This window comes from Streptomyces sp. MS06, assembly GCF_047200655.1.
Lineage (GTDB): Bacteria > Actinomycetota > Actinomycetes > Streptomycetales > Streptomycetaceae > Streptomyces.
Genome location: NZ_JBJZOJ010000062.1, coordinates 1 through 46897, shown reverse-complemented (window position 1 = coordinate 46897; position 46897 = coordinate 1). Strand labels below are relative to the sequence as shown.

The following is a 46897-nucleotide window of genomic DNA, read 5'->3' as shown; positions in this document are numbered from 1 at the left end:
TCCGTGGTCTGGTTGCCCCCCCCCCCCCCCCCGGACCGCGGAACGGGAAGGGCGCGCCGCGGCAGCCGGTCCGGTCCGGTCTGCGGCGAGACGCGGCCGTCGTGCGCCTGCCCGCCCGTGTCGCGCACCCCGCGCGGCGGTGCGGCGGACGCGGCGGCGCGGGCGGTCGCGCGCCACACTGGAGGGAAGGAGCGTACGGCCCGTGGACTGGTTCTGGTTCTCCGCACCCGACTACTGGCTGAGCCGGCTGGTCTTCCAGCGGGCCCTGGCCGGTGTCTACCTGGTCGCGTTCCTGACCGCGGTCCTGCAGTTCCGGCCGCTGCTGGGCTCGCGCGGGCTGCTCCCGGTCCCCCGGTTCCTGGGGCGGGTGCCGTTCCGGCACTCCCCCAGCCTGTTCCACCTGCGCTACTCCGACCGCCTCTACGCGGCCTGCTGCTGGACGGGCTGCGCGGTGTCGGCGGCGCTGCTGGCCGGCCTGGACTCGGTGCTGCCGCTGTGGGGCGGGATGCTGCTGTGGCTGGTGCCGTGGGTGCTGTACCTGTCGCTCGTCAACGTCGGTCAGACCTGGTACTCCTTCGGCTGGGAGTCGCTCCTGCTGGAGACCGGGTTCGTGGCCGTCCTGCTCGGCAACGAGGAGGTCGCGCCGCCGGTCGTGGTGCTGTTCCTGCTGCGTTGGATCCTGTTCCGGGTCGAGTTCGGGGCGGGCCTGATCAAGATGCGCGGCGACGCCTGCTGGCGGAGGCTGACGTGCCTGGACCACCATCACGAGACCCAGCCGATGCCGGGGCCGCTGAGCTGGTTCTTCCACCGGCTGCCCGCGCCCCTGCACCGGGTGGAGGTGGCGGCCAACCACGTGACCCAGCTCGTGGTGCCCTTCCTGCTGTTCGCTCCGCAGCCGATCGCCGCGGGCGCGGCCTCGGTGATGATCCTCACCCAGCTGTGGCTGGTGCTGTCCGGCAACTTCGCCTGGCTGAACTGGCTCACCATCGTGCTGGCGCTGCCGGTGCTGCGCTACCCGGACGGCGGCGCGCCGCCGTCAGCGCCCGGCACGGCCCCGCCCTGGTTCGAGGCCGTCGTGCTCGCGGTGGCGGCACTGCTGGTGTTCCTCAGCCACCGACCGGTGCTCAACATGGTCTCCCGCCGGCAGGTGATGAACCGCTCCTTCGACCCGCTCCACCTGGTCAACACCTACGGCGCCTTCGGCAGCGTCAGCCGCGTCCGCCACGAGGTGGTCATCGAGGGCACCCGCGACGGAGTACCGCGCGAGACCTCCGAGTGGCGGGAGTACGAGTTCCGGGGCAAGCCCGGCGACCCGCGGCACTGGCCCCGCCAGTTCGCGCCGTACCACCTGCGCCTGGACTGGCTGATGTGGTTCGCCGCGCTGTCGCCCGCCTATGCCGGGCCCTGGTTCGGCACACTGGTGGAACGGCTGCTGGAGAACGACCGGGACACGCTGCGGCTGCTGCGGCGTTCCCCGTTCCCGCCGGACGAGCCGCCCCGGTACGTCCGCGCCCGCCTCTTCCGGTACCGCTTCACCACCTGGCGGGAGTTGCGGGAGACGGGGGCGTGCTGGCAGCGGACGTACGTGCGGGAGTTCCTGCCGCCGACTCGGCTGGCGGGTGACGGCACCGGGGACTGAGTCCGTGCGGGTGACGGTCCCGCACCGCCGGAGGCCCCGAGGTGCAGCACCGGCGTGTGGCGCGCCCCGGTCAGGCGCGGCGCAGCCGCAGGGTCACCAGTTCGAAGGGGCGCAGGCGTACGGCGATCCGGTCGCCGTCGACGTCCGGTGCCGGCACCTCGGGCAGGGGACGCTCCAGCAGGTCGGTGGCGGCCGCGGCACGCACCGGGAAGCCGACGGTCAGCGTGGCGCGGGCACGGCCGCCGTGGGCCTCGTGGAAGCGGACCACCACGTCGCCGCTGCCGTCGTCCGCGAGTTTCACCGCCGTGACGACGACCGAGTCCCGGTCGACGGCGACCAGCGGCTCGACGGCACCGGCGCCGGTCGCACGGCGTTCGGGCAGGTTGATCCGCCATCCCTCGCGTACCGCGTCCGCGATCGCCGCACCCGGCACCAGGGCGTGCCGGAAGCGGTGGACGCCCTGATCGGTCTCCGGGTCCGGGAAGCGCGGGGCGCGCAGCAGGGAGACCCGGACCGTGGTGGTCGTACCGCGGTCGGTGCCGGAGCGGACGGTGCGCGTCACGTCGTGGCCGTACGTCGAGTCGTTGACGATCGCCACGCCCCAGCCGGGTTCCTCCAGGTGCACGAAGCGGTGGTTGCAGGCCTCGAACCTGGCCGCGTCCCAGGAGGTGTTGGTGTGCGTGGGACGGTGCAGGTGCCCGAACTGGGTCTCCGCGGCGTACCTTTCGGCGTGCACGTCGAGCGGGAAGGCGAGTTTGAGGAACTTCTCCGTCTCGTGCCAGTCGACCTCCGTGTCGATCACCAGCCGGGCCTCCCCCGGCGGCAGCGACAGCACCTGGGTGGCGCGGGAGGAGCCGAAGCCGCGCACGACGCGTACCGAGCGGCCGTCCTCGCCGGGGGAGACCTGCTCGGCCCGGGTCAGGTCGGTGACGGTGTTGCGGTAGAACTCGTCCACGTCCCAGGCGTCCCACATGGCGGGGAAGTCGGCGTGCAGTTGGAGGAGGTTCGCGGCGCATCCCGGTGCGATCGTCTCGCGGTCGGCGACGAGGTCGCGGACCGAGCGGACCAGGCCGAACGCGTCGATCTCGACCCGCAGCAGTCCGTTGTCGAGGACGTGACCGCCGTCGGCACGCGGGGTGAGGCTGGCCGGGCTCCCGTCCTCGACGGCGGTCGCGGCGCCCCCCGCCGGGACGCCGCGGCGGCTGTGCGGTGCCGCGTTGAACAGCAGCGGTACCTCCCCGCGGCCGGCCAGGGCCCGCTGGGCGGAGTCGATGACCGCGGTCAGTTCGGCGGTGATCCGGTCGTAGGTCGCGCGTGCCTCTCGGTGCACCCAGGCGATGGACGATCCGGGCAGGATGTCGTGGAACTGGTGCAGCAGCACGGTCTTCCAGATCCGGTCGAGTTCCTCGTGCGGGTAGCGGAAGCCGGTGCGGACGGCGGCGGTGGCGGACCAGAGCTCGGCCTCGCGCAGCAGGTGCTCGCTGCGGCGGTTGCCCTGCTTGGTCCCGGCCTGGCTGGTGAGGGTGGCACGGTGCAGTTCCAGGTACAGTTCGCCGACCCAGACGGGGGGCTGCGGGTACTCGGCTTCGGCCTTCTCGAAGAAGCCCTGCGGGGTGTCCCAGGCCACCCTCGGCGATCCCTCCAGGTCGCGGAGGCGTGCGGCCCTGGCGACCATCTCGCGGGTGGTGCCGCCGCCGCCGTCGCCCCAGCCGGTGGGGGCGAGGGAGCGCCGGGCGGCCCCCTTCTCCTTGAAGTTGCGCACGGCGTGGGCGAGTTCGGCGCCACTCAGTCGGCAGTTGTAGGTGTCGACGGGAGGGAAGTGGGTGAAGATCCGGGTGCCGTCGATGCCCTCCCACAGGAAGGTGTGGTGCGGGAACGCGTTCGTCCGCGACCAGGAGATCTTCTGCGTGAGCAGATACCTGGTGCCCGCCGCCCTGATGATCTGCGGGAGCCCCGCCGCGAAACCGAAGGTGTCGGGCAGCCAGGCCTCCTCGTTGTCGATGCCGAACTCGTCGAGGAAGAAGCGCTTGCCGTGGACGAACTGACGGGCCATCGCCTCGGAGCCGGGCATGTTGGTGTCCGACTCCACCCACATCCCGCCGGCGGGCACGAACCGGCCTTCCCCGACCGCCTTCCTCACCCGCGCCCACACCTGCGGCCGGTGCTCCTTGACCCAGGCCCACTGCTGGGCCTGGGACATGGCGAAGACGAAATCGGGCTCGTCGTCCAGCAGGGCGGTCATGTTGGCGGCGGTGCGGGCGACCTTGCGGACGGTCTCGCGCAGCGGCCACAACCAGGCGGAGTCGATGTGCGCGTGACCGACGGCGCTGATCCGGTGCGCGGACGCCGCGGCGGGCGCGGCGAGTACGCCGGCCAGCCGGGAGCGGGCCGCCGCGGCGGTGCCGTTCACGTCCTGCAGGTCGATCGCGTCCAACGCCCGCTCCACCGCGCGCAGGAGGTCCCAGCGGCGCTGCGTGTCGACCGGCAGCTCGGCCATCAGGTCGCCCAGCACCTCCAGGTCGATCACCAGCTCCCACACCGTCTCGTCGAACACGGCGAGGTCCATGCGGGCGAGCGTGTACTGCGGTTCACTCCCGGCGGTCTCCGGATCGCCGAGCCGTGTCGGCCGGAAGCCGCGGTGCCCGAGGACGACCGGGTTGGAGGCGGCCTCGACGTGCAGCCGCACCCGTTCCCCGCCCTCGGCCGGCGCGGCCACACGCACCCACCGGTTGCGCGGGTTGAGGCCTTTCACCGGAGTGCCGTCGGGCCGGTACACCAGGCCCTCGCACTGGAAGCCGGGCATGGCCTCGTCGAATCCGAGGTCGAGGATCGCCTCCACGGTCCGCCCGGCCCACGCCTGCGGGACGGTGCCGGTGACCCGGAACCAGCCGGTGCCCCACGGAGCGCCCCAGCGGGCGCCCGCCGCGATCGGCTCGGTCCGCGCCGCGAGCCCCTCGGCGACCGGCACCGGCTCACCGGGGGCGTGCCACACCGCCACCTCCAGCGGTACGGACTCGGGGTGGACGGCGGGGCGGACACGCTCGTCGAGGACGCGCTTCAGACGGGCCTCGACCAGGCTGCGGTCGTCATGCATACGGGGCACTCCGTGGCTCGTACGGCGAGGGGGCAGGGGCGGGGGCGGGGGGCAGGGGAAGGGGACAGGAGCGGGCGTCGGCTCGGGGGGTGGTCGGTCGGCTCGGGCAGGGGATCGGCTCGGGCGCGGGGCGGCTCGGGGCGGGGCGGCTCGGCGCGGGGCGGCTCGGACAGGGGATCGGCTCGGGCGCGGGGCGGCTCGGGGCGGGGCGGCTCGGCGCGGGGCGGCTCGGACAGGGGATCGGCTCGGGCGCGGGGCGGCTCGGGGCGGGGCGGCTCGGGGGCGGAGGGCGACAGGGACAGGGGCGATCCGCCGGGAGGGCGGCCGCCGGGAGCGGATCCGGCGGCGGGACCGGCGCCGTCTACAACTCCCCGGCGAGTGCCGGTCCCAATCCCGCCGGCCCGCCCGGCGTCCGGCCCATCGGAGCGCGGGGGCCGGTCGGGCCGGCCTCCGGACTCTCGACGGGAAGCCCGGGAGGAGGGCAGAGTGGCCTCGACACCTTCACTACTCACCGGTAGTCCGCCTGTCGTCGCCCGCCCGAGGAGCGCCCCGTGACCCGTTGGGTCGGCCGTACCGCCGCCGAGATCGCCGCCGCCGTCCGCGAGGGCCGGGCCGAGCCCCGCACGGTGGTGGAGGAGCACCTGGCCCGCATCGAGCGGCTGGACGCCCGCATCGGTGCCTTCCGCACGGTGCGTGCGCAGGCGGCGCTCGCCGAGGCGGACGCGCTGGCCGCCCGCGCCGACCTGGCCGGGCTTCCGCTGGCCGGCGTGCCGGTGGCGGTCAAGGACAATCTCCCGGTGCGCGGCGAGTCCTGCCGGATCGGCTCCGCGGCCACCCCGGACTCCCCCGCCGCCGAGGACCATGTCACGGTGGCCCGGTTGCGGGCCGCGGGCGCGATCGTCGTGGGGCTGACCAACGTCCCCGAACTGTGCGTCTTCGGCACCACGGAGGGCGTGTACGGCACCTCCCGCAACCCCTGGGACCCGTCGCGGAGCGCCGGGGGCTCGTCCGGGGGCAGCGCCGCCGCGGTCGCCGCGGGTTTCGCACCGATCGCCCTCGGCAACGACGGGATGGGGTCGCTGCGGATACCGGCGGCCAACTGCGGCCTGGTCACGCTCAAACCGGGGCACGGCGTCGTGCCCGCGGACATCGGCGAGGACGCCTGGTCGGGCATGTCCGAGAACGGGCCGCTGGCCACGACCGTGGAGGACGCGCGGCTGGTGTTCTCGGTGCTCGCCGGGGACGGGCCCGTACGGCACGCCGAGCCCGGCGCCCTCCGGATCGCGGTCTCGCTGCGCAGCCCGCTGGCCGGGATCGCGGTGAGCAGGCCGTACGAGGCGGCCGCACGCGAGGCGGCGAGTGTCCTCGCCGGGGCCGGCCACACGGTGCGGCGCGCCGATCCCCCGTACCCGCTGTCCCTGGGTGTCACCGCCCTCACGCACTGGACGGCGGGCACGGCCGCGGACGCGCGCGGCCTGGACCGGCGGCTGCTGGCCCGCCGCACCCGGGTGCACGCCGCGGTGGGGCGGCGCTTCCTCGGCACGGTGCGCACGGGGCGGGAGCGGGATCGGCTGCGGGCCCGCCTGGCCCCCTTCTTCGCCGAGCACGACGTGCTGCTCACGCCCGCACTCGCCCGCCGCTCCCCCAGGGCCGCTGCCTGGCACGAGCGGGGCTGGCTGCGCAACGTCCTGGCCGACTCGGCCTACTCGCCGTTCACGCCGGCCTGGAACCTGGCCGGGTGGCCGGCGGTGGTGCTGCCGTTCGGCACGCTGCCCACGGGGGCGCCGTGCGCCGTGCAGGTGGTGGGCCGGCCAGGCTCGGAGGCGGACCTGCTCGCCGTGGCGGAGCAGGTGGAGCGGTCGCACCCGTGGCGGCGGACGGCTCCGCTGGACTGACGGCCGGGCCGCGGGTGCGGAGCCCGCCCGGCGGAGGGCGGGCCGTGAGGCGGGGAGCCGCAGGGGCCGGATGCCGACGGCGTGTCAGAGTGCCCGGTACATGATGTGCAGGCCGACGGTCCCGTGACGCGGGTGCTCATAGGCCTCCGGCACCGTGCCCAGTACGGTGAACCCGAGGGAGGCCCACAGCGCCACTGCCGGATTCGTCTCGACCACGGCGTTGAACACCATGCCCGTGTACCCGAGGGCCTTCGCCTCGGACAGGACGTGATCGGCGAGGGCGCGGCCGGTGCCGCGGCCGGTCCGGTCGGGATCGACCATGAAGCCGGCGTTGGCGATGCGGGAGGCGGGGCCGCCGTAGTTGGCGGTGAGGTAGGCGGAGCCCACGACGGTTCCGCCGTCGTCCTCGGCCACGTACACGCGTTTGGCCGGGCTCATCCACAGGGCGCGGGCCGCTTCCTCGGTGGTGTCCGGGTCCCAGGCGTAGGTCTCGGCGGCTGCGACGATGCGGTGCCAGAACGGCCAGATGCGCGGCCAGTCGTCGGCCGCGGCTTGTCTGATCGGCATGGGCGTGAGTCTGACACGCCCATGCGGTCGGCGATCGCGGGGGTGACGTCCGGGGGAGTCAGTCCACGCTGGGCAGGATGTGGGGCTCGGCCAGGTCGTCCTCGTACCCCGCCAGCCGGATCGGGGCCGACCGGGCCCACACGTCGAGGCTGCCGAGCTCTCCGGGACGGCGGCCCGCGCGTTCCGGGCGTTCCTTGGGGCGCTGCTCGCGATTCGTCTTCTCTGGTGTCACCGCGCACTCCTTATGTGTCGGTCACCCTCGGGACGCCCGGACCCCGGCACGGCCTGGAGTTCGACGCCCGCTCGGGTCTGGCTCGATGCGGATCGGACGCGGTGGCGTCGGTAACTCGTACTGAGAGCAGGCCGTTGTGGACCGGCTTGTCCCACGACGGGCCGTGGGTGTGGGTGGGACCCCGTACTGCTGCCCGCCGACCACAGATTAACCAAATGAGCGGCCCACTGCTCGATAGCGCTGAAAATTTGGGGTAACCATGGCAAGTCACCCGCATGTCCCCGCTGGTGAATTGAACCTTTTCGCCCCGCGACGCGCCTTTCGGGCGTCACCCGATCGGTCTACCGGCGCGCGGGGCGCCCGACCTCGTCACGCCGTTCAGGCGCCGTTGGCCGCGGCGACAGGTCGGCATGCTCGGGTGGTGTCCCGCAACGGCTGTCTCGCGGGAGGACCGACGGTGGAGCTGCGCAGCGTCGAGGAGCTGATGGATCTGCTGTACGCCTGCCGGGGTGTCGTCGGCCCTCCGGTGCCGGGCAGCACGGCAGTCGACCTGCACGACCAGGCCTTGCGTACCGCCGCCCTGCTGCGCCGAAGCCGGCCCGCGGACAAGGAACTCCAGCTCACAGGCCTGATCGGGCCGATCGCGCAACTGCTGCGGCCGAATGACCCGGAGGCCGGGGCCGGCCTCGCGGCGGACGCCGTGCGCGGACTGCTCGGCGAACGCGTCTCGGACCTGCTGCGCCGCCGTCCCCGGCACGGAGGTCCGGCCGGGGACGATGCGCTCACCCTCCGCCACGCGGAGGAGGAGAGCCGCGCGGGCGGCTTCGACGCCGGGGTGCTGGAGGACTGGCGCACGGTGCTGGAACTGGTGGCGGCCCGCAACTCCCGGATGGGCGCCGTCGACTGAGGCGCCGGGGCCGCCGTCCCCAGGGCCCGGCGGCCGCCGTCACCCGGCTCGGCGCCGGGTGCGGCTCACCACTTGCCCGGCGCGTAGTCCTTGAGGAAGACGCCGTACACGTCCTCGCCCGCCTCACCGCGCACGATCGGGTCGTACACCCGGGCGGCTCCGTCGACCAGGTCGAGCGGGGCGTGGAAGCCGGCTTCGGCGAGGCGGATCTTGTCCGGGTGCGGGCGTTCGTCGGTGATCCAGCCGGTGTCGACGGCGGTCATCAGGATGCGGTCCCGCTCGAACATCTCCTCGGCGCTGGTGCGGGTGAGCATGTTCAGGGCGGCCTTCGCCATGTTGGTGTGCGGGTGCCCCGCTCCCTTGTAGCCCCGGTCGAAGACGCCCTCCATGGCGGAGACGTTCACGATGTAGGCGCGGCCGGCCGCGGCGGCCGCCATCGCCGGACGCAGCCTGCTGATCAGGATGAAGGGCGCCGTGGAGTTGCAGAGCTGCACCTCCAGCAACTCGACCGGGGTGACCTCGTCCACGGTCTGGATCCAGCTGTTGGTGGCGTGCAGGTCGGGCACGAGTCCGCCGGCGTCGATGGCGGTGCCGGCGGCGATGCGTTCCAGCGACGCCGAGCCCGACACCAGGGCCAGGTCCGTCACCTCCCGCGCGGTCAGGGCGCCGCCCCCGGCGACCGGCAGTTCGGTGACCGCGCCGGAGCCGAAGGTGCCGATCACCTCCGCGGCGGGCAGCTCACCGGAGGGCAGCGGCGCGGACTCGGCGGCGACCAGTTCGCTGTAGGCCTGCGGGGAGCGGCGCACCGTCTGCGCCGCGTTGTTGATGAGGATGTCCAGGGGGCCCTCGGCGGCGACGCCGTCGGCGAGAGCGACGACCTGGGCGGGGTCGCGCAGGTCGATACCGACGACCTTCAGGCGGTGGATCCACTCGTCGCTGTCGGGCTGGGCCTTGAAACGGCGGACGGCGTCGTTCGGGAAGCGGGTGGTGATGGTGGTGTGGGCGCCGTCGCGCAGCAGCCGGAGCGCGATGTACATACCGATCTTGGCGCGGCCGCCGGTGAGCAGGGCGCGCCGCCCGGTCAGGTCGGTGCGGGCGTCGCGGCGGGCCCGGTTCTCGGCGGCGCAGGTCTGGCACAGCTGGTGGTAGAAGTAGTCCACCTCGACGTAGCGGGCCTTGCAGACGTAGCAGGACCGCGCCCGGCGGAGTACGCCGGCGATCCGGCCGGGCCCGATCTTGGAGGTCGGCAGGACGCCTTCGGTCTCGTCGTCGACACGCTCGGCGGAACCGGTCGCGGTGGCCTCGGTGACCGCCTTGTCGTGGGCGGTCTTGGCGGCGCGGCGCTCCTGGCGGCGGCGCTGCTTGACCGTGCGGTAGATGTGCGAGGTGGCCCGGCGCACCCTGACCGCGTCCGGGTGGTCGACGTCGAGCGTGTCGAGTTCCTCCAGCACGCTCAGGCAGACGGCGAGGCGCTCGGGGTCGATGCCGGGCCCGTCCGCCTGCTCGTCCGCCTGCTGCGGGCCGTCCTGTGTCACCGTCATCGCACTGCCGATCCCTGAAATGCCGTGGCGGCGCTCCGATCGCGCCCGCTTTCGAACGGGGAATTGTACGGAGCGCCCGAGCCGGTCGCCAAACCGCCCGCCGCGATGCGGCCCGGGGCCGGCCCGCGCGTCCTGCCCGGTCGGCCGCTGCGGGCACCGCCCGGGGGTCCGCCCGGGGCGGGCGGCGCCTCCCGCAGGGCAGCGCCTCCCGGACTGCGGGGGCGGCCCGCACGGCGGGGGCGGCCGGCTGCCCGTGGGCTCGCTCTGGGCGGTCGGGGGCTACCGGTAGTACCGGACGGCGTCGGAGGTCCCCTGGGCGTCGAGTTCCAGAACGCCCCCGTCCGGGGTCACGTACACCGTTCCCGCGGTGAAGCCGCCGCGCGGCAGCAGCGTCACCGGGGTGGCGTCCCCGGTGTGCGGGTCGAGCCGGAGGAGCTGCGGGGCCCCGGAGGTGGTGACGGCGTACACCGCGCCCTGCCCGTCGGCGGATGCGGCGAGTGCGGCCTGCGGGCGGCTCCACAGCTTGGCGCCGGTGGTGACGTCGTAGGCGTCGATGCCGTCGCCCGTCGCGTCCTCGGCCGGGACGACCAGGACGTCGCCGACGAGCCTGGCGGAGCGGTCGGCCGCGGTCTCGTTGCCGGGTCTGACGGCGGTGTTGCCGACGGCGAGTTTGCGGCCGGCGCCCGCGGCGGTGAGGACCCGGACGCTGTCCTCCACGGGGGTGTGGAGCGCGGCGACCAGCGGGGCACCGGACAGGATGCTCTTGACCACGGTGCTGCTGGGGCGGGTCCGGGTCCACAGGGTCTTCCCGGTCTCGCCGTCGTAGGCGGTCAGGGTGTAGCCCGACCGCTGGTCGGCGCAGTAGTCGCTGACCAGCACGACGCCTTCCGCACCCCAGTCGCGGACGTTGCAGTAGGAGCCGCGGGCCCGGTACCCCCAGACCCGGTGGCCGGTACGGACGTCCAGGCCGCCGAGGAAGTTCTCGCTGACGATCGTGGCGACGGAGCCCTGGACAAAGGTTTCCGCGGCCGTGGCCGTGGGATGCGTCGCGTCGACCAGGGGCACACTCCAGAGGATCTTCCCGGTGGTGGAGTCGACGCCGGCGAGCGTGGTGCAGGAGTGGCCGTCGCTGCCGAAGGCGACCGTGCCGACGCCTCCTGCGGCGGGGCGGGGCGACATGGCGCACGGCACGGCGCTCGCGGTCTCCGGGGTGGTCCGCCACACCTGCTTGCCGTCGGACAGCCGGTACGCGCTGACACCGCCGCGGGTGGAGGCCCGGACCAGCAGGGTGCCGGTGTTCCAGCTGCCGATCAGCTCGTCGCCCGCGGCGGGTGCGGCCACCTTCCAGACCAGCGCGGCACGGTCCGATGCGACGGGCACCTCCTCGGAGTGCCGCAGCGCCACCGCGGTGCCGCCCGCGGCGGCGAGGACGGCCAGCGCGAGGACGGCCCGGGCGGCACGTCGGCGGCTGCCGCGCCCGGTCCGCGTGTCGCCCGCGTCGTCGGGCCCGCGGAGGTGCGCGTCCTCGGGCGGGGCGGCGTGCGCGTCCTCGGGCGGGACCGCGTGCACGTCCTCGGGCGGGACCGCGTGCACGTCCTCGGGCGGCACCGCGTGCACGTCCTCGGGCGGGACCACGTGCACATCCTCGGGCGGGGCGGCGTCCGCCGGCCTGGTGACGGGGTCGGTGACCGGGCCGGGCGGCTCCGAGGGGGAGGCGGACCTCCGGCCGGGCACCGCCCGCCCGAGGGCGGGGCGCCCGCCGACCGTCGACGGTCGGGGTACGAAAGGCGCGGTCTGCCGGTCCGGGCGGGCGGGCTCGGCGGGCGCCGCTCCCCCGGCCCCGGTGGCGCCGGTGGACGGTTCCGGGGCCCGACCGCGGTCGAGTGCGTCCCCGAGGCGGGAGCGGTGCGGCCGCTCCGGTCTCGGCGGGCCGTCCGACCGGGCGCCGACCGGTGTACGCGGCCGGAACGCCCAGCCGGGCTCCTGCTCCGCGAAGTCCTGCCCCGTCGGGCGTTCTTCCGTCATCTGCCGTTTCCGTTCCGCTCGGTACTTCGCGCCGCGGCGGCCGGAACCGCTCTCGCGCACCCTCGTCGATTGCGCGGCCGGCGGCACCGGGCGCCGCTCTCCGCGCGGCCGGACCTCGCCGGCCGCTGATCGGTCACCGGCTCCGGTCACCGGCGAACGGGTGGCCGAAGCCCGCGCGGGCCGATTCCACGCGGAACGCCGCCCGGGCGGCCAGCGAGGTGTCGATGCGCCAGTCCGTCGGGCGTGAACTCCCCGGCCAGGTCTTGCTCTGGTCGTACCAGACCAGCCCGATGACGCCCGCGTCCGCGGCGCCCTCGAACAGGTCGCGGATCTGGGCCTGCTTCCTGCTTCCCTGCGCCACCGCCGTCTCGGTGATCAGGACGGGCTTGTCGCAGAAGTCCGCGATCTTCTTCAGGGTGGGGGTGAACAGGCTGGAGAAGGCGACGCCGTCGACAGGGCCGTAGTAGCCGACCAGGCCGACCCAGTCGACGTAGCCCTTCCCGGGGAAGTAGGGGCGCAGCGCGGCGGTGCTGGCCGTGTCGATGACGTGCGGGTTCCAGACCCAGATCACGTTGGTGACGCCGAGCTCGCGGAAGACGTCGTGGAGGTGCCGCCAGGCGCCGACGAAGTCGGCGGGCTTCGCGTGGCCGGGGCCCCAGGCGTGCCAGGGGCTGTTCATCTCGCCGGCGAAGGAGAGGGCCAGCGGGCCCTGGTAGGCGGCTACCTGACGGGCGAGGGCGCGGATGTAGGTGTCCTCGGCCCCCTCGGCCACCGCGGAGAGCGGGGTGTCGCCGGGTACCAGCGCGAGCATCGGGAGCTGGCCGTGCTTCCAGAGGAAGGCGTTGCCCTCCGGGTCGAAGTCGGCTCCCCAGCTGGCGTAGTACTCGCGTATGTCGGGGGCGCGGCCCGCCTGGTCGGTGAACGTCTTCACGATGTCGTACTGCCAGGGCGTCTTGTTGTCGACGACGCCCAGCATCCGGCCCGAGGGGTTCAGCATCGACGAGACGTCGAAGCGGGGCGAGGGGGACGGCGAGGCTCCGCCCGCCGCGCGGGCGTCCCCGGCGGCTCCGCGGCCGCCGAACACGTAGAACGCCAGGAGACCTGCGATCACGAATGCTGCTGCGGCCAGGAGGTAGCCGGGGCGGGGGCGTCTGGCCATGCGCGGGTCATCCGATCGGCAGGGGGCGGGGTCGGGGACCCGGATTTTACGAGGCCTCCCTGAGTTTTCCATATCTTGTCTCAATATGATCACAGGCGATCGGACAGAGCGCGCAAAACGAACATCCAAGCGGGGATACACAGTTCGTTCCAGTAGCTTTCGACGCGCCCTGGAGTCCGCGGCGACGCGATCATGGAAAGCCGAGGTCGTCGGTGATCAGTGCCCCCGTGCCCAACGATCCGTCACCCGTCTTCGTGGACCGGACGGGGCGGCGCGGCCGTCGTCTGCGCGGTGCCGGCTGGGTGTTCGGCGTGCTGTGCGTGGGGTGTTTCCTGGCCATGATCTCCGGCCTGCTGGGCACCCAGTCGCATGCGCCGGCGTTCGCCGTGCCCCGCTCCGCGGACACCACTCCGCCGAGCCGGTACGTGAACGCACCCCTGCCCTCTCCTCCGGGCCGACCGAGCGGACACGGGAAGCCTTCCGGCGCCTCGCCCTCGGCGAGCCCCTCCGCCACCGGTGCTCCCACCGGCGCGGGGGCGCCCTCCGGTGCCGCCACCCCGAACAGCGCCACCACCACCGACAGCGGCACCGGCTCGGACGGCGCCGGCGCGGCGACGCACCCGGCGACCGGCGCCGGCCACGCCCCCTCCCCGAGCACCGCGAGCAGTGCCGGCGGCGCTGCTTCCGCTGCGGGCGCCGGCGGCAGCGACAGCGGCGGCACCTCGGGGACCGCGGGCACCGGCAGCACGGCCGGCACCGGCACCTCCGGCGGGGGCGGTGACACCGCCACGGGAGCCCCGGACACCGGCGGCGGCACCTCCGGAGCCGGAGCGGGCTCCGGGGCCGGCTCCGCGGCCCCGGTCCCCTGACGCTCTGCGCAACCGGACGACTGACCCTCTGCGCAGCCGGCCACGACGCCACCCCGCCACGCGAAGACCACGACCACCAGGAAGAGCATGTCCCGCCACCAACGCTCCCGGCGCTCCGCCCTGCGGTCGCGCCGACTCGCAGCGCCTCCCCTGCGCTTCTTCCTGCCGCTGACCGTGCTCGTGACGCTGCTGGCACTGCTGGTGCTGCGGGGCATGGCGAACAACGAGGTCTTCCACGACGAGCGGACCGCCGTCTCGGTGGACAAGGGCACCGTGCCGCCCGGAGTGCTCCAGGGCGGACCGGTCGTCGACGCGCGCGGTGACCGGAACGACCATCCGGTCAGCTACACCATCCCCGACAAGACGGTGGTGCTCAGCTTCGACGACGGCCCGTCGGCGAAGTGGACTCCCAAGATCCTCAAGGTGCTGGCCGAGCAGAAGGTGCACGCCGACTTCTTCGTGACCGGCTCGATGGCCACCCGCAACCCGGAGCTGATACGCCGGATCGTGGCGGACGGGCACGAGATCGGCCTGCACACCTTCACCCACCCCGACCTCGCCCTGCAGACCAGCACCCGGCTCACCTGGGAACTCGGCGAGACCCAGCTCGCCCTCGCCGGCGTCGCCGGTATCCACACCACCCTGTTCCGCCCGCCCTACTCCTCCACCGTGGACGCGCTGGACGACTGGAGCTGGCCGGTGACCAAGGAGGCCGGCGCGGACGGCTACCTGGTCAGCTTCATCGACAAGGACACCGACGACTGGAAGCGGCCCGGTGTCGACGCCATCGTCAAGGCGGCCATGCCGGACCTGCCCGGCCAGGGCCAGATGGTGCTGATGCACGACGCGGGCGGCAACCGCGCGCAGACCCTGGCCGCGCTGCCGATCATCATCCAGAAGCTCAAGGCCGAGGGCTACAGCTTCAGGACGATCGGCGAAGCGCTCGGCACCGGGCCGGCCAACACCCGGGTCACCGGGTACGACCTGTGGGCGGGCAGGGCGTTCCTGTGGTGCACCTCCTTCTCCGTGCGGCTGATGCCCTGGCTGGTCGTCCTGCTGGCAGTCGTCGGCACGCTGGTGTTCCTGCGCTTCGCCCTCATGCTCGTGCTGTCGGCGTTGCACGTGCGCCGCACCAGAAAGCGGGGCTTCACCTGGGGCGAGGCGGTCACCGAACCGGTCACCGTGGTCGTGCCGGCCTACAACGAGCAGGAGTGCATCTCCAACACCCTGCTCTCGCTGGCCAGGAGCGACCACCCGATCGAGGTGATCGTCGTCGACGACGGATCGAGCGACAACACCGCCGCGCTGGTCGAGGAGCTGGACCTGCCGATGGTCCGGCTCATCCGGCAGCCCAACAGCGGCAAGCCGGCCGCCCTCAACACCGGCGTGGCCGCCGCCTCCTACGACCTGGTCGTGATGATGGACGGCGACACCGTGTTCGAACCCTCGACCGTGCGCGAGCTGGTGCAGCCCTTCGCCGACCCGCGGGTCGGCGCGGTGGCCGGGAACGCCAAGGTCGGCAACCGCGACACGCTGATCGGCGCCTGGCAGCACATCGAGTACGTCATGGGCTTCAACCTCGACCGGCGCATGTACGACGTGCTCGGCTGCATGCCGACAATTCCCGGCGCGGTGGGCGGCTTCCGCCGCTCCGCACTGGACCAGGTGGGCGGGATGAGCGACGACACGCTCGCCGAGGACACCGACGTGACCATGGCGCTGCACCGCGGCGGCTGGAGGATCGTCTACGCCGAGAAGGCCCGCGCCTGGACCGAGGCGCCCGGCAGCCTGCGCCAGCTCTGGTCCCAGCGCTACCGCTGGAGCTACGGCACCATGCAGGCGATGTGGAAGCACCGGCACGCGGTGCTGGAGCGGGGCACGGCGGGGCGCTTCGGCCGGGTGGGGCTGCCGTTCGTCGCCGTGTTCATGGTGCTGACACCGCTGCTCGCGCCCGCGATCGACGTCGCGATGCTGTACGGGGTGCTCTTCGTCGACCCGTACTCGACCCTGGCCGCCTGGTTCGGGGTGCTGGGCCTGCAGGCCGTGTTCGCCGCCTGGTCCTTCCACCTGGACGGTGAGAAGTACTGGCACCTGATCACGCTGCCCGTGCAGCAGGTGGTGTACCGGGTCCTGATGTACATGGTCCTGCTCCAGTCCTGGATCACCGCGCTGACCGGTGGTCAGCTGCGCTGGCAGAAGCTGCGCCGCACCGGCGAGGTGGGCCTCGACGTCACCATGGGGGAGATGCCGTCATGACCACCGCGGAACCCGTCGGAGCGAGGTTCGCGCCCGACTCCGACACCATGGCCCTGCGGGCACTGCCGGAGCCCCTGGTCACGGCCTCGGGCTTCGTACTGCCCGTCGAGCCGGACCCCGAGCCGGCCGAGCCCGTGACCCGGAAACCGGGACGCGACCGGTACCTCGACCTGCTGCGGGCCATGGCCCTGGTCCGCGTGGTGATCTACCACAACTTCTCCTGGACCTGGCTCCCGCTGGTCTTCCCCTCCATGGGCGTGATGTTCGCCCTGGCGGGATCGCTGATGGCGCGGTCGCTGAGCCGTCCGGCGTTCGGCGTCCTCCGGTCGCGGCTGCGCCGCCTGCTGCCCCCCATGTGGATGTTCGGGGCCGTGGTGGTGCCCGCGATGATCCTCGACGGCTGGGGCCCGGGCTACGACGGGCACCCGAACTGGTGGTGGGGCCACCTGGCGTTCTGGATCCTGCCGATCAGCACGCCGCCCTTCGCCGACCAGCTCGGCGGCTTCGGCGGGCATCTCCCGGCCACCTGGGCGGAGCAGATCGTGGTGCCGTTGTGGTATCTGCGCGCCTACCTGTGGTTCATGCTGCTGTCACCGCTGATGCGCCGGGCCGTCCGCCGGCTCCCCTGGGTGTCGCTGGCGCTGCCGCTGGCGCTGTCGGCCCTCCTCAACTCGGGGCTGGTCGACCAGTCCGGCAGGATCATGGAGACGGCCACCGACTTCACCACCTTCGGCGCCTGCTGGATGCTCGGCATGGCCTACCACGAGGGCGTGTTCCGCCGCATACCCGCCTACGTCGCACCGTCGATCGCGCCACTGCTGCTCGCCTTCGGCTACTGGTGGCTCCAGCAGGCCCCGGTGGACCAGCCCCGCATCGGACCCGACATCGAGACGGTGCCGCTCGCCCAGGCGATCTGGTCCTTTGGCAGCGTGCTGCTGCTCCTGCACCTGAGCCCGTCCTGGGAGAGCTGGCCGCAGCGGCTGGAGCGGTTCAACGGGGTGGTCAGCCTGCTGAACTCCCGCGCGGTCACCGTCTACCTGTGGCACTGCGTGGCACTGGTGCTGACCGAGCCGCTGATCGACCCGCTGTGGAACAACGACTTCTGCTACACGCACCTGCACTGGCTGCTGACCAGCCAGTGGTTCCCGCTGCTGGTCGCCGTCCCGCTGATCGTGCTGGCACTGCTGCTCTTCGGCTGGGTCGAGGACGTCGCCGCCAGGCGCCGCCCCCGGCTGTTCCCCTACCCGCGGCGGCCCAAGGGCCAGCGCCGGAAGCAGTGAGCCCGCCGACCGCGGCCGCCCGCCGACCGGGGTCGCGACCGCCGGATGACCGGGGCCGCGACCGCCGGATGACCGGGGGCCGCGGCCCGGAGAGGCGGCGCCGCGATCACGGCGCGCAGGCGGCGCCCAGTACCTCCGTCTCCCGGGACACGGCCCGGGCCAGCACGTCCAGGTCCGGCACGGCCCGCGCGTCGGCGACGAGCCCGTAGTGGACACCGCCCCGGTACGTGGACACCGCGACGGCGAGGGAGTGGCCGCGGGCGAGCGGGGCGAGCGGGAACACCGCGGTGAGCGGGTGCCCTCCCAGCTTCAGGCCGAGGCCGGGCAGCGGAACGCTGGTGACCAGGATGTCGAACCACAGCCGGGCCGCCTGGCCGGCGAGCGGTCCGCCCAGCCGGTGGCCGAGCGCGGGCACGTGGTCGGCGAGCAGCGCGACCGCTCCGGCGCCCCGGCCCGGCCCGGCCTCCTTGTTCCGGTCCATCGCCGTACGGACCGCGCGGAGGCGGGCGACCGGGTCGGGCTCGCCCACGGGAAGCCGTATCAGGTAGCCGGACAGCCGGTTGCCCTGGGGATGCGCGTTGCGCGGGCGGCGCCGGGAGACCGGCACGAGAGCGCGGGGCGCGACATCGTCGGTGCTGTCGCCGCGGGCGTCGAGCCAGCGGCGCAGGGCACCGGCCACGACGGCGATGAGCACGTCGTTGACGGTGCCGCCGACCACCTTGCGAATGCGGTGCACGTCATCGAGGTCGAGCACCACGCCGGCGGTCCGCCGGGTGCCGGTGGGCGGGGCGGTGAGTGCCGGCGTGGTCCGCATGCCCAGGGTCGACACGGCGACGGAGGCGCCGATGTCGAGGGCGCGGCCGGCGTCGGAGAGGGCACCGCGCACGAGTCCGGGCAGCCGTCGCACCTCGGGCAGCAGGGGGCGGTGCGGCACTTCGGGCCGCGGCCGGGAGACCGGCAGGTCCACGGGGTCCAGGACGGCGGCGGCCAGGGTCAGTGCGCGCAGCCCGTCGGCCAGGGCGTGGTGGAACTTGAACAGCACCGCGAAGGACACTCCGTCCTCACCCGGCAGCACATGTGCCTCCCAGGGGGGCCGGGTGCGGTCGAGCGGGCGCTCCAGCAGCCGGCCCGCCTCCGCCTGGAAGTCCGCGGCCGGTGCGTGCAGGCGGACGTGGCGGAGCGGGTCGAAGTCGGGATCGGGTTCGCGGACGGCGCCGCCGAAGGCGGGTGCCGCGGAGCGGGGGGAGGTGAGCGGCCGCCACAGGTCCCGGATCCGCATGCGCAGTCCGGGTACCGCGGCCGCCCGGGCGACGAGCAGGTCGGCGGCGTGGGCTCCCGCGGTGGGCGAGTGCGCCTGGAAGACTCCGAGGGCACCGAGGTGCATGGGGTGCCCGGCCGATTCGATGTTCCAGAACGCCAGGTCGAGGGGTGCGAGCAGGTCGGAAGTCAAGGGCGTGGCCTCGCGTCGGCGACGGGGGTGGGTCAGCAGTCAACCGCCCACCGGCGATTACGGTCAAGTACGATCGAGCTACGCATAGTTAACAACACATTAAGTACCACACCTTCGGCGCGGGGTGGGACGGATGGTGCGGATGGTGGTGCCCGGGGTGCCCGGGAACAACTCGCTCGCCCGGGAGCACCTCGTCCGCCCGGCTCGCCCGACTCGACCGACTCGACCGGCTCGCCCGGCTCGCCCGACTCGACCGGCTCGACCGGCCGGGTCGCCGCGCGTCGTACCGGGCCGGCGTGCGGGTACGGAGGGGCCGTAAGCGGTGCCGGGCACCGCCGTGCGGGGTATCCGAGCCGCCCGGCGCCGTACCGAGGCGCCACCGAGGCGCGCCGTACGTACGCCGAATGGCCGTACGTCGGACCGGGGCGCCGCCGTGGCGTGGCGCCGCCCGGCGCGGGCGTGCCGGGTCGCCGGGGAACGCAGCCGGGGAACGCAGCCGGGTGCACGGGCGGCCGCCGGACCCGGTCGGCTACGACACCCGCTGGCCCTTCCCCAGCGCGATGACCCCGCCCTTGGACACCGTGTACAGCTCGGCGTCCCGCTGCGGGTTCACCCCGATCGTCGCGCCCGGCGGCACCTCGACGTTCTTGTCCAGCACCGCCCCTCGGACCACGGCACCCCGGCCGATGTGCACGTTGTCGTGCAGCACGGAGCCCTGGACGACCGCGCCCGGGTCGACGACCACACCCGGTGAGAGCACCGACCGGGTGACCTGGCCGCGGATCAGGCAGCCGGCGCTGATAATCGACTCGCCGGCGATACCGCCCGCGTTGAAGCGGGCCGGGGAGAGCTGGGTGGAGTGGGTGTAGATCGGCCAGCTCCGGTTGTAGAGGTTGAAGGCGGGGCGCTCGGCTATGAGGTCCATGTGCGCCTCGTAGTAGGCGTCGAGGGTGCCGACGTCACGCCAGTACCCCTGGTCGCGGCTGGTCTCGCCGGGTACGTGGTTGGCGCTGAAGTCGTACAGCGCGGCCTCGCCGCGGTCGGTGAGCTGCGGCAGGATCGAGCCGCCCATGTCGTGCGCGGAGTCGTCGTCCTCGGCGTCCCGCTGCAGCGCCGCCACCAGCGCCTTGGTGGTGAAGAGGTAGTTGCCCATCGAGGCGAAGACGCGCTCCGGGTCGTCGGCGAGTCCGGGCGGGTCGGTGGGCTTCTCCAGGAAGCGCTCGACGGTGCGGCCGTCGGAGCCGGGGGTGATCACTCCGAAGGCGGCGGACTCGCCGCGCGGGACGCGGATCCCCGCCACGGTGACCCCGGCTCCGCTGTCGATGTGCTGGGCGAGCATCTGGCGCGGGTCCATGCGGTACACGTGGTCGGCGCCGAACACCGCGACGTACTCGGGCTGCTCGTCGTGGACCAGGTTCAGCGACTGCAGGATCGCGTCGGCGCTGCCCCGGTACCAGCGCGGTCCCAGCCTCTGCTGCGCCGGGACCGGGGTGACGTAGTTGCCGAGCAGGCTGGACATCCGCCAGGTGGTGGTGATGTGCCGGTCCAGCGAGTGCGACTTGTACTGGGTCAGCACGCAGATCCGCAGGATGTCGCCGTTGACGAGGTTGGACAGCACGAAGTCGACGAGGCGGTAGGTGCCGCCGAAGGTGACCGCCGGTTTGGCTCGGTCCGCGGTCAGCGGCATCAGCCGCTTTCCCTCTCCGCCCGCCAGTACGATCCCGAGTACCGAAGGCCCACCACGACGCATGGCCGCTCCCTCACTCTGGTCTGACCACGGTCTCCCGTGGTTGTCCGCGGTTCCGTGCAGGACCTACCGGGCCTGGTCGAGAACCCTCTCGTACAGCTCCACCGTGCGCCGGGCGACCGCGTCCCAGCCGAACTCCCCCACCGCGCGTCCGCGCCCCGCCTCACCCAGCCGCCGGGCGGTGTCCGGGTCGCCGAGCACCGAGTCCAGCGCCCGGGCGAGTCCCGCCTCGAAGTCGCCGTCCACCGGTACGAGTACCCCGGTGCGGCCGTCCTCGACGACCTCGGGGATGCCGCCGACCCGGGAGGCCACCACGGGCGTGCCGCAGGCCATGGCCTCCAGGTTGACGATGCCGAGGGGCTCGTACACGGACGGGCAGACGAAGACGGCCGCGTGGGTGAGGAGCTGGATCACCTCGGGACGCGGCAGCATCCTGGGGATCCAGTGGACACCGTCGCGCGCCCGGCCCAGCTCCGCGTGCAGCGCGCGGAACTCCGCGTCGATCTCCGGCGTGTCCGGCGCGCCCGCGCACAGCACGACCTGGGCGACCGGATCGATCCGCCGTGCGGCGCGCAGCAGGTGGTCGACGCCCTTCTGGCGGGTGATCCGGCCGACGAACAGCACGTAGGGGCGGTCCGGGTCGATGCCGAGGCGGGTCAGGGTCCCGGTGCCGTGGTCGGGCCGGTACAGCGAGGTGTCGATCCCGTTGTGCACCACGTGGACGCGGGACGGGTCCAGCGCCGGGTAGCAGCCGAGGATGTCCTCGCGCATGGCGCCGGAGACCGCGATCACCGCGTCGGCGGCCTCGATCGCGGTGCGCTCGGCCCAGCCGGACAGGGCGTATCCGCCGCCGAGCTGCTCCGCCTTCCAGGGACGCAGTGGCTCCAGGGAGTGGGCGGTCATCACGTGCGGGACGCCGTGCAGCAGCTTGGCGAGATGGCCGGCGAGGTTGGCGTACCAGGTGTGGGAGTGGACGAGCCGGCAGTGCTCCAGGCCGGCGGCCATCGCGAGGTCCACGGAGAAGGTGCGCAGTGCGTCGTTCGCGCCGTCGAGGGCCGCCCAGGGCCGGTGGCGCACGACACCGGCCGCCCGGTCCGCCGCGGTGCCCTCGCCCCAGCAGTGCACGTCCAGGTCGACCAGGGGCCGCAGCTCGCGGGCGAGGAACTCGACGTGGACGCCCGCGCCACCGTAGACGTCCGGGGGGTACTCCCGCGTCAGCAGTCCCACTCGCACCCGGAACCCCCTGTGTTCGGTGGCTGGTTCCCTCTCATGGTCACCCAGATGTGCCGCGCGGGGAAGAGCGCGGGGGGTGTGCGAAGCAGCAGTCGCCGCACACGCCGCCGTCCGGGACCCGGTAGTACAGGCAGCAGCTGCGCCGCCGGAAGGCGGTGCCGGCGAGGGTGCCGGTGCCGGCCAGGTAGGGGTGGGCCAGGAGCCGGGCGGTGAGGTCGCGGGCCCGTCCGGCGACGTCGGGGCGGCCGGTGCGGCGGGCCCAGCCGTCGAGCTGCCGGGCGGCGCCGGCGAGCGCGGACGCGGCGTTGCCCCGCAGGAGGCCCGCGGCGATCCGCCGGCGGGCGCGCAACGCGGCCTCCAGGGGGACGAGGTGGCGGTCCAGCACCGAGCGCGCGACGGCCGCGGCGCCGCCGTCGGCCAGCGCCGGCGGTTCGGCCGGCCAGAGGTCGTCGGGCGCGGTGGCGTCGGGGTCCCAGAGCAGCAGCCGGGGATCCAGGTCGGGGACCCGGCCGTGGAGGACCGCCGGACCGAGGGCGAGCGACCACAGCCGCGCGGCCAGCCCCTGCTGCGCCACCGAGGCGGCGATCCGCGGTTCGGGGGCCCGCAGGCTCCCGGCGACCTTGCGGAGCCGGAAACCCAGCGGATCGCGGTAAACATCCGATGTGTCGCTCCCCTGCGGCCGCGTGTACGCCTGCGCCAGGGTCGGCTGCGGACGGGGCGGCCGTCCGGGGGCACGTAGCAGGAAGAAGCCGCCGAGGGGCGCCGGCGCGGGCAGTGCGGGGTCCGGGTCCACGAGGGGCAGTAGTACCAAAGGCCGCCCGGGGGTCGGCCACCGGGGTTGGCCGACGTGTCACCCACCCAGGGGAGGACGGGCCGGTGAGCGTACTCCATCGGTAGTAGGACCCATTGTGTGCTCAGGTACGACGACGGGAACACCGCGAGCGGGCATCGTGTTGTCCATGCAGGCCGACCGTTCGTCCCGGCGGGACAACCGCCCCCGCCCCACCCAGAGGAACAGCTCATGAGCGCCCTCGCGCTGTCCGTGCTGCTGTCACTGGTGTCCGCCGTGGCCTACGCGGGCGGGGCGATCGTGCAGGAGCGGGTCGCGGTGTCCTCGCCGAACGAGCAGTTCGCGCCACTGCGCCGACCGAGCTGGTGGGCGGCGATCGCCCTGAACGGCCTGGGTGGTCTGCTGCACGTGGTGGCCCTGGCCTGCGGGCCGCTCAGCCTGGTCCAGCCGCTGGGCGCGCTCACCATCGTCTTCGCGCTGCCCATGGCGGCGCTGTTCGTCGGCCGTCGGGCCGGCGCCACGGCCTGGCGCGGCGCGCTGATGGCGACGGTCGGCCTCGCCGGGCTGCTGTCCCTGGTCGGCGCCTCCGAGGCGCACTCGCTCAGCGCGGCGCAGCGGTTCGCCGCCGCGGTGGTCACCGGCGGGGTGCTGGTGGCGCTGATGGCGGCCGGGCGGGCGGCGCACCGGCGCCCGGCGGTCCGCAGTGTGCTGCTCGCGATCGGTTCCGGTATCGCCTTCGGTATGTCCTCGGTGTTCACCAAGACCGTGGCGGTCGACTGGACCAGCGGCGTACCCGCGGGCGACCTGCCCTCCCTTGCCGTCATCGCCGTCCTCGCGGTCGGCGGGGTCCTGCTGTCGCAGGCCTCCTACCGGGACGGCGGCCTGGCGGCCCCGCTGGCGACGCTGACGGTCGTGAACCCGGTCGTCGCGGCCGCGGTGGGCATCACCATGTTCGGCGAAACCTTCCGCTACGGCACCACCGGTACGGCGCTCGCCCTCGGCTCGGGCGTGGTCGCGGCGGGCGGCCTGGTGCTGCTGACGACCGAGCGGCTGCGGCAGCCGGCCGGCGGGGAGCGGACGGCCCGGGTGCCCGCGGTGCCGGAGCTGCCGGAGGGGCACCGGGCTTCCGCCCCGGAACTCCTGCCGCGGCAGGACGCGGCGTACGGCGGGAACCGGGCGGCCGGTGCACCCGGGCGGGTGTGGGACGTGCCTGCGGAGCGGGTGCTGCTGGCCTCACGTGGCGACGCGCCCGGGGAGGAGCGGAGCACCCTGGGCGTGCCGACGGACACCGGGGGCGTACCGCCCGGCGCTCGGCGTCCGTACCCGCCGGACGAGGGGCCACGGACACCGGGGCCCCGGTCACTGGAGCGGGCCGTTCCCGTGGAGCTGGTGCAGTCGTTCGGGCCGCTGTGCGCGGGGGCCTGCCGGCCGGTCCCGGTCCTGGACCGGCACCGCGTCCGCGTCAGATCGTGACACCCCCGGCCCGCAGGTAGGCGAGCGGGTCGACGTCCGAGCCGAATCCCGGCCCCGTCCGCACCTCGAAGTGCAGGTGCGGTCCCGTGGTGTTGCCGGTGGACCCCGAGCGGCCGATGCGCTGCCCCTCACCCACCGACTGCCCCGTGCGCACCGAGATCGCGGACAGGTGGGCGTACTGGGTGTAGCGGCCGTCGGCGTGCCGGATCACCACCTGGTAGCCGAACGCGCCCGCCCAGCCCGTCGCAGCAACCGTGCCCGGACCGACCGCGCGCACCGAGGTGCCGGTCGGCACGGGGAAGTCGACACCGGTGTGGTAGCCCTTCGACCAGGAGGAGCCGGCCGCGTGGTACGGCGTGCCGACGGAGGCGCCCGCCACCGGCGCGACGAGCCGGTGGGAGGCCTTGTGCGTGGTGCTCCCGGTCTTCTCCTGCTTGGCGGGGGACTTCTTCTGCGGCTTGGCGGCCTTGGTGGCGGGCCCCTTCTGCTGCTTGGCGGCGGGCTTGCGGGGGTGGGACGTGCCGTGCAGGTCGAGCCGCTGACCCGGGAGGATCAGATCGGGGTCGCTCCCGATCGTCCGGCGGTTGGCCGCGTAGAGCTGCCGCCAACCGCCCCCGACGTGCTCGTCGGCGGCGATACCGGAGAGGGTGTCCCCGTGCACCACGGTGTACATCTCGGTGGTGCCCGCCCGGGACTGCGGGGTGGTCTGCGGCTGCACGTCGGGCACGGAACTCTCGACGGCCCGGCTCGCCCGGCCGTCGGGGCGGACGTCCGGCGCGGCGCCGCCCCTGGTCAGCCCGGCCCGCACCGAGCACACCGGCCAGGCCCGCGGCCCCTGCCCCTTGAGGACCTGCTCCGCCACGGCGATCTGCTGGTCCTTCGTGGCCAGGTCGGCGCGGGGCGCGTACGCCGTGCCGCCGTACTCCGCCCAGGTGGACCGGGTGAACTGGAGGCCGCCGTAGAAGCCGTTGCCGGTGTTGATGCTCCAGTCGCCGCTCGACTCGCAGGCGGCGACCTTGTTCCAGGTGCCGACGTCGGCGGCGTGGGCTGCGCCGGTGCCGATCAGCGGGAGCGCCATCCCCGCGCCGCCGGCCGCGGCGGTGAGCGAGGCGCGGTTGATCCTGTTCGGCTGGTACCGGCGGTGCCGGCCGCGTGCGGCCATGTCTGCAGCCCCCTCGACGTGCGTCAGGAGCGGCAAAAGTAGCTGCTGCGAACAGGCCGTGACAAGGCGGATGTCGGCCGCACGATCGACACAACTGGCGGATATTCGATGGCAGTTGGCTGATTCACCGGGTGGCGGTGAGGTGAGGGGCGTTGCCGCACGTACCCATTGCTGCGACGGGACACGCCGAGCAGGTTCGTCCGGTCCGCGGATCGGCACGTCAGCATGGCCGGTGAGGCGATACTGGCGGTCACGCTGCCCGGACCCACCGGCAGGACCGACCCCGTACACGTACTACGGATCCCCTGGATCGGATCCCCTGGATCAATGAGGAGCAGGCGGTATGAGCAGTTCAGCGCAGATCGGCGTCACGGGGCTCGCGGTCATGGGCCGCAACCTCGCCCGCAACTTCGCCCGCAACGGCTACCCGGTGGCGGTGCACAACCGGACGGCGGCACGCACGCACGCACTCGTGGAGGAGTTCGGCCAGGAGGGGGAGTTCATCGCGGCCGAGACCGCCAAGGAGTTCGTGGCGGCCCTGGAACGCCCCCGGCGACTGGTGATCATGGTGAAGGCGGGTGACCCGACGGACGCGGTGATCCGCGAGTTCGCCCCGCTGCTGGAATCCGGCGACATGATCATCGACGGGGGCAACGCGCACTTCGCCGACACCCGCCGCCGGGAGCGGGAGCTGCGCGAGCAGGGCATCCACTTCGTCGGCGCAGGCATCTCCGGCGGCGAGGAGGGGGCGCTGCACGGCCCGAGCATCATGCCGGGCGGCTCCGCGGAGTCGTACCGCTCGCTGGGCCCGATGCTGGAGAAGATCTCCGCCAAGGCCGCGGACGGGGCGCCGTGCGTGACACACGTCGGCCCGGACGGCGCCGGGCACTTCGTCAAGATGGTGCACAACGGCATCGAGTACGCCGACATGCAGCTGATCGGCGAGGCGTACCAACTGCTGCGCGACGTCGCCGGCTACTCCCCCGCGCAGATCGCGGAGATCTTCCGCACCTGGAACACCGGCCGGCTCGACTCCTACCTCATCGAGATCACCGCGGAGGTGCTCTCGCACGTGGACGAGGCCACCGGGAAGCCGTTCGTGGACGTGGTGGCGGACCAGGCGGAGCAGAAGGGCACCGGCCGCTGGACGGTCCAGATCGCCCTCGACCTGGGCGTGCCGGTCTCCGGCATCGCGGAGGCCGTGTTCGCCCGCTCGCTGTCCGGGCACGCGGCGCTGCGGCAGGCCTCCCGAGGGCTGGCCGGCCCGAAGGCCGCGCCGCTGACGGAGTCGGAGGCGGCGGCCTTCGCCGACCGGGTCGAGCAGGCCCTGTACGCCTCGAAGATCGTGTCGTACACCCAGGGCTTCCACGAGATCGCCGCGGGCAGCGAGGAGTACGGCTGGGACATCGACCTGGGCGCGGTCTCCGCGATCTGGCGCGGCGGCTGCATCATCCGCGCCGCGTTCCTGGACCGCATCCGCGCCGCCTACGACACCCGGCCCGACCTGCCGAGCCTGCTGGCCGACGAGACGTTCGCCGCGGAGATCGGCGCCGCACAGGACGACTGGCGCGAGGTGCTGGTGGCGGCGACCCGGCAGGGAGTGCCCACGCCGGGCTTCGCGGCGGCACTCGCCTACTACGACGCGCTGCGCGCCGAGCGGCTGCCGGCCGCGCTCACCCAGGGGCAGCGCGACTTCTTCGGCGCCCACACCTACCGGCGGACCGACCGGGAGGGGTCGTTCCACACGCTGTGGGGCGGTGACCGCTCGGAGGTGACGGCGTAGCCGTCCGACGTTCGGCCGACGGTGTAGCCGTCCGACGTTCGGCCGGCCCGCGGAGCGACCTCCGGGTGGATCCGCGGGCCGCCGGGACCGGGCCGCTCAGGTGAGTGGCGGACCGGGTTCCGGGCTCGGGAACGGTTCCGGGCCCGGCGGGATGGGCGACGGATCGGGTTCCGGAACCGGGCTGGGACCGGGCGGCTGGGGCGTTGGCGGTGGCTGGGGTGGCCCGGGCGGCGTCGGTGGTTGGGGTGGTCCGGGCGGTGTGGGCGGCGGCGTCGGGGCAGGGGGCTGCGGGGCCGGTCCCGGAGGCGGCTCGGGGGCCGGTGGCGGCTCGGGGGCCGGTGGCGGCTCGGGGGCCGGTGGCGGCTCGGGGGCAGGCGGAGGCTCGGGGGCCGGCGGAGGTGCCGGTTCCGGGGACGGCTCGGGCGGCTGCGGGCCGGGGCCGGGCGTCGGGCTCGGCGGCATCGGCTGGGGGTAGGGGTCGGTCATGGCGTCCTCCATCCAGTGGTCGACCGCGGCTCGCTGGACTACTCCCCCACGTACCCGGAGCGGGTGCGGGCAGTCGCCCGACGGCACCGGACCGGCGGGCCCGCGGCATGGTGCACCGCGACCGCCCGGCCCGGTGCACGGTACCCGCCTGCCGTGCACGGCGGGCGGGGCAGGCGAACCGGCGCGGCCGGAAATCGCCCGCACGGCTCCGCCGGGCAGCGGTACATCGTGGACACGGCGAGGCGACGCATCCGAGCAGGGGCCGGGACGACTCGAGCACGGCGGGAGCCTGCGGTCGACGCAGGGACGGAAACCGACCCTGCGCACCCGGGGTGCGGCCTCGCGGGTGTCGCGCGGCCTCCTGCCTCCGCACCGCCGAAGGAAGCAGGAAGCGCCGAGGGAGCCGAGTGCCGCGGATCCGCAGCCGGTGCGTCCTCGGCGAGACCGAGGCCGTCTCCTCAGAAGTGTCCCGGGTGGCCCCTGAGCCAGTCCTTCGCGGCCTGCAGCAGCTCCGGGTCCGCCGGCGGAGCCTCACCCGGGTGACGGGCGGCCCATGCACTCACATACGGGCACAGCGGCGCGACCGGGAGTCCTTCGCGGGCGGCGACGGCATAGAACTCGCGGGCGAGCGAACCGGCGATGCCCCGGCCTTCGTGACCCGGCTCGACGACGGTGTGCACCGGCACCAGTGCGCGCCCGGGAGCGTCCAGGACGAAGTACTCGACGCGTCCGACGACGTTCCCGTCGTCGTCGACGGACTCCAGGCGCCCCGCCGCCCGGTCGTCGCGGATCTCGAGGCCGGTCATGGGCACGCTCCTGCTCGTCGCGGGGGGTCAGGCCGTGACGGCCTGTGGGCTGCGCTCCTGGTCCGAGCCCGGTACCGGCTCCGAGGGGTCGGCACCCAGAGCCACGATCCGGTTGTCCGCGTCCACGTGCACCACCCGCGGCTCCAGCGCCCTCGCCTCGGCGTCGGTGACCTGGGCGTAGCTGATGATGATCACGAGGTCGCCGGGGTGGACGAGGTGGGCTGCGGCACCGTTGATCCCGATGACGCCCGACCCGCGCTCCCCCTCGATGACGTACGTCTCCAGCCGGGCGCCGTTCGTGATGTCGACGATGTGCACCAGCTCACCGGGCAGCAGATCGGCGGCGTCCAGCAGATCGGCGTCGATGGTGACCGATCCGACATAGTGCAGGTCGGCCTGGGTGACGGTGGCGCGGTGGATCTTGGACTTGAACAGAGTACGCAGCACTTTGGACTCCTGAAAGACGGCTCCCTGCCTGCTTTCTGCAGGTCAAGGGCGATCTTCACTCTACACGGGCGCACGTCGAAGTCGACGGTTGTGAGGAACATCGCTTCTCATTGGGGGTAGGGCTCCGGGCCTGGGCTTCCGCACCATCCGGTCTGTTGTGACGCCCTCGACCAGGTGCCTGCTCGGACAGTCCGGGTCCGCAAATTCGACTGACGAAGCGACTCCTCCTCGTTCACCTCCTGCACGAAGAGTGATGCTCCACCCCGGACGAACAGGAACAGAGCCTCACCTTCCGGGCGGCGGCAGAGATTCAGCCGCCCGCTACATCATTCGTACGTCTCGAAGAACGGACGCTTCACCGTTCCCGCAGCGGAGAACGGGCGGAAGTCACGATCTGTCAGGACGCGGTAGATGAATTCCGTGGTCGAGATGTCGAAACGATGCCAGTCCTCCAAGGGATCGGTTCGGGCCACGATCGGCCATTGCTCGGGGGGTACTGAGGTGTCGGCGAGCCAGTAGTACTGGTCCTCCGTGAGGGAGCTCCCCCAGAGGACGAGTCCGCTGCCGTCGGCGTCGAACACGTCGTAGGGGTCGAAGAGTGCACTGAGTTGACCGCTCTCGCGGCGCCGCCGCTGCGACTTCCATCGCCCCAGCAGCCCGTACGAGTCGACGGCATTCGGGGGCAGCAACTCCAGGTACCCGCTGAAAGCTCCGTGACGAAACGCCTCGCAGAGCTTCTTGTAGTCGGCGGGGAGTTGCGTCCCGAATTGCTCCTCGACGTCATCCCAGTCCACATCCCGCCGTGACGCCCCCCAGCGAGTGGCGGAGATGATCTCGTCGACTCTGTCCATGATGCCCCTTCTGCTCCCATCGGCCGCCCGCTGCAGCCTCGCCATGCGCGGACAGCACGTCCAAAGCGCCACCGCCAGCGGCACCTACGGCCGCGCCGCCTGCTCCGCACCCTTGTCACAGGCGTCCCGCAGAGTCGTCTTCAGGACGCGCCGGATGTTGGCCGGCTCTCCCGGGCCCGCCCCGTCCGCCTCCCATTCGTCCAGGAAGAGCTCGATGACGAGTGGCGTGACGGTATTCAGCTTTCGCGAGCCCAGGCGCGGTGTCGTCAGGCGACTGCCGGAGGACTGCGCCCCCTCCCGGCCCCCACCGCGGCGGCGACTCACGCCTACGCAGCAGTCTCTCGGGGGCATCAGTGGCGACCGCCTCTCGCCAGGGTACGGGCCGCGCGTCGACCCCGTCGGAAGCCGTCGTACCGGATGGGCGGCGGCTCCCGGTTGCGGCGAGTTCCCGTGCGGAGCCGAGGCAGCAGACGGGGTGGTTGCCGTCTCCCGGGCGGATGCGCTGCCCCGGCCGTTGTTCTCCTACCGGTGCTCGGGGTTCTCGTAGTCGCGGCGGCAACCCGCGTCCCAGGCGGTGCGCTGGTTGCCGTAGGCGGGGATGCCACCCAGGTCCTTCAGTGCCCGGGCCAGGTGCAGCAGGTTCCAGGTCATGAAGGTGGTGTTGCGGTTGGTGAAGTCGTTCTCCGGACCGCCCGAGCCGGGATCGAGGTAGGAGGGACCGGGACCCGCCTCGCCGATCCACCCGGCGTCCGCCTGCGGAGGGATGGTGTACCCCAGGTGCTGCAGGCTGTAGAGCACGTTCATGGCGCAGTGCTTGACGCCGTCCTCGTTTCCGGTGATCAGACACCCGCCGACCCCGCCGTAATAGGCGTACTGCCCGGCTTCGTTGAGCAGACTGGAGCAGGCGTAGAGGCGTTCGATCACCTGCTTCATCACGGAGCTGTTGTCGCCGAGCCAGATGGGGCCGGCCAGCACGAGGATGTCGGCCGCCATGACCTGCCGGTAGAGGTCCGGCCATGCGTCGGTCGCCCACCCGTGCTCCCGCATGTCGGGCCACACCCCGGTGGCGATGTCGTGGTCCACCGCCCGCACGACGTCGACGTGCACGCCCTGCGAGTCCAGGATGTCCGTGCTGCGGTCGATCAGACCTTGCGTGTTGCTCGTCTCCGGCGATCGCTTGAGGGTGCAGTTGATCACCAGAGCCCGCAGGTCGTCATACTGCGCGGGCGGTGCGTCAGCGGCGGGCGGCGAAGCGGTCACACGGTCCTCCAGGACTTGACGCCGCACCGGGCGGCGGAGCGTACGCATCCGGATCCAGCGTCCGGTCAAGCCCGGCCCGGTGCTACCGCAGCACCTCCGAATGGACTCGTCGGTACCCGAGAAGGACCGGCAGCCGGGGCGGCGGGCAGATGAGACGCTTGCCGGCCTGAGCGCCGGTACGTCTCCGGCGTCGGCGCGTACCGAGCGCGCGCTGGGTCACCCGGGCGATGGATCATCCTGTCCCGTTCTCCGGGTACCGTCAGGGTATGAGTCATCCGCACCCCGACCTCAAAGCCGCACCACCGCTTCCCGAAGGAGGGTTGCGGGTCATCGCCCTTGGCGGCCTCGGTGAGATCGGCCGTAACATGACCGTCTTCGAGCACGCGGGCAAGTTGCTCATCGTCGACTGCGGCGTACTGTTCCCCGAGGAGACTCAGCCCGGCGTGGACGTGATCCTGCCGGACTTCACCGCGATCCGGGACCGGCTGGACGACGTCGTGGCCGTGGTCCTCACCCACGGCCACGAGGACCACATCGGCGGCGTGCCGTACCTGCTGCGCGAGCGGTCGGACATTCCCGTCGTCGGCTCCAAGCTGACGCTGGCGTTCCTCGAGGCCAAGCTCAAGGAACACGGCATCCGGCCGCGGACGGTGCGGGTGCGGGAGGGCGACCGGCGTGGCTTCGGGCCGTTCGACTGCGAGTTCGTAGCCGTCAACCACTCCATCCCCGACAGCCTGGCGGTCGCGATCCGCACCCGGGCCGGGATGGTGCTGCACACCGGCGACTTCAAGATGGACCAGTTCCCCCTCGACGACCGCATCACCGATCTGCGCGCGTTCGCCCGCCTCGGCGAGGAGGGTGTGGACCTGTTCCTCACCGACTCCACCAACGCCGAAGTACCCGGCTTCACCACCTCCGAACGAGAGCTGAACCCGGCGATCGAGCAGGTGATGCGCACCGCGCCGCGCCGGGTCATCGTCTCCAGCTTCGCCAGTCACGTGCACCGCATCCAGCAGGTCCTGGACGCCGCCCACCAGCATGGGCGCAAGGTCGCCTTCGTCGGCCGGTCGATGGTCCGCAACATGGGCATCGCCCGTGATCTGGGCTATCTGAAGGTCCCCTCCGGTCTGGTCGTGAGCACGAAGGAGCTGGAGAAACTCCCGGACCACAAGATCACTCTGGTGTGCACCGGCTCCCAGGGCGAACCGATGGCCGCGCTGTCGCGGATGGCCAACCGCGACCACATGATCCGCATCGGCAAGGGCGACACCGTCCTGCTCGCCAGCTCCCTCATCCCCGGCAACGAGAACGCCATCTACCGGGTGATCAACGGACTCACCCGGTGGGGCGCCCACGTGGTGCACAAGGGCAACGCCAGGGTGCACGTCTCCGGGCACGCCAGCGCCGGCGAACTCGTCTACTGCTACAACATCGTCAAGCCCCGCAACGTCATGCCCGTGCACGGTGAATGGCGCCATCTGCGGGCCAACGCCGACCTCGCCATCCGTACCGGTGTCGACCCCGACCGGGTCGTCGTCGCCGATGACGGCGTCGTCGTCGACCTGGTCGACGGACGCGCGTCCATCTCCGGCAAGGTCCCCGCCGGCAATGTCTACGTGGACGGCATGGAGGTCGGCGGCGCCACCGAGGCATCCCTCAAGGACCGCCTGACCCTCGCGTCGGAAGGCGTGGTCACGGTGGTGGCGATCGTCGACGCGGACACCGGTGCCCTCGCCGAAGCCCCCGACTTCCTGGCCCGGGGCTTCGTCCACGACGACGCCACCTTCGGGCCGGTCATCCCCGTCATCGAGAAGACCCTGGCCACCGCGGCCGAGGAAGGCGTCGGGGACGCGCACCAACTCGAACAACTCCTCGCCCGCGCGGTCGCGAACTGGGCGTTCCGCGCCCACCGCCGCAAGCCCCTCATCATCCCCGTCATCATCGACGCCTGAGCCGCAGCCCGGCAGCACGGTCCCCGTTCCGGCCCGGGCCCGGCACCGCCCGCGAGGGGCTTCGCGGGCGGTGCCGCCTCAGCGGCGGCCGGAAGCTACGCCGTTCCAAGGCACCGCCACCCAGGGCGGCCTCGTCCGGGGGAGCGCGTCGGTTGCCTCGGGTCCGGGCGTTCTGATCAGGTCGACGTCTTCGGCTGAGGCTTGCTGCCCTCGGCACGCAGTTCCTCGTTGATGCGCTGCGCCTCTTCGAGCTGGTCCTCGAGGATGACGATGCGGCAGGCGGCCTCTATGGCGGTGCCCTGGTCGACGAGTTCGCGGGCGCGGGCGGCGATGCGCAGCTGGTATCGGGAGTAGCGGCGATGGCCGCCATCGGAGCGCAGCGGGGTGATCAAGCGGTGTTCACCGAGGGCGCGGAGGAAGGCGGGGGTGGTGCCGAGCATCTCGGCGGCCCGGCCCATGGTGTAGGCGGGGTAGTCGTCATCGTCGAGGGGACCGACGGGGTGGGAGCCGGCAGGCGGCATAGACCTCTTCTTTCGGGAACGCGTCGGGGGCCCGGGTGCCAGCACGGCACCCGGGCCCTGAGCTTTCAACATCATCTACCGGAGCACTGCGCCGGCCTTCTCTCTCCGCATGCGCCGCCTGGGATGGCGGGGTTGCGGGGACAGTGAATGCGTGACGGGGAACCACCTTCCATTCCGGGGCCGTGCGGTACCCGGGCGGACTGCTTCCACGCCCGGGCGATTCCGATGGCGCTCTGCTCCTCACCTTCGATTGCGCGGTACCGCGGGGCGCTGCTCGCAGCCCCGCTGGGGTGTCCTTCTGTCCTACCTGCACAGCAGTTCGTGTCTGCTGTGCCCACTTCGACTTCTGGGTACGAAGACGACGCTAGCCCTTCGGCAGCGGAATGTCTACTGTTGCCATGACAGTTTTTCTTCCCGGAGTGCGCGTCTGCCTCTACCGCAGGTACATCAGGAAGAGTGCTCACTCGAGTGGCGATCCCCGCTTCCCGTGCAGCGGTCCTCGGTGAGACCGGGAGAGGCCTGCCGCCGGCGATCACCTCGCCGGGGCGGAGACGACGGCGCACGCGGAGCGCGCCGTGCAGGCGAAGCCGGTGCTCGGCGAACCGGCGCCACGTCATTCCGGAGGAATGCGAAACTCGAATGCGGGACGGTCCCACAGGACGGCGGGCGGGTTCGCGAGGGCGGTCCCGACCCGTACGGCACCGACGCGGTGGTAGAAGCCCTCGGCGGGAACGTGCGACACGACCGCGACCCGGTCGAGCCCGGCGGCACGGGCCTCGCGTTGCATGTGCGCGACGAGCAGTCGTCCGATACCCCGTCCTTGCGCTTCGTCGGCGACGAACAGCAGGTCGAGCTCCGGTGGATCGAGGACGAGCGAGTAGAACCCGAGGACCCGGCCTTCGTGCTCGTCGGAGCCGACGGCCACGTAGGCGCGGTGGGCCTCGATGTAGTCGGGGCCGACCCGGTAGCCCGCGACGGCGGCTGCGTACCTGCCCGCGTAGGCGCCCGAGCCGCGCACGAGCCGTGTGAGCCTTCTGACATCCCGCGCGACGGCCCTCCGTATGGTGATCGGCCGGCTGATCGGGGAAGTCCGTGAACTCATCGGGTGAGTATTTCGCATCGAGGGAGCCTTCGACCGGAGGGGTCGGCCGCTCGGGCGGGAGACCGCCCTCGGGAACCACTCGTCGCGGCCGCGCTCCGCCGCTTGCCGGCTCCTTGGAGCGGGACCCGGACACGACGGTAAGGGTCCTCGTGGGTCCCGCCGAACGGCCGGACGCCCCGGGCACCGTCATGGCTCCCGGCCGGGTGATCGCCGTGGATCCGGCCGGCCCCGGACGCGAGACGCACGCCGTCCGCCCGGACTGCGACTCCGTGGCCGGGTGCTCCTGGCCGGCCCGCCGGATGAGCGGGCCGGAACAGCCGCGCGACTGTTGTCCGCCACAGCAGTCCCCAATACCTGGCGCCGTCACTACAGAAATACGCCCCCGCACGGGAGGGTAATACCGAACACTTCCGAAAACGCATGGCCTTCTCCCCCTCCGGCCCGTGCTAACGTAAGAGCTGTTGCGGTTTTGGTTACCAGAGATTTTTCTTTGCAGAGCTTTCCGGATCTTTCCGGAGGGGTGATCATCGCGGCGACTCGGCTCCGTAAAGTGCGGAGTCCGGCACTGCCCCCCAGGGAGATTCAATATGGCATCTGGCACCGTGAAGTGGTTCAACGCGGAAAAGGGCTTCGGCTTCATCGAGCAGGAGGGCGGCGGCGCTGACGTGTTCGCCCACTACTCGAACATCATCAGCAACGGAGGCTTCCGCGAGCTTCAGGAAGGCCAGAAGGTTAGCTTCGACGTCACGCAGGGCCAGAAGGGCCCCCAGGCCGAGAACATCGTTCCCGCCTGACGCAGACGCGACTCGTCGCGAGCCAGCGGTTCGCGCATCATGTGGCTGGGGCCCGTGCTCTTGGGGTACGGGCCCCAGCTCACTGCTTTTCCCATTTCCGGATTTTCCGGACCGCCGGCCGTCCCCCGCTCCAGCGCCACGAGGCCCGGCTCCTTTTTTCTTCGGCTCATTCTTGCGAATCCTCGTGCGGCCATCGCCGCTGGACGGAATTCCTCGATACGCCGCATCGAGGAGGGTTCTCCCGTGAACCGCACCCCCCGTCACACCGGCACCGCTCCGGATGGCCGCTTCCGTACACAGCGGACGGGCCGCCAGGCCCCCCGCCCGGGTACCGGACGAAGGACCGGCCAGGCCGCACGTTCCGCCTCCCGCCGGCAGGAGTTCGCCCTGCCGGTCACCCTCACCGAACCGCTGCCGGCGGTCGAGGCGTTCGCCGAACTGGACATGCCCGCACGGCTGTTGTCCGCGCTCGGCGCCGAGGGCGTGACCGTGCCCTTCCCGATCCAGGCGGCCACACTGCCGAACGCGCTGGCCGGCCGGCACGTCCTGGGCCGGGGCCGTACGGGCTCGGGCAAGACGCTCGCCTTCGGCCTGCCGGTACTGGCCCGTCTGGACGGGCAGCGGGCCCAGCCCCGGCAGCCGCTCGCCCTCGTCCTCGTCCCCACCCGGGAACTGGCCCAGCAGGTCACCGACGCGCTCACCCCCTACGCCCGCGCCCTGCGGCTGCGGCTCGCCACCGTGGTGGGCGGCATGTCGATCGGGCGCCAGGCGAGCGCGCTGCGCAACGGCGCCGAGGTCGTCGTGGCGACGCCCGGCCGCCTCAAGGACCTGATCGAGCGGCGGGCCTGCCGACTGGACCGGGTCGCCGTCACCGTGCTGGACGAAGCCGACCAGATGGCCGACATGGGTTTCATGCCGCAGGTGACCGCGTTGCTCGACCAAGTTCCCGTGAGCGGCCAGCGGTTGCTGTTCTCGGCGACGCTGGACCGCAACATCGACCTCCTGGTACGCCGCTACCTCCACGACCCCGTGGTGCACTCGGTCGACCCGTCCGCGGGAGCCGTCACCACCATGGAGCACCACCTCCTGCACGTCCGCGACGCCGACAAGGACACCGCCGCGACCGAGATCGCCGCCCGCGACGGACGTGTGCTCATGTTCCTGGACACCAAGCACGCGGTGGACCGGCTCACCAGGCACCTGCTGTCCGTCGGGGTACGGGCCTCGGCCCTGCACGGCGGCAAGTCCCAGTCGCAGCGGAACCGGACGCTCACCCAGTTCAAGGACGGCCACGTCACGGTCCTGGTGGCCACCAACGTCGCCGCCCGGGGAATCCACGTCACGGGCCTCGACCTCGTTGTGAACGTCGACCCTCCCGGCGACCACAAGGACTACCTCCACCGCGGCGGCCGTACCGCGCGCGCCGGCGACTCCGGCACCGTCGTCACCCTCGTCCTACCGCACCAGCGGCGCACGGTGAACCGCCTGATGGGCGACGCCGGAATCGCTCCGCGCACCGCGCGGATCCGCCCCGGCGAGGCCGAGCTGCAGCGCATCACCGGCGCCCGGACCCCCTCCGGCGTACCCGTCGTCCTCGCCGCACCGGCCGAAGGAGGAACCGAGGGCGGGCGATCCGTCGGCCGGCATCACAGGAGCCGGGCCGCCGGCCGTGGCGGAAACGGCCGGGCCGCCGCCCGGGGCCGTCGGCCGGCACCGAGGAACAACCCGTAGCCCGAGCCCGGGCAAGGGCTCACCGCGGTCGGGACGAGCCGCCGCCCGTCCTGCCCACCCCGACCAGAAGGAGAAGCCCTTGACGCCGTTTCCATCCCGAACAGAGCAGTTCGGCAGTGCGGAAGGCACCGGCCTGACCGCCGGCGACGCCATGTACGCTCCCGGGCCGCAGGTCGACGACCACATGGCGGTGGACGTGGCCCTGTCCGTCCTCATCGGTGCCCGTGTTCCGCATCTGCTCCTCCGGGACGAGGAGGGCCGGTGCGCGGGACTGGTGACGAGGGCCCAGCTCGCCGCACACCGCGGCGGATCGTGGTACCGCGACCGGACGCGGCTGCGGGACATCCCCCTCGACCGCGGGCCGTTCACCTCGTCCACGTCGACACTCGGTGAGGCGGAGGCCGCCATGCGGATCCGGACGCTGGAGGTGTCCCCCGTGATCGACGCACACGGCTACGCCCTGGGCGTGCTCGCTCTCACACCCTGACCCTCGTACCGCTCCGGCCCCACCGCCGTCACCCGGCACGGCCGCAGCCCGTGGCGGCGTAGCCGCATCGCGGAGGCCGCGCCCGGGGCGGGACCGGGCAGCCTCCGCGACCGGCTCCGTCGCCTCGGCCCGTGGCCGGCTCCCCCGACTGCGGCCCGCCCGCCCTGCCTTCGGATTCCGCCGTCGCCCGGGAGTACGCCCCGCTCGATGTGGATCCTCATGCGGCCGGTCGAGACGGCCCCACGGGCGAGATGGCCTCTTTCTACGTCTCGTAGTAGCTTGATCGCTCGTGAACGGCCTGGCCGCAGGACGAGGGAGGTGCCGGGTGACGGGAGGCAGGGGCTTTTGGGGGGAGGCCCGTCGTCATGCACGGGGCGGGCTGAAAGGCGGCCCGGAAGGGGACGGAGGCCGGGCCGGGGTGCGCGCCCGGTTCGCGTCCCACCTGTCACCGGAGGACGGGCGACTGCCCGAGCACCTCCCGCACGGCGACTGAGCCGGGGAGGACGGAACGTGTTCTGGCCCGTGCCGATGTATCTACCACTGCTGGTGAGTGCGGTGCTGGCGTTGGCCGCACCCTGGGTGGCGCGTCGGATGCCTCCGCATGCCGCTGCATGGGCGACGCTGTGCGCGGCGGTCGTTGCGGCCGGTACCTGGGTCACGGAGCTGGCGATCCTGGCCTTCACCGCGGTGGGCCAGGTGCCGCTGGTGGCCGAGCAGGGGCCCTGGTCGGTGAGTGCGCTGGCGGCAGAGGATCCGGTGAGCCGGAAGATCGCCGCCCTGTGTGCCGCGGTGGTCCTGCTGCTGGCGGCAAGCCTGACCGTGGCGTCCTGGCGCCGGGGGCGTGCGCTGGTCGACGCCTGGCGGGAGTGCCGCCACATCGCGGCGGGTGGAGACCTGACCGTCGTCGATGATCCGGTGCCCACGGCGTTCGCCGTGCTCGGCCTGCCCGGACGGATCGTCGTCTCCTCGGGGATGTTGCGCCTGCTGGACGGACCGGAGCGGCAGGCCCTGCTCGCCCATGAACGAGCCCATCTGCGGTACCGGCACCACCTGTTCTCCCTGCTGCTGCACCTGACGGCGGCCGTCAACCCGCTGCTGCGGCCCTTGGAGAAGGCAGGAGCCTTCGCCGTGGAACGGTGGGCGGACGAGGAGGCCGCCACTTCGGTCGGGGACCGACGGGTGGTCGCCCGTGCGATAGCGCGGGCCGCACTGGCGTCCGGGCGAGCCACGCACATCGCGCTGTCCGCGACGGGTGGGCCGGTCCCCCAGCGCGTCCAAGCGCTGCTGGCTCCACCGCGCCGCCGCGCCGACGGCCCGATGGCGGCGTTCGCCGTTCTGATGGCGACCTGCTGCGCGAGCCTGGCCGTGACCGTGCACGACACGGAGCGCCTGTTCGAGGCCGCCATGCACGCCCACACCGCGGCCACGCAGCTGCGCACGCGCTGACCACGGCCGACGCTCCCACCCGTGCCGCAACGCCGTCCGGCGGATCTTCGCACCGGGTGGCTCGTGACGGCCGCTCGGCGGTCCCGTGCGACCCGGCCGCCGCGCGCGGGTGGCGCACGGTACGGCTGCCGGGGCGCTCGTGCCACGGTCCCGATCCCGGCGAGGCCGGCAGCGGCCGCTGGCCCGCAGCATGGTGGCCGGCGCTCGGCCCGGTGGAACCCCGGGGGCTCGGCTTCGAGGTCTTGCACGACCACCCCCGACCGCGGGCGCGGTCAGTCTCGGAGCCACCTCCGGGTCTCGGCAGAGAACGCCGCGGTGCGCTCGGGCCGGTCGTCGCCGAGCAGGTCGCCGGCGACGTGGTAGCCGTGGCGGGCCAGGTGCTGTCTCAGCCGGAACCGCTTGAGCCGGCAACGCGCACGGGCTCCGACAGCACCCTGCGAGCGCTTTCGAAGTCGGCCAGGCGGGCCGCGACCGTGGCGACGGCGAGGCGTTCGGGAAGGGCCGCGGAGAACTTCAGGCCGCGTACGGCCCGCTGGTCCACGTCGGGGAGGACCAGGTTCTCGCCGACGCTCCCGCGAGCCGCACGCCAGTCGGCCGGGCTGACGTCTTCGCGCAGGCGCAGCCAGCAGTCGGTGGGGCGCTGCAGGGGGTCTGTGACCGACTGCAGGGTTGCCCCGAGAGTGGCGTTGGCGCGGTAGCCGGCCCAGGTCCACCAGCGCACGTCGCTGCCGACCCGCGTGACGAGGGTGCCGCCCGGGTGCACGGTGTAGGGCGCGTCGCTCTCCCGCTGTTCGGCCAGCGATGCCTCGGCTCGACGGGTGAGCGACACGGGCGGGTCCGCGCCCAGCAGCACCTCGCGCATGGCCCGTGTGAGGGCGTAGGACAGTCCGGCGATGCCGCCGTTCATCCACTTGGCGACGCCGCCGCCGTCCGCGGGTTCGACGAAGACCCGTTTGCGCAGCCAGTCGATGTAGGTGACCTGCCAGCTGCGTCCGCCGAGCAGCAGGCGCCGGGGCCCGGGGCGTTCCTCGGTGAGGACGCTGGGGTCGGTTCGGCCGATCTCCGTGCGCCCGGACAGCACGGTGAACTGGGGCGGCGCGGTGAAGGACGCGGTGAGTTCGATGAAGTGCCGTTTACCGAAGCGGCGTTCGGCCTCGGGCCCCACGAACAGCAGACCGCCGTCGTTGTCGAGGAAGCCCTCCTCGGTGAGGTGGCGCAGGATGGGGGCGGCGGACCGGTCGAAGGGGGCCAGTCCGTTCCACTGTCGGTCCCACAACTGGTCGCCGAGCTTGTGCTGTTGGAGGGTGACGGCGAGGAGTTGCTGGGCGACGAGGTGGCGCGGCTCGGGCGGCGGGAGGACCGGTTCGACCCAGCCGCGTGACCACAGCAGCAGGAGTCCGGCGGCCTGCAGCAGTGTGTCCTTGCGGGTGGTGAGGAACAGGCAGTTGCGCACGGTGCCGGAGCGTCGGCCCGTGCGGCCGATGCGTTGCAGGAACGAGGCGACGGAGGCCGGTGAGTCGATCTGGATGACACGGTCCAGGTCACCGACGTCGATGCCGAGTTCGAGGGTGGAGGTGGAGACGATGACGCAGTCGCGGGCCTCGGCGAAGGCTTGCTCGGAGCGGGTGCGTTCGTCGACGGAGAGGGAGGCGTGGGACAGGAAGACGGTCACCTCGCGGGCCCGGAGCGCAGCGCCCAGTTGTTCGACCTGGGCCCGCGAGTCGCAGAAGACGAGCCGTTTCTCTCCCCGGTGCAGGGCCGCGATGAGTTTGGCGGCGTTGTCCAGGGAGCCCACGTAGTCGATCTCCACCTCGCCTGCGGGCCTGGGGAGTTGGCTGACCGGGGTCGTCTTGCCGTCGTTGTCGGCCGGGCTGGGAGCGGGCGGCAGTTGCACTCCGGGGGCGACGACCTGCCCGATGCGGTTTCCGGCGCCCGCACCCTGCAACCAGTGCAGTATTTCCTCGGGGTTGCCGACGGTCGCCGAGAGTCCGATCCGCTGGATGGGGCGGCCGGTGACCCGTTCGAGTCGTTCGAGTACGGCCAGCAGGTGCCAGCCCCGGTCGTCGCCTGCGAAGGCGTGCACCTCGTCGACGACGACGGCCCTGACGCCGCCCAGCAGCCGGGCGTGATCGGTCTTGACGCCGATCAGCATCGCCTCGAGCGACTCGGGCGTGGTGAGCAGGATGTCCGGCGCCTCGGTGCGGATGCGCTGCCGCTGGGACTCCTTGGTGTCGCCGTGCCACAGCGCGGCGCGCCGCCCCAGCCACTGGGCGTACGTGTCGACGCGGCCGGCGAGGTTGTTGAGGAGCGCCTTGAGCGGGCAGAGGTACAGCACCGAGGTGCCGTTCCACTTGTGCTCGGTGATGGCCGACAGGAGGGGGAAGCAGGCGGCCTCGGTCTTGCCGCCCGCGGTGGGTGCGAGCAGTACGGCGTCCTCGCCGTCCATGAGGGGTGTGATCGCCGCCCGTTGGAGGGGACGCAGGTCGGGCCAGCCGAGGGTGTTGACGATGTGGTGCAGGACGACGGGGTCGAGCCGGTCCAGTACGTCGGCCGGGCCGTCGCCGTTCGCGGTGTCACCGACCGGGTTGCCGTCCTCAGCCATCACAGCTCCAGGTCGACGTCGTCGGCCGTGGCGGGCCCGGCGGAGACCGAGGCCGCCAGGTTTCGCTCGACGTCGGTGAGCTCACTTCTCGCGACCGTGAGCCGGTAGTGCTGCCGGGGATCGAAGTCGTCGAACTGGTCGACCCGGTCCAGGACATCGCCGACGAGCTTCTTCAGGAAAAGTCGCGGCGCCACTCCGACCTTCCCGCCCAGTGCCCCGCCGACGGCCCGCGCGAGGTCGGCCACGTAGGCGTCGTCGACGACCGTCCACACGCGCTCGGGTGCCTCGGCGGCGTCTGCGTACAGGTCGCGGATGGTGACGCCGAGGCCTGCCAGGGACTCCTGGCCGAAGCCGGGCAGCCGGATCTGCACGGCACGGGGATTGTCGAAGCGCGGCTCGGTGGTGAAGTCGGTGGCGAGCCGCTGGGCGAGCGGGGCGAGGCGTTGCACGCCCTGCTGGCCGTCGTAGAAGGCCGGCGTGCCGGTGATCACCAGGTACAGGCCGGGGAAGCGCCCGGAGTGGACCTCGTCGATGAGTTGGCGGAGCGCGTTGAGTGCCTTGTCCCGGGCGTCCGACCGTACCCGCTGCAGGGTCTCCACCTCGTCGAGGACGACGAACAGCCCGGTGTGCCCGGAGTCGCGCAGCACGGTGAGCAGACCCTGCAGGAAGCCGAGCGCGCCGAAGTGGTCGAGGTCGCCGCGCACGCCCGCCGACCGGCGTGCGGCGGCCGCCACGTGCGGCTGGCCGCCCAGCCAGGCGAGCACGGCGGCTGCGGTGGCCTCGTCTCCTGCGGCGAGCGCCGACCGGTAGCCGCGCAGTGCCGTGGCGAAGGACGGCGCGTGCCGGGACACCTCGGCGAGCCGGGCGGCGAGGAGCTTCTCCACCTCTTCGGGCAGTTCGTCCTCGGTCGCGCCGGCGGCGAGGGCGTCCTCCTCCAGCGCGTAGAACCAGGCGTCCACGACCGGGCGCAGCGCGCTGGGCGGAAAGCTGGAGGTGGTGAGCCGTTCGGTGAGTCGCCGGTAGACGGTCTCCAGTCTGTGCAGCGGGGTCTCGTTCTCCGAGACCTGGATCTCGGCGACGGCGAAGTTCCGCCGCTTGGCCCGCTCCCCCAGCCATCGGGTGAAGAACGTCTTGCCGGACCCGTACTCGCCGCGCACCGCCTTGAACACGGACCCGCCGGACGCGACGGCATCCAGTTCGGCGTCGAGTGCCGTCTCGAACCGGTCCAGTCCGGTGGCGAGCAGGTCCAGCCCGCTCTCGGGTACGGCGCCACGGCGCAGGGCGTCGATGACGGTTCGGCGGCGGGCGGCACTGACCTGTGCGGTGCGGGTGGGTCCGGGAGTACTCACGAGGGTCAGTGTCGCACTGCCCTGCTACGCGTCCGCACCGTTCCCCGGGCTCGCCGGGCCTTTCGCGAGGGACCGAACCCGCACGTCACCGTTTCGTTTCCGTCTTCCGCGAACCGGTTGACGGTCACCGGCGGGCGTTGGTGGAATCACTCTCCGTACAGGCGGCAGGGTGAGAAGACAGATCAGGTCAGTGGATGCGTGAACGGTCCCGCAACCCTCTCAAAGGCTTCGAGGGTGATCTCCGGGACGAACTCGGAATCGTTCTCCATACCCTCGGGAAGATGCGCTCTCATATCCTCACGGCACAAGAACGTGCCGTTGGGAATGAGGATCGCCCCGCTGGCCCGGTTCGCCAGCTCAATGATGATCTTCCACACGTCGCCGACCTGCGGACGCTCGACACCGATGACGGAGCCGACGACATCCACCTCGGCCTCGCTGCCGTCAGCGGCACGGATCCAGAACTCCCCATCGTTCCCGGTCACCTTGTCAGCCGAGGCCTCGTGGGGCGAGAGGATCGCCCGCACCACATCCATGTCCGGAGGAACCGGCTCGCCGTCCACGAACCTGTGCAGACTCAGGCCGTAGCTCACTTCGACGGCCCTGCCCTGAACACGAACTTGATCCCCTTGACGTTGTTGTCGAGTGCCCACTGTTCCAGGGCGTACCGAGTCTTTTCGTCGGACATGTACCACACGACGGGTGTGCCCTTCGCCGTAGGCCAGCATCGAGTCGGAGTAGTGCAGGTTCTTGGCGTCGATGAGTGTTCCGTTCTGATAGCCGTCGAACTTGACGTAGCCGCTCCGGTTGAGCCGCATTCCCCGGCGCGGTGGGCCGCGTTCGCCGTCTGCGCCGGGGAGTCGCGGTCATTCGGCCCGCAGGTCGAACTGGTCCCGCAGGAGGGCCGTGTGCAGTCGCAGGGTGCGGCCGTCCGGCAGGGTCTCCAGGACCTGGACTCCGTCGTAGTTGAGGAGCTGCCGCAGGACCGCCGCGAAGCCGTCGCCGCGGGTGGGCGGCAGCCCGACGCGCTGGGCGAGGGCGGTGACCGGGAGGGTGCCCGCGTCGACGAGGGTCGCGAGCGCCTTCCTGATCTGCTCCTGCGGCGGCTTGCGGGCCAGGAGTCCGAGCTGGGCCTGGTAGGTCTCCGAGGCGAGGAGTCCGTTGACCAGTGTCTCGTCCGGGGAGATCAGCGTCGGGCTGACGAGGGTGTCCTCGCCGCCCGCGGTGACTGCCACGTCGAACAGGGCGTCGTGCGTCTTGGCGAGTTCGGCCTGCTCCTTCTTCGGCTTGGCCGGTGCCCTCTTCGCCGGTGCGACGGCCGGAGGCGCCGGCCGGGCGGCTGCGGCAGCGGGCCGGGGGCCGGAGGACCACCACTGAGGCCGCTGGTCGCCCAGCTCCCGCCATCCCTTGGGCGGTTCCGCGCCGAACGGCAGGAAGGCCAGTACCGGGATGGTGAACTCGGCGAGCGACGCGCCGCCGTGGTAGCCGGCCTTGAGTGAGGTGTAGCGGGAGTCGGCGTCCCACAGGGCGACGATGCTCGCGCCGGGCTCGGGCCAGACGACCCGGGGCCCGGACAAGGCGACCTCCTGCTCGGCGAGGGGGCCGCCGCCGGGCAGCCGGTGCCGGGCGGACGACGGCTCAGCCGTCTCCACCTTGACCCCGTGCCGGTCCACGACGTGCCCGTGGTCGCTGGTGAGGAGGACCGCCATGCCCTCGGTGGCAGCCGCTCGCAGCAGGTCGCGCAGCCCGGCGACGTGGTCGACGTGCCACGCGCCGTCGCCGAGCTTCTGTTCCTTGGCGAGGCGGTCGTCGATGGTGTTGAGGACGACGGCGACATGGGTCCTGCCGTCGCTGAGGGCTGCCGTGAGGGCCGGGCCGAAGGTGTCACCGGCGTTATCGGAGCGCAGGTCGTCCTTGTGGAAGACGGCGGCCGGGGCTCCGCCCCACAGTTTGTGCGTCGGGAACAGCCGCTTCTCGTCGGTCTGCGTGCCCTTCGTCAGCCGGCCCGCGAAGAGGGAGGTGCGGGAGACGGCGGTCAGGGTGGGCAGCGCGGCGGACATGGCCCGGCGCTGTGGGGCGCCCTCGGGCAGCGGGTCGAACTCGGCCCAGGTGTTGCGTAGTTCCTCACCGAGTTCGTCGGCGATGGCGGCGCTCATGCCGTCGAGGACGAGCAGCAGTACGCGTCGCCCCTCGCCGTGGCGGACGACCGGCTTCACGACCTCTTCGAGGAAGGTCTCGACGGTCAGCATCGATCCGGGCTGTGTACCGGATGCGGTCCATGCAGCGAGGAGGGGGGCGAAGGAGGCGTCGATGGCGCGGCGCCGCTCGCGGACCCGTGTGCCGAGCGTGTCGTAGGCGGCCTTCAGGACCGGGTCCGGGTCTCCGCCGGCCTCGATGTGTTCGAGAGCGAGGTCGACCCAGCCGGTCTCGGCGATGTGCCGCGCTATGGCGTCGGCCACCGTGGGTGATGCGGTGGCCGGCTCGGTGGCCAGCCAGCGGGCGAGCCGCTGGCCCATGCGGGCCCGCTCGATGCGGGCGGACTCCTCGGGGTCGCCGGCGAGCCGGTGGCCGCGCAGGTGCCGTATGGCGTCGGCCACGGCGGCCGTGTCGGCGGTGGCGAGGGCGAGGGCACGTCCGACGGCCGTGTACCGGGCCTGCAGGCCGCCCGTCATCAGCGGGCTGGACTCGACGGCCTTCTCGGCACCGAACTGGCGGGCCAGGGTGGCGGCGTGGTCGAGGACGATGCCGGCCAGGCGTCGGGCCTCACGCGCCCGGTCCGGATCCGTCGTGCCGCTGCCGGTGCGGTGGCCGGTGGCGAGCAGCGCGGTGACGTACTCCTCGGCGGCGCGGCCGAAGACGGTCACCAGCGTGTCGAGTTGGTCGACGGTGGCCGGGGTCGGGTCGCCGAAGTAGCGCTCGGCGCGGCCGCGGGCCTGATACGTCTCGGGAGCGGGGTCGGCGTGTTCCCACAGGGCCGCGCACACCAGGCCGAAGGCGACCGCGTCTGCTCCTCGTTCGGCTTCGACGAGGGCGAGCAGGGCGCGCCCGGCGAGTCCGGCCTGGTCGTCCTCGCCGAGGAAGGCGGCGAGTCCGGTCCGTTCGGGGCCGCGCAGTCCGAGGAGCCGTTCGGGGCCGCCGCCGGTCGTGGACCAGCGGAGCAGGGCCTGGGCGTCGAGCCGTTCGTCGCCGGGCCGCTGGGCCGGTGCGACGGCCGTGTCGGTGTCGTAGCGGCCGAGGCGGAGGCGGCGCTGGGCGAGGGCGGTGAGGGCGTACTGCCGGGAGAGCCAGCCGCCGGAGACGGGCGGCCAGCCACCGGGCGGGGTGGCGTCGAGCAGGGCCTCGGCCGCCCAGTTGGCGTCCTTCAGTCGCGGGTCGATCTGCCGGGCGCCGAAGGCCTCGCGGACCACGTCCCAGCCGTCGACGGTGTCGACGGCCTTCTTGTGGACGCGGGCGAGGATCGCCGGATCGAGTTCGTGCTGCTCGCGGTCGGTGAGGACGACGAGTACGGCGGGGCCGGGAGTGCGGCCGGCGAGGTGGTCGAGGACCAGTTCGTGGACGGCGAGCGGGGACAGCGCTGCGGTGACCCGGGCGGTGCGGCCCTCCGCCCAGGTGGGCTCGGCCGGGCCGTCCCAGTGGGGTGTGGAGCGCAGCAGGACCACCCGGCGCCGGTCCTCGCTCCCCGGCCGGAGGGAGGCGGCGAGTTGCGGCTGGGCGGTGAGGTACTGGGTGATGGTCGCGGTGTTGAGCCGGACCGCGCCCGGCACGGCCGTGGGTTCGGTGGCGGGAGCGGTGCCGTTCATCGGTCGACCACCCGCCAGGTGATCTCGATGGTGGCCCCGGGGTTGTTCCTCGCCAGTTCGGCCAGCTCGGCCTCCAGGTCCCTGGCCGCCTGCCCGGCGGTGGTGGTGGGGGGGGGGGGGGGGGGGTGCGCAGGCCGGGGGGGGGGGGGGGGGGGGGCGGG

The 46897-nt window shown here is 72.8% G+C and carries 34 protein-coding genes; 13 read left to right on the top strand and 21 right to left on the bottom strand.

All coding sequences use genetic code 11. The features are described 5' to 3' along the window. Positions 1 to 202 precede the first annotated feature (202 nt). Positions 203 to 1639, top strand: a complete 1437-nt coding sequence (locus ACL02U_RS26900; RefSeq protein WP_412793543.1) for a lipase maturation factor family protein — start codon at positions 203 to 205, stop codon at positions 1637 to 1639. A 70-nt stretch (positions 1640 to 1709) separates the two neighbouring features. On the opposite strand, the gene ACL02U_RS26895 is transcribed toward ACL02U_RS26900, so the two are convergent. Beyond that, positions 1710 to 4733 carry an alpha-mannosidase gene (locus tag ACL02U_RS26895; protein WP_412793542.1) on the bottom strand — a complete coding sequence of 1008 codons (3024 nt, stop codon included), beginning with the start codon at positions 4731 to 4733 and terminating at the stop codon, positions 1710 to 1712. A 551-nt stretch (positions 4734 to 5284) separates the two neighbouring features. On the opposite strand from ACL02U_RS26895, the gene ACL02U_RS26890 reads away from it, so the two are divergent. Further along, positions 5285 to 6628: an amidase gene (locus ACL02U_RS26890; RefSeq protein WP_412793541.1), complete on the top strand. Its 1344-nt coding sequence runs from the start codon at positions 5285 to 5287 to the stop codon at positions 6626 to 6628. An 84-nt stretch (positions 6629 to 6712) separates the two neighbouring features. On the opposite strand, the gene ACL02U_RS26885 is transcribed toward ACL02U_RS26890, so the two are convergent. Both ACL02U_RS26885 and ACL02U_RS26880 read right to left on the bottom strand, forming a co-directional pair. Next, positions 6713 to 7195: an N-acetyltransferase family protein gene (locus tag ACL02U_RS26885; protein ID WP_412793540.1), complete on the bottom strand. Its 483-nt coding sequence runs from the start codon at positions 7193 to 7195 to the stop codon at positions 6713 to 6715. A 58-nt stretch (positions 7196 to 7253) separates the two neighbouring features. Further along, a complete protein-coding gene (locus ACL02U_RS26880) occupies positions 7254 to 7427 on the bottom strand; it encodes a hypothetical protein (RefSeq protein WP_184826938.1) in 174 nt (57 codons plus the stop codon). 457 nt (positions 7428 to 7884) lie between these two features. Between ACL02U_RS26880 and ACL02U_RS26875 the strand changes: the two genes are divergently transcribed. Then, the gene (locus tag ACL02U_RS26875) at positions 7885 to 8334 is read left to right on the top strand and encodes a hypothetical protein (protein ID WP_412793539.1); all 450 of its coding nucleotides are present in this window, start codon (positions 7885 to 7887) and stop codon (positions 8332 to 8334) included. A gap of 65 nt (positions 8335 to 8399) precedes the next feature. On the opposite strand, the gene ACL02U_RS26870 is transcribed toward ACL02U_RS26875, so the two are convergent. From ACL02U_RS26870 to ACL02U_RS26860, 3 genes are all read right to left on the bottom strand, one after another. Continuing rightward, on the bottom strand, positions 8400 to 9875 hold the full coding sequence (locus ACL02U_RS26870; protein ID WP_412793538.1) for an SDR family NAD(P)-dependent oxidoreductase: 1476 nt from the start codon (positions 9873 to 9875) through the stop codon (positions 8400 to 8402). Between the two features lie 279 nt (positions 9876 to 10154). Further along, the gene (locus ACL02U_RS26865) at positions 10155 to 11900 is read right to left on the bottom strand and encodes a PQQ-binding-like beta-propeller repeat protein (protein WP_412793537.1); all 1746 of its coding nucleotides are present in this window, start codon (positions 11898 to 11900) and stop codon (positions 10155 to 10157) included. 133 nt (positions 11901 to 12033) lie between these two features. After that, on the bottom strand, positions 12034 to 13059 hold the full coding sequence (locus tag ACL02U_RS26860; protein ID WP_412793536.1) for a glycoside hydrolase family 26 protein: 1026 nt from the start codon (positions 13057 to 13059) through the stop codon (positions 12034 to 12036). A gap of 212 nt (positions 13060 to 13271) precedes the next feature. Here ACL02U_RS26860 and ACL02U_RS26855 point away from each other — a divergent pair, with 212 nt between their 5' ends. The 3 genes from ACL02U_RS26855 (at position 13272) to ACL02U_RS26845 (ending at position 17464) form a co-directional block, all read left to right on the top strand. Continuing rightward, positions 13272 to 13928 carry a hypothetical protein gene (locus tag ACL02U_RS26855; protein WP_412793535.1) on the top strand — a complete coding sequence of 219 codons (657 nt, stop codon included), beginning with the start codon at positions 13272 to 13274 and terminating at the stop codon, positions 13926 to 13928. 87 nt (positions 13929 to 14015) lie between these two features. Next, entirely contained in the window at positions 14016 to 16184 is a 2169-nt protein-coding gene (locus ACL02U_RS26850; RefSeq protein ID WP_412793534.1) for a bifunctional polysaccharide deacetylase/glycosyltransferase family 2 protein, read from the top strand. Beyond that, positions 16181 to 17464: an acyltransferase family protein gene (locus tag ACL02U_RS26845; RefSeq protein WP_412793533.1), complete on the top strand. Its 1284-nt coding sequence runs from the start codon at positions 16181 to 16183 to the stop codon at positions 17462 to 17464. Before ACL02U_RS26850 ends, ACL02U_RS26845 begins: the two co-directional genes overlap by 4 nt. Positions 17465 to 17570: 106 nt before the next feature. Here ACL02U_RS26845 and ACL02U_RS26840 read toward each other — a convergent pair whose 3' ends face one another. From ACL02U_RS26840 to ACL02U_RS26825, 4 genes are all read right to left on the bottom strand, one after another. Next, positions 17571 to 18914 (bottom strand): wax ester/triacylglycerol synthase family O-acyltransferase, encoded by a 1344-nt coding sequence (locus tag ACL02U_RS26840; protein ID WP_412793532.1) that lies wholly within the window; start codon positions 18912 to 18914, stop codon positions 17571 to 17573. Positions 18915 to 19443: 529 nt separating this feature from the next. Continuing rightward, the gene (glgC, locus tag ACL02U_RS26835; RefSeq protein WP_412793531.1) at positions 19444 to 20664 is read right to left on the bottom strand and encodes a glucose-1-phosphate adenylyltransferase; all 1221 of its coding nucleotides are present in this window, start codon (positions 20662 to 20664) and stop codon (positions 19444 to 19446) included. Between the two features lie 63 nt (positions 20665 to 20727). Continuing rightward, a complete protein-coding gene (gene glgA, locus ACL02U_RS26830; protein WP_412793530.1) occupies positions 20728 to 21894 on the bottom strand; it encodes a glycogen synthase in 1167 nt (388 codons plus the stop codon). Between the two features lie 40 nt (positions 21895 to 21934). After that, positions 21935 to 22687: a (2Fe-2S)-binding protein gene (locus ACL02U_RS26825; RefSeq protein ID WP_412793529.1), complete on the bottom strand. Its 753-nt coding sequence runs from the start codon at positions 22685 to 22687 to the stop codon at positions 21935 to 21937. A 228-nt stretch (positions 22688 to 22915) separates the two neighbouring features. On the opposite strand from ACL02U_RS26825, the gene ACL02U_RS26820 reads away from it, so the two are divergent. Next, complete coding sequence (locus ACL02U_RS26820; RefSeq protein ID WP_412793528.1) at positions 22916 to 24157, top strand: DMT family transporter; 1242 nt, start codon at positions 22916 to 22918, stop codon at positions 24155 to 24157. Here the strand turns inward: ACL02U_RS26820 and ACL02U_RS26815 are convergent. Further along, positions 24147 to 25319 carry a transglycosylase family protein gene (locus ACL02U_RS26815; RefSeq protein ID WP_412793527.1) on the bottom strand — a complete coding sequence of 391 codons (1173 nt, stop codon included), beginning with the start codon at positions 25317 to 25319 and terminating at the stop codon, positions 24147 to 24149. The two genes, ACL02U_RS26820 and ACL02U_RS26815, sit on opposite strands and share 11 nt — an antisense overlap. A 343-nt stretch (positions 25320 to 25662) precedes the next feature. Between ACL02U_RS26815 and gndA the strand changes: the two genes are divergently transcribed. Then, entirely contained in the window at positions 25663 to 27102 is a 1440-nt protein-coding gene (gene gndA / locus ACL02U_RS26810; protein WP_412793526.1) for an NADP-dependent phosphogluconate dehydrogenase, read from the top strand. A 944-nt stretch (positions 27103 to 28046) separates the two neighbouring features. Here gndA and ACL02U_RS26805 read toward each other — a convergent pair. The 4 genes from ACL02U_RS26805 to ACL02U_RS26790 form a co-directional block, all read right to left on the bottom strand. Continuing rightward, on the bottom strand, positions 28047 to 28394 hold the full coding sequence (locus tag ACL02U_RS26805) for a GNAT family N-acetyltransferase (protein ID WP_412793525.1): 348 nt from the start codon (positions 28392 to 28394) through the stop codon (positions 28047 to 28049). Positions 28395 to 28421: 27 nt separating this feature from the next. Beyond that, complete coding sequence (gene panD, locus ACL02U_RS26800; protein ID WP_412793524.1) at positions 28422 to 28841, bottom strand: aspartate 1-decarboxylase; 420 nt, start codon at positions 28839 to 28841, stop codon at positions 28422 to 28424. Between the two features lie 326 nt (positions 28842 to 29167). Continuing rightward, positions 29168 to 29692: a hypothetical protein gene (locus tag ACL02U_RS26795; RefSeq protein ID WP_412793523.1), complete on the bottom strand. Its 525-nt coding sequence runs from the start codon at positions 29690 to 29692 to the stop codon at positions 29168 to 29170. 522 nt (positions 29693 to 30214) lie between these two features. Next, positions 30215 to 30952 carry a flavodoxin family protein gene (locus ACL02U_RS26790; RefSeq protein WP_412793522.1) on the bottom strand — a complete coding sequence of 246 codons (738 nt, stop codon included), beginning with the start codon at positions 30950 to 30952 and terminating at the stop codon, positions 30215 to 30217. Between the two features lie 266 nt (positions 30953 to 31218). Between ACL02U_RS26790 and ACL02U_RS26785 the strand changes: the two genes are divergently transcribed. Next, positions 31219 to 32904: a ribonuclease J gene (locus ACL02U_RS26785; protein WP_412793521.1), complete on the top strand. Its 1686-nt coding sequence runs from the start codon at positions 31219 to 31221 to the stop codon at positions 32902 to 32904. 176 nt (positions 32905 to 33080) lie between these two features. Here the strand turns inward: ACL02U_RS26785 and ACL02U_RS26780 are convergent, their stop codons facing one another. After that, on the bottom strand, positions 33081 to 33425 hold the full coding sequence (locus tag ACL02U_RS26780; protein WP_412793520.1) for a MerR family transcriptional regulator: 345 nt from the start codon (positions 33423 to 33425) through the stop codon (positions 33081 to 33083). Between the two features lie 613 nt (positions 33426 to 34038). Continuing rightward, positions 34039 to 34527 carry a GNAT family N-acetyltransferase gene (locus ACL02U_RS26775; RefSeq protein WP_412793519.1) on the bottom strand — a complete coding sequence of 163 codons (489 nt, stop codon included), beginning with the start codon at positions 34525 to 34527 and terminating at the stop codon, positions 34039 to 34041. Positions 34528 to 35114: 587 nt separating this feature from the next. Here ACL02U_RS26775 and ACL02U_RS26770 point away from each other — a divergent pair. The 4 genes from ACL02U_RS26770 (at position 35115) to ACL02U_RS26755 (ending at position 38985) form a co-directional block, all read left to right on the top strand. Continuing rightward, complete coding sequence (locus ACL02U_RS26770; RefSeq protein ID WP_020943091.1) at positions 35115 to 35321, top strand: cold-shock protein; 207 nt, start codon at positions 35115 to 35117, stop codon at positions 35319 to 35321. Between the two features lie 243 nt (positions 35322 to 35564). Then, on the top strand, positions 35565 to 37052 hold the full coding sequence (locus tag ACL02U_RS26765; protein WP_412793518.1) for a DEAD/DEAH box helicase: 1488 nt from the start codon (positions 35565 to 35567) through the stop codon (positions 37050 to 37052). Between the two features lie 79 nt (positions 37053 to 37131). Continuing rightward, positions 37132 to 37539, top strand: coding sequence for a hypothetical protein (locus tag ACL02U_RS26760; protein ID WP_412793517.1), 408 nt, complete (start codon positions 37132 to 37134; stop codon positions 37537 to 37539). Positions 37540 to 38049: 510 nt separating this feature from the next. Continuing rightward, the gene (locus ACL02U_RS26755) at positions 38050 to 38985 is read left to right on the top strand and encodes a M56 family metallopeptidase (protein WP_412793516.1); all 936 of its coding nucleotides are present in this window, start codon (positions 38050 to 38052) and stop codon (positions 38983 to 38985) included. 385 nt (positions 38986 to 39370) lie between these two features. Here ACL02U_RS26755 and ACL02U_RS26750 read toward each other — a convergent pair whose 3' ends face one another. The 4 genes from ACL02U_RS26750 to pglZ form a co-directional block, all read right to left on the bottom strand. Continuing rightward, positions 39371 to 41587, bottom strand: coding sequence for a DEAD/DEAH box helicase (locus tag ACL02U_RS26750; protein ID WP_412793515.1), 2217 nt, complete (start codon positions 41585 to 41587; stop codon positions 39371 to 39373). Further along, complete coding sequence (brxD, locus tag ACL02U_RS26745) at positions 41587 to 42936, bottom strand: BREX system ATP-binding protein BrxD (RefSeq protein ID WP_412793514.1); 1350 nt, start codon at positions 42934 to 42936, stop codon at positions 41587 to 41589. The genes ACL02U_RS26750 and brxD overlap by 1 nt, the downstream gene beginning before the upstream one ends. Positions 42937 to 43118: 182 nt before the next feature. After that, a complete protein-coding gene (locus ACL02U_RS26740) occupies positions 43119 to 43529 on the bottom strand; it encodes a hypothetical protein (protein WP_412793513.1) in 411 nt (136 codons plus the stop codon). Between the two features lie 273 nt (positions 43530 to 43802). After that, a complete protein-coding gene (gene pglZ / locus ACL02U_RS26735) occupies positions 43803 to 46736 on the bottom strand; it encodes a BREX-2 system phosphatase PglZ (RefSeq protein ID WP_412793512.1) in 2934 nt (977 codons plus the stop codon). Between the last annotated feature and the right edge of the window lie 161 nt (positions 46737 to 46897).

What these genes read in the sequence shown, in the direction of transcription:
- ACL02U_RS26770 (WP_020943091.1), top strand. Translation starts at nt 35,115, where the DNA reads ATGGCATCTGGCACCGTGAAGTGGTTCAACGCGGAAAAGGGCTTCGGC.
- ACL02U_RS26850 (WP_412793534.1), top strand. Translation starts at nt 14,016, where the DNA reads ATGTCCCGCCACCAACGCTCCCGGCGCTCCGCCCTGCGGTCGCGCCGA.
- ACL02U_RS26775 (WP_412793519.1), bottom strand. Translation starts at nt 34,527, where the DNA reads ATGAGTTCACGGACTTCCCCGATCAGCCGGCCGATCACCATACGGAGG.
- ACL02U_RS26820 (WP_412793528.1), top strand. Translation starts at nt 22,916, where the DNA reads ATGAGCGCCCTCGCGCTGTCCGTGCTGCTGTCACTGGTGTCCGCCGTG.
- ACL02U_RS26895 (WP_412793542.1), bottom strand. Translation starts at nt 4,733, where the DNA reads ATGCATGACGACCGCAGCCTGGTCGAGGCCCGTCTGAAGCGCGTCCTC.
- ACL02U_RS26780 (WP_412793520.1), bottom strand. Translation starts at nt 33,425, where the DNA reads ATGCCGCCTGCCGGCTCCCACCCCGTCGGTCCCCTCGACGATGACGAC.
- ACL02U_RS26885 (WP_412793540.1), bottom strand. Translation starts at nt 7,195, where the DNA reads ATGCCGATCAGACAAGCCGCGGCCGACGACTGGCCGCGCATCTGGCCG.
- ACL02U_RS26845 (WP_412793533.1), top strand. Translation starts at nt 16,181, where the DNA reads ATGACCACCGCGGAACCCGTCGGAGCGAGGTTCGCGCCCGACTCCGAC.
- ACL02U_RS26805 (WP_412793525.1), bottom strand. Translation starts at nt 28,394, where the DNA reads ATGACCGGCCTCGAGATCCGCGACGACCGGGCGGCGGGGCGCCTGGAG.
- ACL02U_RS26750 (WP_412793515.1), bottom strand. Translation starts at nt 41,587, where the DNA reads ATGGCTGAGGACGGCAACCCGGTCGGTGACACCGCGAACGGCGACGGC.
- gndA (WP_412793526.1), top strand. Translation starts at nt 25,663, where the DNA reads ATGAGCAGTTCAGCGCAGATCGGCGTCACGGGGCTCGCGGTCATGGGC.
- ACL02U_RS26870 (WP_412793538.1), bottom strand. Translation starts at nt 9,875, where the DNA reads ATGACGGTGACACAGGACGGCCCGCAGCAGGCGGACGAGCAGGCGGAC.
- glgC (WP_412793531.1), bottom strand. Translation starts at nt 20,664, where the DNA reads ATGCGTCGTGGTGGGCCTTCGGTACTCGGGATCGTACTGGCGGGCGGA.
- ACL02U_RS26865 (WP_412793537.1), bottom strand. Translation starts at nt 11,900, where the DNA reads ATGACGGAAGAACGCCCGACGGGGCAGGACTTCGCGGAGCAGGAGCCC.
- ACL02U_RS26860 (WP_412793536.1), bottom strand. Translation starts at nt 13,059, where the DNA reads ATGGCCAGACGCCCCCGCCCCGGCTACCTCCTGGCCGCAGCAGCATTC.
- ACL02U_RS26815 (WP_412793527.1), bottom strand. Translation starts at nt 25,319, where the DNA reads ATGGCCGCACGCGGCCGGCACCGCCGGTACCAGCCGAACAGGATCAAC.
- ACL02U_RS26785 (WP_412793521.1), top strand. Translation starts at nt 31,219, where the DNA reads ATGAGTCATCCGCACCCCGACCTCAAAGCCGCACCACCGCTTCCCGAA.
- ACL02U_RS26795 (WP_412793523.1), bottom strand. Translation starts at nt 29,692, where the DNA reads ATGGACAGAGTCGACGAGATCATCTCCGCCACTCGCTGGGGGGCGTCA.
- pglZ (WP_412793512.1), bottom strand. Translation starts at nt 46,736, where the DNA reads ATGAACGGCACCGCTCCCGCCACCGAACCCACGGCCGTGCCGGGCGCG.